38 protein-coding genes, 2 tRNA genes and 2 pseudogenes (1 of these 42 only partly in view) are annotated in these 49,454 nt (G+C 44.7%); 24 read left to right on the plus strand and 18 right to left on the minus strand.

Annotated elements, in window-relative coordinates; genetic code table 11:
• From BIT28_RS06345 to BIT28_RS06415, 15 genes are all read right to left on the minus strand, one after another.
• Nucleotides 1-460, minus strand: the 5' portion of a protein-coding gene (locus tag BIT28_RS06345) for a FliA/WhiG family RNA polymerase sigma factor (RefSeq protein WP_075762803.1). Its footprint begins 269 nt before the window's first position; only the first 460 of its 729 coding nucleotides appear in the window; the start codon lies at nucleotides 458-460; its stop codon lies off the left edge, out of view.
• Between the two features lie 7 nt (nucleotides 461-467).
• Complete coding sequence (locus BIT28_RS06350; protein ID WP_075762804.1) at nucleotides 468-950, minus strand: flagellar basal body-associated FliL family protein; 483 nt, start codon at nucleotides 948-950, stop codon at nucleotides 468-470.
• Nucleotides 951-965: 15 nt separating this feature from the next.
• Nucleotides 966-2,042, minus strand: a complete 1,077-nt coding sequence (locus BIT28_RS30175; RefSeq protein ID WP_075762805.1) for a flagellar hook-length control protein FliK — start codon at nucleotides 2,040-2,042, stop codon at nucleotides 966-968.
• Nucleotides 2,043-2,045: 3 nt separating this feature from the next.
• Nucleotides 2,046-2,348, minus strand: coding sequence for a hypothetical protein (locus tag BIT28_RS06360; RefSeq protein WP_083651749.1), 303 nt, complete (start codon nucleotides 2,346-2,348; stop codon nucleotides 2,046-2,048).
• The gene (gene fliS, locus BIT28_RS06365) at nucleotides 2,341-2,730 is read right to left on the minus strand and encodes a flagellar export chaperone FliS (protein WP_075762807.1); all 390 of its coding nucleotides are present in this window, start codon (nucleotides 2,728-2,730) and stop codon (nucleotides 2,341-2,343) included. The genes BIT28_RS06360 and fliS overlap by 8 nt, the downstream gene beginning before the upstream one ends.
• 14 nt (nucleotides 2,731-2,744) lie before the next feature.
• The gene (fliD, locus tag BIT28_RS06370; protein ID WP_075762808.1) at nucleotides 2,745-4,082 is read right to left on the minus strand and encodes a flagellar filament capping protein FliD; all 1,338 of its coding nucleotides are present in this window, start codon (nucleotides 4,080-4,082) and stop codon (nucleotides 2,745-2,747) included.
• A gap of 321 nt (nucleotides 4,083-4,403) precedes the next feature.
• A complete protein-coding gene (gene lafA / locus BIT28_RS06375) occupies nucleotides 4,404-5,273 on the minus strand; it encodes a lateral flagellin LafA (protein WP_075762809.1) in 870 nt (289 codons plus the stop codon).
• A gap of 109 nt (nucleotides 5,274-5,382) precedes the next feature.
• Entirely contained in the window at nucleotides 5,383-6,189 is an 807-nt protein-coding gene (locus tag BIT28_RS06380) for an EAL domain-containing protein (RefSeq protein WP_075762810.1), read from the minus strand.
• A complete protein-coding gene (flhA, locus tag BIT28_RS06385; protein ID WP_075762811.1) occupies nucleotides 6,182-8,275 on the minus strand; it encodes a flagellar biosynthesis protein FlhA in 2,094 nt (697 codons plus the stop codon). Before flhA ends, BIT28_RS06380 begins: the two co-directional genes overlap by 8 nt.
• A 67-nt stretch (nucleotides 8,276-8,342) precedes the next feature.
• Nucleotides 8,343-9,470, minus strand: a complete 1,128-nt coding sequence (gene flhB, locus BIT28_RS06390) for a flagellar biosynthesis protein FlhB (protein ID WP_075762812.1) — start codon at nucleotides 9,468-9,470, stop codon at nucleotides 8,343-8,345.
• On the minus strand, nucleotides 9,467-10,243 hold the full coding sequence (fliR, locus tag BIT28_RS06395; RefSeq protein ID WP_075762813.1) for a flagellar biosynthetic protein FliR: 777 nt from the start codon (nucleotides 10,241-10,243) through the stop codon (nucleotides 9,467-9,469). Before fliR ends, flhB begins: the two co-directional genes overlap by 4 nt.
• Complete coding sequence (fliQ, locus tag BIT28_RS06400) at nucleotides 10,243-10,512, minus strand: flagellar biosynthesis protein FliQ (protein ID WP_075762814.1); 270 nt, start codon at nucleotides 10,510-10,512, stop codon at nucleotides 10,243-10,245. Before fliQ ends, fliR begins: the two co-directional genes overlap by 1 nt.
• 14 nt (nucleotides 10,513-10,526) lie before the next feature.
• Nucleotides 10,527-11,279, minus strand: a complete 753-nt coding sequence (fliP, locus tag BIT28_RS06405) for a flagellar type III secretion system pore protein FliP (RefSeq protein ID WP_075762838.1) — start codon at nucleotides 11,277-11,279, stop codon at nucleotides 10,527-10,529.
• Nucleotides 11,280-11,299: 20 nt separating this feature from the next.
• Nucleotides 11,300-11,671, minus strand: coding sequence for a flagellar motor switch protein FliN (gene fliN, locus BIT28_RS06410; RefSeq protein ID WP_075762815.1), 372 nt, complete (start codon nucleotides 11,669-11,671; stop codon nucleotides 11,300-11,302).
• A gap of 5 nt (nucleotides 11,672-11,676) precedes the next feature.
• Nucleotides 11,677-12,492, minus strand: a complete 816-nt coding sequence (locus tag BIT28_RS06415) for a FliM/FliN family flagellar motor switch protein (RefSeq protein ID WP_075762816.1) — start codon at nucleotides 12,490-12,492, stop codon at nucleotides 11,677-11,679.
• A 570-nt stretch (nucleotides 12,493-13,062) separates the two neighbouring features.
• Between BIT28_RS06415 and BIT28_RS06420 the strand changes: the two genes are divergently transcribed.
• The 8 genes from BIT28_RS06420 to fliJ are packed head-to-tail and all read left to right on the plus strand — an operon-like array spanning nucleotide 13,063 to nucleotide 20,881.
• Nucleotides 13,063-13,863 (plus strand): MotY family protein, encoded by an 801-nt coding sequence (locus BIT28_RS06420; protein WP_245823660.1) that lies wholly within the window; start codon nucleotides 13,063-13,065, stop codon nucleotides 13,861-13,863.
• Nucleotides 13,863-15,200, plus strand: a complete 1,338-nt coding sequence (locus BIT28_RS06425; protein ID WP_075762817.1) for a sigma-54-dependent transcriptional regulator — start codon at nucleotides 13,863-13,865, stop codon at nucleotides 15,198-15,200. The genes BIT28_RS06420 and BIT28_RS06425 overlap by 1 nt, the downstream gene beginning before the upstream one ends.
• Before the next feature lie 13 nt (nucleotides 15,201-15,213).
• The gene (gene fliE, locus BIT28_RS06430) at nucleotides 15,214-15,582 is read left to right on the plus strand and encodes a flagellar hook-basal body complex protein FliE (protein WP_075762818.1); all 369 of its coding nucleotides are present in this window, start codon (nucleotides 15,214-15,216) and stop codon (nucleotides 15,580-15,582) included.
• Between the two features lie 3 nt (nucleotides 15,583-15,585).
• Nucleotides 15,586-17,307 carry a flagellar basal-body MS-ring/collar protein FliF gene (gene fliF, locus BIT28_RS06435; RefSeq protein WP_075762819.1) on the plus strand — a complete coding sequence of 574 codons (1,722 nt, stop codon included), beginning with the start codon at nucleotides 15,586-15,588 and terminating at the stop codon, nucleotides 17,305-17,307.
• Nucleotides 17,276-18,304 carry a flagellar motor switch protein FliG gene (locus tag BIT28_RS06440; RefSeq protein ID WP_075762820.1) on the plus strand — a complete coding sequence of 343 codons (1,029 nt, stop codon included), beginning with the start codon at nucleotides 17,276-17,278 and terminating at the stop codon, nucleotides 18,302-18,304. The genes fliF and BIT28_RS06440 overlap by 32 nt, the downstream gene beginning before the upstream one ends.
• Before the next feature lie 2 nt (nucleotides 18,305-18,306).
• Complete coding sequence (fliH, locus tag BIT28_RS06445) at nucleotides 18,307-19,077, plus strand: flagellar assembly protein FliH (RefSeq protein WP_075762821.1); 771 nt, start codon at nucleotides 18,307-18,309, stop codon at nucleotides 19,075-19,077.
• The gene (gene fliI, locus BIT28_RS06450) at nucleotides 19,070-20,419 is read left to right on the plus strand and encodes a flagellar protein export ATPase FliI (protein ID WP_075762822.1); all 1,350 of its coding nucleotides are present in this window, start codon (nucleotides 19,070-19,072) and stop codon (nucleotides 20,417-20,419) included. The genes fliH and fliI overlap by 8 nt, the downstream gene beginning before the upstream one ends.
• Before the next feature lie 18 nt (nucleotides 20,420-20,437).
• Nucleotides 20,438-20,881, plus strand: coding sequence for a flagellar export protein FliJ (gene fliJ / locus BIT28_RS06455; protein ID WP_075762823.1), 444 nt, complete (start codon nucleotides 20,438-20,440; stop codon nucleotides 20,879-20,881).
• A gap of 62 nt (nucleotides 20,882-20,943) precedes the next feature.
• On the opposite strand, the gene BIT28_RS06460 is transcribed toward fliJ, so the two are convergent.
• A complete protein-coding gene (locus BIT28_RS06460; protein ID WP_075762824.1) occupies nucleotides 20,944-22,068 on the minus strand; it encodes a M14 family metallopeptidase in 1,125 nt (374 codons plus the stop codon).
• Between the two features lie 141 nt (nucleotides 22,069-22,209).
• Here BIT28_RS06460 and BIT28_RS06465 point away from each other — a divergent pair, with 141 nt between their 5' ends.
• The 16 genes from BIT28_RS06465 to BIT28_RS06540 all read left to right on the plus strand — a co-directional run bounded on the left by BIT28_RS06465 (nucleotide 22,210) and on the right by BIT28_RS06540 (nucleotide 48,442).
• Entirely contained in the window at nucleotides 22,210-22,653 is a 444-nt protein-coding gene (locus tag BIT28_RS06465) for an NUDIX domain-containing protein (protein ID WP_075762825.1), read from the plus strand.
• 169 nt (nucleotides 22,654-22,822) lie between these two features.
• A tRNA-Ser gene (locus BIT28_RS06470) sits at nucleotides 22,823-22,913 on the plus strand.
• 41 nt (nucleotides 22,914-22,954) lie between these two features.
• Nucleotides 22,955-23,031 (plus strand) — tRNA-Asp (locus BIT28_RS06475).
• 1,198 nt (nucleotides 23,032-24,229) lie between these two features.
• Nucleotides 24,230-25,828, plus strand: a complete 1,599-nt coding sequence (locus tag BIT28_RS06480) for a DUF4145 domain-containing protein (protein WP_075762826.1) — start codon at nucleotides 24,230-24,232, stop codon at nucleotides 25,826-25,828.
• Nucleotides 25,829-26,055: 227 nt separating this feature from the next.
• Nucleotides 26,056-27,180: a CRISPR-associated ring nuclease Csm6 gene (gene csm6, locus BIT28_RS06485; RefSeq protein WP_075762827.1), complete on the plus strand. Its 1,125-nt coding sequence runs from the start codon at nucleotides 26,056-26,058 to the stop codon at nucleotides 27,178-27,180.
• Nucleotides 27,181-27,474: 294 nt separating this feature from the next.
• Complete coding sequence (locus tag BIT28_RS06490; RefSeq protein WP_075762828.1) at nucleotides 27,475-29,037, plus strand: hypothetical protein; 1,563 nt, start codon at nucleotides 27,475-27,477, stop codon at nucleotides 29,035-29,037.
• Between the two features lie 52 nt (nucleotides 29,038-29,089).
• Entirely contained in the window at nucleotides 29,090-31,261 is a 2,172-nt protein-coding gene (locus BIT28_RS06495) for an AAA family ATPase (protein WP_075762829.1), read from the plus strand.
• Between the two features lie 165 nt (nucleotides 31,262-31,426).
• Nucleotides 31,427-32,635 (plus strand): CRISPR-associated ring nuclease Csm6, encoded by a 1,209-nt coding sequence (gene csm6 / locus BIT28_RS06500; RefSeq protein WP_075762830.1) that lies wholly within the window; start codon nucleotides 31,427-31,429, stop codon nucleotides 32,633-32,635.
• Nucleotides 32,636-32,661: 26 nt separating this feature from the next.
• The gene (locus BIT28_RS06505; RefSeq protein WP_075762831.1) at nucleotides 32,662-33,366 is read left to right on the plus strand and encodes a vWA domain-containing protein; all 705 of its coding nucleotides are present in this window, start codon (nucleotides 32,662-32,664) and stop codon (nucleotides 33,364-33,366) included.
• Between the two features lie 118 nt (nucleotides 33,367-33,484).
• The gene (locus tag BIT28_RS06510; protein WP_075762832.1) at nucleotides 33,485-34,024 is read left to right on the plus strand and encodes a hypothetical protein; all 540 of its coding nucleotides are present in this window, start codon (nucleotides 33,485-33,487) and stop codon (nucleotides 34,022-34,024) included.
• The gene (locus BIT28_RS06515; RefSeq protein ID WP_083651753.1) at nucleotides 33,993-34,775 is read left to right on the plus strand and encodes a PP2C family serine/threonine-protein phosphatase; all 783 of its coding nucleotides are present in this window, start codon (nucleotides 33,993-33,995) and stop codon (nucleotides 34,773-34,775) included. Before BIT28_RS06510 ends, BIT28_RS06515 begins: the two co-directional genes overlap by 32 nt.
• Complete coding sequence (locus BIT28_RS06520; RefSeq protein WP_083651754.1) at nucleotides 34,772-36,244, plus strand: protein kinase domain-containing protein; 1,473 nt, start codon at nucleotides 34,772-34,774, stop codon at nucleotides 36,242-36,244. The genes BIT28_RS06515 and BIT28_RS06520 overlap by 4 nt, the downstream gene beginning before the upstream one ends.
• Nucleotides 36,244-39,843 carry a DEAD/DEAH box helicase gene (locus tag BIT28_RS06525; RefSeq protein ID WP_075762833.1) on the plus strand — a complete coding sequence of 1,200 codons (3,600 nt, stop codon included), beginning with the start codon at nucleotides 36,244-36,246 and terminating at the stop codon, nucleotides 39,841-39,843. Before BIT28_RS06520 ends, BIT28_RS06525 begins: the two co-directional genes overlap by 1 nt.
• Nucleotides 39,844-41,880, plus strand: a complete 2,037-nt coding sequence (locus BIT28_RS06530; RefSeq protein WP_075762834.1) for a hypothetical protein — start codon at nucleotides 39,844-39,846, stop codon at nucleotides 41,878-41,880.
• Complete coding sequence (locus BIT28_RS06535; protein WP_075762835.1) at nucleotides 41,873-44,728, plus strand: hypothetical protein; 2,856 nt, start codon at nucleotides 41,873-41,875, stop codon at nucleotides 44,726-44,728. The genes BIT28_RS06530 and BIT28_RS06535 overlap by 8 nt, the downstream gene beginning before the upstream one ends.
• A 3-nt stretch (nucleotides 44,729-44,731) precedes the next feature.
• A complete protein-coding gene (locus BIT28_RS06540; protein ID WP_075762836.1) occupies nucleotides 44,732-48,442 on the plus strand; it encodes a DUF2357 domain-containing protein in 3,711 nt (1,236 codons plus the stop codon).
• A gap of 174 nt (nucleotides 48,443-48,616) precedes the next feature.
• Here BIT28_RS06540 and BIT28_RS06545 read toward each other — a convergent pair.
• Nucleotides 48,617-48,829 (minus strand): annotated as a pseudogene (locus tag BIT28_RS06545) (transposase); the annotation flags it as partial.
• Nucleotides 48,830-48,868: 39 nt separating this feature from the next.
• Nucleotides 48,869-49,375 (minus strand): annotated as a pseudogene (locus BIT28_RS06550) (IS5 family transposase); the annotation flags it as partial.
• Nucleotides 49,376-49,454: the final 79 nt, after the last annotated feature.

The raw sequence follows: 49,454 nt of genomic DNA on the forward strand, positions 1-49,454 counted from the left end.
CACTGGCCATACTCGCGTGAAGGCGTTGCTGGTAATCGTCTTTATCCGTTCCCAGTACTTCGATGATTTCGGCCTCGGTCGGTTGGCGCTTGAGCTTTTTCATCAGATCACGTGTCACGTCGTTTAGCTCGTGGGCTTGCTGGCGAGTTTGCCGAGATCGCCAGTCTAAACGACGTAATTCATCAAGGATTGCGCCGCGGATACGGCAGACGGCGAAGGCCGGGAAATTGGGGTCTTCCACATTCTCATAGCGTCTAGCTGCTTCGAGCAGACCAAGCAGGCCGATTTGCTGCATATCTTCAATGCTGCAGTGGGTGCTGGTATGGCTTCTAAGCTGGTTTACTACCCGTTTGACCAACATAAGGTGTTTTTTGATCAGTAAATCCTCGTTAAAGGAGGATTGGGTAGGTGTTAGTTCGGGTTCGGAGCCGTATTGACCGGCTGGGTTCATATCTAGCATACCGGCCTCACTGAACCACGTACTTGGTGAGCAGTACATCGTCAATATCATTCGCGAGGTGAGTGTCGGCAAAGGCTGTGAGCAGCGTTTCTTTGATTTCTTCTTGCAAAGAATCAATGGTTGGCTGGTTTTGCAGTTGCTCGTAGGTTTTGTTGCTGAAAAGCTTGAGCAGGGAGTTTCGAACTACTGGCATGTAGTTATCAATGTTTTTGATTTGCTCTGGCTGGTGAGTTTCCAGGGCTAGCTCCAGCATGACAAAGTGCGTTTGGCGCTGTCCTTTCACGCTGAGTACGAGCTTGTCCAAAGAGTGGAATGAAGGTTGTTGTGCACGAGTGTCATCTTGAAGCGAGAAGTTGCCAACAATTTCGCTTAGGTTAAAACTATTGTGCTTTTTCAGGTACCAGACCGTGCCGGTAAATGTTCCCGCCGATACAACAATGCTGATCAGGAGCATAGTAAAAAATATAAAGGCATAATTTTGTTTAGTCATGAGTCAGGCTCCTTCCTAGGCGGTGGTAGATAACCAGTGTTCTGATGTTGTGTCTGTGGTGTAGTCGGAACTCTCGTTAGAGTGCTGCACGACTGGCTGGTAGTTGTCGTCTTCGTGGTGCTGGGAAGACGCTGCCTGTCCCTGATCTTCTGAACCGACATTCACGTCAACATGGACGAATTGTTGCTGTTGTAGCTCTGCGCGCAGACGCTCGGAAACTTGTACCAGGGCATCGCGAACAGCGGCATGGTTGGCATTGATTTGAACGCTTAGGCGGTCCCCATCAACACGCACCATCACATCAAGTTTGCCTAAGTCGGGCGGGTCTAGGCGAATGCGGGCCTCCTGTAAGTTCTGGGTTGCCTGTAAAGAGACACGATCCTGCAATACGTGGAGCATCTGCTCCCCCCATTTTCCTTGCGAGGGATCCATATGCATGTTGGCCCAGACGGCACGAACCGGTGTCGCTTGTGACTGGGAGTGCCCCTGAGAAACTGCGGGGTTTGCCGCATCACTAGACAGGGTGATAAGAGGTGAAATGTTTGCTGACTCGGCCTTTGTCCCCAGTATTTCACTCATTTTTCCGTTTAATGAAGTGGTTACAGGGAGGTCGTTAGCGAGGCGCTGAGTCCAGGCAGTATTTGCAATGGCGTCTGAGTCGGCTTGGCCGGAGGTTGTAGCCTGCTGAAGCGATTGCGAGGCGGTAGTCAGCTGACTTAGCCCAACATGAGCTGTTGTGCCAGGGATGGTTCCAACCCGCTCCAGTCCCAAGGTGTTAGTCACTGTATCTATGTTTGGGGAGAAGCCTTTCAGCGCTTGCTCCTGTTTGTATGGGTGAATGTGAGCAGCGGAGAATATAGTCATTTCAATGCCGCTAACGTGTACATCGAGTGCGATATCGTCACTGCTGCTTTTCTGTTCCGAGTGGGTAGAGAAGCCAGTAGCTTTGCTGAAGTTGCTCTCGGTTCTTTGTTCATTCTTGCTCGATGGTGACACCGATGAGGCGATCACCGTGATTTCATCACCCTTGCTGCATGATGGGGGGGTAGTCGTCGGCGCACTGCCCACAGTGGTTGAAGTCATTGATTGCATCGGTTACTCCATGTCCATAGCCAGTTGATAAGCCAAGATGCGCTCTTTCTGCTCTGGGGCAGAATCAATGTGCTGTTTTACTTTGTCTCGGGCCGTAGAAAGCGCTGAGTAGGCGAGCTGGTGGCCCTGTTTTAACTTTGCGAGTTCAGCCTCGAGAACAGAGGAGTGAGGAATGGTTCTGTACGCAAGCAAAATTGGGCGCAGCTGCAAATCCAGCTGCTTTACTGCCTGCCAGTTTTCATCCCGGGTGGCAGCTTGCAGCTGGTTTGCTAGCTGGCGCAACGTCTGAGGCGAGACCTTAGGCATGCTTACCAAACCCTTCCCAGCCTTCACGAATATTGCTCATGATGCGCTCTACATTGCTGATACGCTCGTTGTCGTTGTTGACGCTCGCCTGGTACAGCTCGATTTGTGAAAAGTCGTAAAGATCGTGCAGGTTAGCAGCAATTTCACCGCCATTGGTAAGATCTAAGGCGCTATCAAGACCCATTATGATATTCATACATCTATTGATCCCAGCCCCTTTTTCAGCCAGGCGCTTGGCATCGATGTGGCCTTTGATGCGAGTAAGCTCATCGAGCAGACCGTCAATCAGCATCAGCACCAACTGGTGAGGATTGGCAGAGGCTGCTTGGGCATCGAGGTCAACTTGTTGGTATGAGTTAAAGCCAGAATCTTGCATTAACATAGGGTACTCCTGTACTAGGCGAACAGACTGCCGGTCTGGTTCATTTGAGTCATTAGGCTGTTCATTTGGGTAAATTGCGCCAGATAACGGTCGTAAGACATCTGATACTTACGCTCGAGAGTGGCTTGTTTGTCATCGATGCGGGAAATGTTCTGCTGTAGCGCATCCTTACGGGTTTTGAACAAGCCGTTTGAGAATTTAAGGAAAGGGTCGATAGCCTGATCAAGGGAGTCGAATAAGTTGCCGTCACCATTGAACATGGCTTCTAGCGATGAGCTGCCATTAGCCTGAGCAGCTTCAAAACGTTCGGTATCGAGCTCCAGCTTGCCTTCACGGTTGATACTCAGACCGACTTCCATCAGGCTCTTGCCGTTGTATTGGGTGCGGAGCAAGTTGCTTAACTGGCTTTCGACAGAGCGTACGGTCGGATCACTAGCCAGTACGCCGCGCTGCTGATCCTCAGAGCCTGAGCCGGTAAGTCCATCAATGGTCGATACCAGGTTGTTATAAGCATCGATGAAGGCATTTAGCTGTTCTTTGGTCGCTTCCTGGTCTGCGCCTATGGTTAACCCTACCGGTTGCTCACCAGCGGCCTGGGCTTTAGTCACGGTGATATCGACACCTGTAATGACATCTGAAAAGGTGTTGGAACTGCTTGTTAGTGCCAGGCCAGAGCCCTGCGCGCCAAGCCAGATTTTCGCATCCTGGGGAGTGCTGATATCCGTGAGGTTGGTGAAAGCGTCTTCAAACCATGCTTGCCCTGTTCCGGATGCACTGACGTTGATAGTGTTGGCAACGCCCGTATCCGTACTGGACAGCATAAAGTGGGTTTCGCCATTGGCACGTACAAGGGTGGCGTTGATGCCCGGATTGGTGCTGTCATTGTTAATGGCCGCTGCGAGTTCGGTCAGAGTGGCTGTGCCGTCGCCGTCTGTATCAACGGTAGAGAGGTCGATTGACATAGCCTCACCGTTAAGAGTGAAATCGAGCGTGCCTGTTGTCGGGATTTGGGTATCGGCAGTAGTGCCTGCTGGCATACCGGTCGATACTTGGTGCGCAGTGGCAACCTGTTCGACAAAGATCTGGTAGCTTCCATTGAGTGCACTGGCATCCACATTGGCGGTAAAGTTGCCTTCCTGCGACAGGGTTGCGGTGTTTTTGATCACGCTCGCAGTTGCACTGTTCATTTTATCGATTACGGTGCGGAACTCACGCAGGGCAGTCTCGACTTTCCCCAACGCCGAAAGCTGGCTTTGGTACTTGTCGGCCTGTAATTGATAACGTTGCTGAAATGGTTGTACATCAAACGTGGCTAACTGGGTTGCCATGGTGATTGGGTCCATCATACTCATTGCAGAACTCCTTCTTAATAGTCTTCTTACTGGCAAGTTACGTGCCAGTTTGAAATGTCATGTAACTCATTAAAATATTAAGGTTTTGTTTGGTTTTTCATTAGCTTGCGGAAGAGGCTCTTCCGCCTGTTACTTCCGCTTGGCATTTCCGCTATTCCGATGGTTCAGAGCGATAGGCTATTCACGGAAGCTAGTTAAATAAGGCGACGGAATAGTGGGGAAATTAATCCTGATCGAGATAAACAGAAGGGCGGATGTATAGAAAAAGCCTCCGTGATGGAGGCTTTATGGAGTGGTTGGCTAAGCTTTGTTACAGCTTGATTAGCGAAGCAGCGACATTGCCATACCAGGTAGCTGATTGGTTTGAGACAGTACGCTAGTACCTGCCTGCATCAGCATCTGGTTCTTGGTCATGTTCGAAGATTCAACTGCAAAGTCAGTATCCATGATACGGCCTTTAGAAGCTGTAGTATTTTCAACCATGTTGCCAAGGTTAGTAATTGTATGCTCAAGGCGGTTGATGTTGGCACCTAGTGCAGAACGCGCATCACCAATTTCTTTCAGAAGACCAGCATCGCCGCTAGCACCTTTCAGTGTTGTCAGTGCAGTTTGTGCACCCGCAGCTGTGCTGATGTCACCCAGTGCGAAAGCACCTGCAGCGCCAACAGTGGTGTTGATTGCTCCCACTTCGGTCGAGACGTCAACAGCAAGCTGGTCACCTGCGTTGGTACCAATCTGGAAGTTAACCGCAGCTGCACCGAAGGCACCGGCTGCATTTAGAAGATCTTTACCACCGAAGTTGGTCGATTCAAGAATGTTGACTAGCTCTTCGTTAAGCTGCTGGAACTCTTTGTTTAGTGCCACACCGTCAGCAGGGGTTACCGAGCCGTTTGATGCCTGGGTTGCCAGGTCATTCATTCGGTATACGATGTTGGTCATTTCATCCATCGCACCTTCAGCTGTCTGCATCATTGAGATACCGTCCTGGGCGTTTCGCATCGCTGTAGACATACCACGCGTTTGAATCTCTAGACGGTTAGCTATCTGAAGACCTGCAGCATCATCGGCAGCCGAATTAACGCGGAAACCCGTACTTAGGCGTTCCATTGCTGTATTCAATAAGTTCGATGTGTTGTTCAGTGTATTTTGAGTTACTAAAGAAGCGTAATTCGTATGCATCGATAGAGCCATGATAGTTCTCCTATTTGTCCATCTTTCAGAATGTTTCCTGCTCGATGTAATAAGGCGGACGTGTTTCTGAAAACATTAATTAAAAAAGACAAAAATTTTCATTAATATTTTAAGTGTTTGAAACCAAACGGATTGTTTTGGTTTGCATGGTTCTTGGTATGTCACTTATATAACCGAAGTAGTAACTGGCACCTAATAATTTAAACTGGTTAAGATCTTTTTGAGTCGCAACTCTTCCAGCAATGAATTTTATATTGTTTTTACGAACAAAGTGAACGATAGGAATAAGACCCTCCTTCATTTCCTTTGTCTCTAATGGTTGGGAAACTTTAATTGCATCTGGAGTGCATTGTTCCAGAAAATCGAGGTACTCGGAGGGGGTATATATATCAACCCATAGGCTTGTCGCCTTGTTCCTGAGCGAGGCGATATTGCTTGATAGACTGAGTTGATCCAAGTTTCCGGTATGCAGTTGGACACACGGTGTAATGTGCGAAAGGGCATCTCTGTGGTAGTAGAAAATCTGTTGCAAGAACGCTTGCCCTAAAGGCCAGTTGAGGGTTTCTGCCTTGATAGGTACCACCAGGCTGCTGATCATATCCGGGTGAAATATCTCGAGCTGAAAACTAATATGCTTGACGGCCAAATACAGACTGTACATATCGAGGCAAAATGTCATTTGCCGTGAGAGATCAAAGCTATACACACTTTGCTCGCTGTTGCCGCCAAACCGCAGTGTCAGGTGCTGATACTTCACCTCATTGGTCTGGGCGTTTCGGATAGCCTGACATACATGACGAATATCATTGGACTGAAATGCATCAAGAATGATCGCATCGTCTTTTGTTCTTGTCAGCGAAGGAACTAGGTTCGTCACAAAGTTATACAGAGCGTCATGGGTTGTTAATCTATCCAAGGTTACCTACCACATTGATTTGCTTGTTTTCTGGCACTTCGTTGTAAGACAGCACCGCCAGCCCCTGCGCGAAGGTACGGGCATATCGTGATAATAGCGGTCGGAGTTGTGGCATCACCAGCAAGACAGGGGCCAGGCCTTGTTGCTTCAACTGCTGTTTCACAACGGGCAGGTTCTGCTGGAACTGATTGAGGATATTGGGTTCAATCGGGAAGCTATCGAGCATTACGGGTCCGCTTGCCTGAGCTTGCTGCAGCGACGTTATCAGCATTTGCTCCAGTTCGTCCGATAGGGCATAGACATTTAGCTCCTTGCGGTCGCCGTTAATCAGGTTAACCAGGGTACGGCGTAGGCTGCAACGCACATCGGCGGCAATCAGAATCGGATCTTTGGTGTTTTCGGCACTTTCAAGCATGGTGTTGGCGATGGTGCGAATATCTTTCAGTGGAACCTGATCAAGAAGCAGCTGGCGGTACACTTTTAGCTGTTGGCCGGCATGTAGCGCAGTACCCAATGCCTCGGCCAGCTTGGGAGCCTGCTGGGCAAGACGCTGGTTTAATAGTTCGACGTCATCGTGGGTGAACAGCTCCGAAAGTTGGGTTTTCATGATTTTGCTTAAGTGAGTCGCAATGACTGTCGCATCATCGACCACTTGGTACCCCATGTTCAGAGCCTTGGCTTTGTCATCGTGCTGGATCCATACTGCAGGTAACTGGTAGGCAGGATCATTGCCTAAAATGCCGTCGACCTCACCATAAGTTTCACCCACGGCAATCGCCATCAGACGCTCGGGCTCGATAAACCCTTGTTCGATGATTTCGCCATGAACAGATATTGTATACTGGTTGGGCTTTAGGCTGAGGTTGTCGCGGATGTTAACTTCTGGAAGCAGATAACCGACTTGCTCAGAAAGGTTTTTCCTCACTCCACGAATACGTTGGGACAGCGGGGCACCTTGGTCTTTGTTGACCAGGTGAACAAGCCGAAAACCGAGTGCCAGTGATAAGCTGTGTACATGGGGAATGTCATCCCAAGTTAGTTGCTGCTCACTTTCTTGCTGCATAGCTTCGCTGAGGGCATGCACTTCTTCAAGTGGGTCATCGCGGTTTGGAGCCTTCAACTGGCGCCAGCCTGCAAAGACAAGGACAGCAGCAAATGAGAAGAAAGCCAGATGCGGCATGCCCGGTACCAGACCGATGATGAGCATGACACTCGCGACTGTAAATAAAGTGGCCGGAGAGGCAAGCAGCTGGCTTTGCATGGCCTGAGCCATATCATCATCGCTGTCATTAATGCGGGTGACGATGATTGCGGCAGAGGTAGCCAACAGCAGTGAAGGGATTTGGGCAACCAGGCCATCACCAATTGTCAGCAGAGCATAGGTCTTGAAGGCTTCAGACGCCGCCAGTCCGTGTTCAAAGACACCAATGCTGATCCCGCCGATGATATTGATAAATAAGATAAGAAGGCCGGCAATGGCATCACCTCGCACAAACTTTGAGGCACCGTCCATCGAGCCATAGAAATCGGCTTCATTGGCAACCTCCCGGCGGCGAAGCTTAGCTTTATCCTGGTCAATCAGCCCGGCATTAAGGTCGGCATCGATTGCCATTTGCTTGCCTGGCAGGGCATCGAGGGTAAAGCGGGCGGCCACTTCAGAAATTCGTTCCCCACCTTTGGTGATCACGACAAAGTTGATGATCATTAGGATCACGAAAATGACCATACCCACGACATAGTTGCCGCCAATCACAACTTCCCCGAAGGACTGGATGACTTTACCTGCTGCATCTCCCCCGTTATGCCCTTCTAAAAGTACGACACGGGTCGAGGCGACATTCAATGTCAGGCGCATTAATGTTGCGACCAGCAAAATAGTCGGGAAGACAGAGAAATCCAGCGGTCTTTTGGCCGTGGTACTGACGAGCAAAACCAGCACAGCGAGTACAATATTAAACGTAAACAGCGCATCAAGCAGGATCGGTGGCAGGGGCAAAATGACCATTGCCAGGATCATTAACAGGACAATGGGGATGCCGACAAATCCTTTAGTGGAGTGTTTGAGGTTATTTAGCCAATTAAGCATGCGTTGTCCTTCTTGCTGCTATAAATGCCTTTGCATAGTGCAAATGTCTTGTTGTTCATTATTTCAATCAATGTTGTAAGTGTTTTGGTATTGCAAACGAGGGCAGGGGGGGCGGTTGCTCTCCCTGGCCTTTACGAAAAGATTTCAGTTGGAGAACATAAGTGAGAACGTGTGCGACCGCGGTATATAGCTGGCTGGGTACGGCCTGCTCTAGTTGCGTTGTGTGATATATGGCGCGGGTGAGCGGTGGTGAACTCAGAATCTCCACCTGGCTTTCACGAGCAATTCGCTGGATATGCTGTGCGGTTTCATCTATGCCTTTCGCTACCACAAACGGGGCATCTGACAGCGACGGATCATATTTGATCGCTACCGCGTAATGAGTCGGATTGACAATCACAACATCCGCCTGAGGCACGGTTTTTTCGATCTTACGGCGTGCAAATTGCTGTTGGATCTGGCGAATTCGTTGTTTAACTTCAGGACGACCTTCGTTGTTCTTGTACTCTTCTTTGAGCTCTTGCTTGCTCATCTTGAGCTGCCTAAGGTGCTCCCATCGCTGATAGGGAATATCTACCAGTCCGAATAGCAACAGCGCGATCCCCATTAACAGCACTCCCTCAAACAATATCCGCATGATCATCACCACGCCTTGTTTCAGCGGCAGGCTTTGCATACCAAGAAGTTGTGCGAGGTTGTTATCAAGGTAGTAATAAAGCAATGAGAGAATAACTACGACTTTGAGCGATGATTTTACCAGCTCGACTAATGAGCGAGTGGAGATGATGCGCTTCATCCCAGAGATTGGGCTAATTTTGGAGAGCTTCGGCATGACGCTGGCGGGGTGGAATATCCACCCACCCAGTACTAGGCTGCTGCCAATGGTAGCAACCAAGATCACCAAAAACAGGGGCAACAGGAGCTCAATGATGATGGCAAGGCTATTTCCAAGGTGTTCGATAGCTTGCCAGGGGTTGGCTAGATCGGCCCGGGTGATGCTCATATTAAAAGTGAACACACCTGTGATGCTTTGCCAGATGCTGTCAAGCTGGGTATAGAAAAATAGCGCTACAATCAGAAAAATAACGGCAGTGGTAAAATCCTTGGCACGGGGGATCTGTCCTTCCTGACGGGCTTTTTTAACTTTCTGGGGGGACGCTTTTTCTGTTTTATCCTGTGCTGAGTTGTCGCTCATAGCCCCCCCATAGAATAATGTCGCAGTTGCTCCAAGGTGGTGTGGACCAGTTCGGTATAGCGCCCCGGAACACCACTCACCGAGAGTAGTACGCTGAATAATCCCAGCAGCATGGTCATCGGGAAGCCTAGCGCATAGACATTTAGGCTGGGAGCTGCACGGTTCATTACACCAAAGCTGATGTTGGCCAGTAACATTGAGACAATAGCCGGAAGTGCCAGTGCCAGGGCTGAAGCAAACATCCAGCCAAACATGTTCACCACAAGCTGCAGCGATGGAACGGATAATCCGGAACCCACAGGCCAGACAGAAAAACTTTGCACCAAAATATCAATGACCAGAAGATGACCTTCGAGCGCCAGAAACAACAGGGTGGAGAAAACTAAAAACATTCGGCCCAGAATAGCCACTGACATTCCATTGACCGGGTCGTTCATCACCGCCATCCCCAGCCCCATTTGCAACGAGACGATTTGCCCGAGCATGGTAAGCACTGAAAATAGCAAATGAATGATGAGGCCGAAGAAAATTCCCCATATTGCTTGTTCTAAAGCCAGGAATAAAGCCGTGAAAGATAACAAATCGACCGCTGGCATAACTGGCATTAATGGAGCGGTGATCACTACCAGAGAGAGTACCAGCAGTGCACGAACCCATACCGGGATGAGGGCATCGCCGAAAAATGGCATAGCCAGCATTGCAGCCCCCATACGAAAGAAGGGCCACCAAAGTTGACCGAGCCAAGTAGAGATTTCGGCAAAGGTGACATTCATTAACCGATCATCCCCGGTATGTTGTGAAACAAGTAATCAAACAGTTCCATTATTTTTCTTAGCATCCAGTGACCCGCAAAGATAACCATCAGGAAAGTGACCAGTAAGCGGGGCAGAAAGCTCAGGGTTTGTTCATTGATCTGGGTGGCAGCCTGAAATACAGCAATAATCAGACCGACTAACAGGCCGGGGATCACCAGCACGATTACGATGCTGATGATAGTCCAGATGGCGTTGGAGAAGAGGGTAACGGCAAGTTCAGGTGTCATAATGATGCTCCCTGCTACCCAAAACTGGCGGACAGGGTACCGACCGTCATAGCCCAGCCATCAACAAGCACGAAGACCACCAACTTGAACGGCAGCGAAATGATCAGTGGTGACAGCATCATCATCCCCATTGCCATCAATACACTGGCTACGACCAAATCAATGATTAGAAACGGGATAAATAGCATAAAGCCGATCTGAAAGGCTGTCTTAAGCTCGCTGATCACAAAGGCAGGCAGCACTATCGCGAAGGAAATATCTTCGGCTTTCAGATCCAGCGGCTCGTTGGCGATCCGCAACATTTGTTCGAGCGAGTTTTGCTGGGTTTGACTTAACATGAACTCACGCACTGGTTTTTCTGCCACAGAGAAAGCCTGCATCAGGGTGATTTCACCGTTGTCATAGGGCATGAATGCATTGTCATAGACGTCGCTCCAGACTGGGCGCATGATCAGAATCGTTAGTGAAAGGGCAATTCCGACCATCACTCGGTTAGGGGGGCTTTGCTGTAGCCCCAGCGCTTGGCGAAGTATTGCCAATACAATGATGATTCGGGTAAAGCTGGTGGCCATTAACAGGAAGGCTGGAAGAAAGCTCAGAGCGGTCATCAGCAGCAGGATCTGCAGCTTAACACTGTATTCCTGTTCGCTTTGCCCGTCTGTAACAGTCAGGAATGATAAGCCGCCATTGTCGGCGGCATAGGTTGGAAAGCTAGCCAGTGCGGCTAGCACTCCGACCCCCAAGATGACACGCCAAGCCAACGTCATGAACCGTGGAAATACCATGTCTAGCTGCCTACCGAATTTAGCGGGGAGTCGACAATATCGATCAGGCGCAGACCATACTTTTCGTTTACTACCACTACTTCGGCATGGCCCATCAGTGAACCGTTTACTTTGACGTCCAGCGGTTCGCCGTTTAATTTATCTAACTCGATAACACAACCCTCACCAGCCTTCATTAGCTCGCCAAGCGAGATCTCTGTGCTCGATACCTCCAACGTCACAGTGACAGGAATTTTCTTGAAAAAGCTTAGGTCACGTACAGGGATATCAGGAGTAAAGGGAATATCTGACTTTGGCTCGAGTTGCTCGAGGTGCAAATCATCAAAGTTCAGATCATCGGTATCGAAAGTACTCTGGTCAGTTATATCGCTCATCAGTGTTAATCCTTAAGGTCTTTCAGTATCAGGACGAGTTGGTTGTTTTGCTCAGCCACTCGTCCATTGAATAAGTGTTCTTGCCCAATGCTGACAGGTACATTGGATAGTAAATCGATGTTGATGATGTCATTTGGCTGTAGGTTCAATACCTGATCAAGTGGCATTTTCTTACGGCACAGTACGGCGTTCATTTTTACGGGGGTTCTGCTCAATGCATCAGCAAACTTGGCTTGAATGGGCTCTTGGGAATCAACAACCAGCTCATCAATCAGAGTCTGAATCAAGATTGCATCCAGTTCGATAAGGAGCTCACCGCTCGTATTGCCATGTTTGATGATAAAAGTGGCTTGTAATCCTATTTCATCGCTGAAAGAGGCTTCAGTACTTTGCCACATGTTTTCAGGAGCGATATAGCTGGCAACGAGCTGTCCCATGCGCTGCTGAAGCCGACTGTCACTACTGGTTACGGTACAAGCCGCATCGACTTGCCGGTGTATAGCAGCGGCGTAAAAGTGATCAGAGAGGTTAAGCAGGATATTCTGAGCTATTGAGGCTCGAAGTAACCCTTGATGCTGGTGGCTGAATGTTGATGCCATATGTGCATGAGGTTGATTATTGCACTTATGTAGCTCAATACCTTTATATTCAAGAGAAATATCAACACTTGATATCCATCTTTGTAACTTCAGACATAAAGATGAAGAAGCCTGATCTAGAATCGTGTTTAACTCATCTCGAATTGAATGTATAGGTTTGCCTAAGAGCTCAACATTCAATGTAGGGCATTTTTTATGACTTTCCATTTCAGTTAACTTCATTTTGTATATTCACATGCCGATATGAAACCACTTTATAACCTAAGCTTTGCTTGTTGATATAAATATAAGTTGTAAGCTTGAGGATGTAGTCTACCCTGATATTTTTATGAGTTTTAATCTAATTAATGCAAATGTGTGATATTAGTCCACATGTTGTTTTTTAATTACAATATATGGTTTTCATATATATAAATAAGTGTAACTTTTAATGGCGCAACGGAAGTTGCTTATTGTTCGCAATATATGAAATCGATTTACTCTGTTGTTTTTATTCATTTTTTTGATTCTCCCTAGTTTTGAATTGTGTTCATTTAAAGGCGTCAAGTAAATGTCAGGGAAGTGTCAAATATATATCGATTCTCTGTTTTGCTTTATTTTAGAAGTTTTTATTAGGTGGTTTTATCACCGTAATGAAAGCTAAGTAACCATTATATAATAATTCCCTAAAAGAATATGAAGATAGTGAGCAAAGAGAGGGTGCTCATGCGTATTATGACTTGTAATAAAAGTGTAATATTGCTTTTTACCTTTAATGTTGGCTTGGTAAATGCGCAAAATATATCCGTTCCGATGGATTTGGTTAAATGGGAATATAAAGGCGACCATTTTCAGTGTTTATTAAATAAAAATGTAAATAAATTTGGGCAGGTTACTTTTAGAGCTGAACCTAATAATAAACTGGTATTACAAGTGCGAAGTTACCAGTTGCCCAAACACTATAAAACAGCCCGTTTGTATAAGCTCGATTCACCTTGGGAACAACCGGAGCAGGCTGTGACCGTTGGTGGTGAAGGGGCATGGTTGTCCGCGCATGAATTTGTGTTTAACGACTCGATTGATGAGTTATTACAAGCTATTTCACGAGGGGCGTGGATGAAGTTATCTGTTTCATCGCCTACTCAGCAGGATGCATTTACTGTCCAGTTACCTAGTGTTCGTATCACGGAGCCGCTTAATGCCTTCAATCGGTGCCGTTCTGCGTTGCCAGCGATGTCTTACGAGCAAGCGAGAGACTTGGTTCTGGCTTTTGACCTGGGGCAACGGGTCGCGACGTCAGATCAAAGAGCCTCTCTTAAGCAATTGGCTGAATATATTAAGTTAGACCAAGGCGTTCAAAAAGTGTTGATTGATGGGCATACCGATAACGTCGGGTCATCGCTGGCTAATCTCCAGATCTCTAGGGTAAGGGCTGATGATGTTGCCAGTTTTCTTGAAGAAGCTGGAGTGAGAGCCTCGATAATTCAGGTTCGCTCCCACGGTTCTCGCTACCCTGTTGCAAGCAATGCGTCAGAAAAAGGTAAGGCGAAGAACCGTCGGGTTACCATCAGGGTGATCCGTGGCGGGTCAATAACGAACAGTAAGGTTCAGTAATGTTCCATAAATATATTCAACTTATCGAACCAGATTTGAACATTGCCAGAAAGGTTACAGCGGTATTAGAGCAGGCGGGCTATCAAGTCAGCCATGCTACGTCTGGGCGTTCAGGTTTACATGATCAAAGAGCTGCAATTACCTTGGTGAGCTCGACATTGCCTGATATCAGCTTGACAGAATGGATCAAGAGCAATCAGCAGTTAAGCGGAAACAAAGGGCGTGTAGCGATTGCGATTGTTGAGCAAGATGAAGGTTTGCTCGCAGCCGATGCAATGAAAGCGGGAGCGACAGATTATTTGTTACGCCCCTTTGAAGCTGATCAATTGTTGAGTTTACTCCATCGCGTTGATGCACTTGAACAACCGATGGCAAATATTGTTGCAGAGTCGTGGCGCAGCAAGCAGATCCTGCAGTTGGCACATCGTGCTGCCTGTACTAATGCCAGTGTCCTGATTACCGGTGAGTCAGGTACGGGGAAGGAAGTGCTCGCACGCTATGTCCACCAGCAGTCCCATCGAAGTGAGCAGCCGTTTATTGCCGTAAACTGTGCCGCAATCCCGGAGTCTATGCTTGAAGCCGTTCTTTTTGGTCATATGAAAGGGGCATTTACCGGGGCAACGCAAACACAGACAGGAAAGTTTGAAGAAGCCAACGGCGGTACGATCTTACTGGACGAGATCGCCGAAATGTCGCCGTCATTGCAAGCAAAGCTGTTGCGTGTGTTACAGGAGCGCGAAGTCGAGAAAATAGGCAGCCATAAAGCCATTCCGCTAGATATTCGTGTGGTAGCGGCGACCAATAAAGACTTGCGAGTGGCAGTTCAGGAGGGGACGTTTCGCGAAGATCTTTATTATCGTCTGGATGTATTGCCATTGCATTGGCCGCCGTTGCGTGAACGTGTTGAAGATATTCTGCCTTTGAGTCAGTTCTTCATTAATAAGTACCAGGAAATGAGTACCTGTCAGTTATCTGCAGATGCCAAGGCTGCATTATCTCAGTACCACTGGCCTGGCAACATTCGTGAGCTTGAGAATGTTATACAGCGCGCACTGGTTATGCGTCATGGTGATTTTATTACCGCACAAGATCTGATGTTACCCATCGATTCGTCAAAAGTGCAGACAATGGCGAAGCCTGTTGTCGATAACGGCCATATCGAAGCAAAGAAAATGGCTGAATTTCAATACATTCTTGACGTCTTAAAGCAGTTTGGTGGCAACCGAACCCGGACTGCTAAGGCCTTGGGAGTAACGACTCGCGGTTTACGTTATAAGTTGGCAGCTATGCGTGAGCAGGGCATTGATTTACAGGCAGAGCTGGGATCCGCCGCTTAAAAGGAGAAACAATATGGCAAATAATTCAATGACTCAATTGGTTTCCTCTGAACAGCTAATGCTGGAAAAAATGCAGAATATGCAACATCGGATACAAGCCGATTTTGTGGTGTCAGAGAACCCGATTGACCAGCAGGTTGGGGCTTCCCAGCTCAATCCTCCTTTGTCCTTCGCGGGTGCGATGCACAAGGTACTGAATGTGGTAAATAGCCATCAATCAGAAGCCAGTGCCAAAATGACAGCGGTGGAAACTGGAAAAAGCGACGATTTAGTCGGTGCCATGATTGCTAGCCAGAAGGCCAGTTTGTCGTTTTCTGCGCTGATGCAGGTGAGAAACAAAGTGGTCATGTCGTTTGAAGATATTATGAAGATGCCGGTGTAAATTATGTCTGAAATTATCTCTCAACCAATATCGGCGGGTACCGGCGACAACACTATGGACTCGTTGACTGAGCGAGCCAGGCATTTTTGGTATAGCAGCCAGCGTAACCTTGTGCTCTCAGCGGTGCTGGCGGCGATTGTTGCGGCCATCATTGTCGTGGCGTTATGGAGCTCGACCCAAAATTACCGCCCGCTTTATAGCCAGCAAGAACGTTTCGATACTGGTGAAATTATCTCTGTTCTGGAAACCGAGGGGATCCCTTACCGCCTGCAAGAGGAAAACGGTCAGGTGTTGGTCGGCGAAGGCGAGGTAGCACGCATTCGGATGCTGTTGGCGGCCAAAGGGGTAAAAGCCAAACTGCCTACTGGGCTGGACTCCCTGAAAGATGACTCCTCGCTGGGTACGAGCCAGTTCATGGAGACAGCGCGTTATCGCCATGGTCTGGAAGGCGAGTTGGTACGTACTATTATCGCCCTTAATGCAGTCACTAATGCCCGGGTGCACTTGGCAATCCCTCGCCAGACGTTGTTTGTTCGTCAAAATAGCGAAGCGCCGTCAGCTTCGGTGATGGTAGAGCTGAAACCGGGTGAAGATCTAAAAACAGAACAAGTTGAAGCCATTATTAACCTGGTCACCGGCAGTGTAACAGCGATGAAGCCTGAGAATGTGTCGGTGGTTGATCAGTATGGACGTTTGTTAAGTGCTGAGATTGGTGCTTCTGAAGTTGGCAAGGTGAATGCCAAGTATCTTGATTACCAGAAAAATTTTGAAAAGCAGGTGATTCAGCGTGCCGCGGATATGCTTACCCCTATTGTCGGGCCAAGTAATTTCCGGGTTCAGGTCGCAGCAGATCTTGATTTCAGTCGTACCAAGGAGACACAGGAAATTATTGACTCGACGCCGGTAGTCAGAAGCGAGCACAGTATTCAAAACAACTCCATTGATAAGATTGCTCTGGGAGTACCAGGATCGCTGAGTAACAAACCACCTGTGGTAGAAGAGCCCGAAACACAAGACAGCAAAAATACTACAGAGCGTTCAGAAATTAACCGTCAGTATGCCCTAGGAACGAGCGTTCGCCAGACTCAATATCAGCAGGGACAGCTGAGGAAGCTGACCGTCTCAGTATTGTTGAACTCAGCTGCAGCGCCCAATGGCGGTGTCTGGACTGATGCAGAGAAGCAGCAAATTACAACCATGGTATCAGATGCTGTCGGTATTTCCGCTGCTCGAGGTGACAATCTGAGCTTGATGAGTTTTAACTTTACGCCAGTCGAGATTGAAACCCCACCAGCGATCCCTTGGTGGCAAGATCCTACTATTCAGCAGCCGATCCGTTATGTGATTGGAGGTATTCTCGGGCTGTCGATGATCTTTTTTGTATTGCGTCCGCTAATCAATCACCTGATGGGGATCGACCGGAGAAAAGAAGAGCTGGAGTTTGCGCCGCCAGAAGAAGATGAAGACTACGACAGTAACCTTCAGACCCGTGCCGAGCGTGAGCATGAGAAAGTACTCGACAGACGGCTTGCTGATAAAGGCATCGATGTCAATAGCTCGGCATTGGATACGAACCACGAACTCTTACCGCCTCCGGGATCACCATTGGAAATTCAGCTCAAGCATTTGCAGCTGATTGCCAATGAAGAGCCAGAACGGGTAGCAGAAGTACTGAAACAATGGGTGAATGTGAATGAACAGCACGTACACAACGAAAATGTCTGAATCAGCCAAGCTTAATACTGTCGAGAAAACGGCGCTGGTGCTGTTGGGAATGGGGGAAGAAGCCGCTTCTCAGGTGTTGCAGCATTTTAGCCGTGACGAAGTACAGCGCGTTACTCATTCCATGGCAAAACTGAGCGGCATCAAGAGTGATAATGCGAAAGAGATTATTCAGCACTTCTTTGATGATTTTAGGGAACACAGTGGTATCCGCGGGGCATCCAAGGAATACTTGTCGAATACTCTGCGCAAAGCCTTGGGGAATGATTTGGCCAAAGGGCTATTAAATAACATTTATGGTGATGAGCTAAGGAATAATATGCAACGTTTGCAGTGGGTGGATGCAGAGGTGCTGGCAAAGTATATCAGCCAGGAACACCCCCAGATGCAGGCTATATTTTTAGCGTATTTACCAGCTGAAAGCTCCTCGGATGTTTTAGCAAAAATGCCGCCGGACTATCATGATGAGCTGATTTATCGTATTGCTCGTTTGCAGGAGATTGACCATGAAGTCGCTAAAGATCTCAATGAGCTCATCGAACGTTGTATCGACCACATTTCGATGACCCAAAGTGCACCGATTTCAGGTGCTAAGCAGGCGGCCGATATTATCAACCGCTTTGAAGGGAATCGCGGCCAGTTGATGGAGTTACTGAAGCTGCATGATGAAAGTGTAGTGAAAGAAATTGAAGAAAATATGTTTGACTTCATGGTACTTGGTCGCCAGCACGAAGCTACCATGGTTCGACTTGTGCAGGAAGTCCCGATTAGCATGTGGGCTTTGGCTTTAAAAGGATCAGAGATCAGTTTGCAGCAAGCAATAAAGCGCTCGATGCCGCAGCGTATGGTGAAAACTTTAGAAGATGAGATGGCAGTACGGGGCGCAGTCGCGATCAGCCAGGTCGAAAAGACGCGTCAGGATATCATGCAGGTTGTCCGCGAGCTTTCCGACAATGGCGATATTGAGTTGTTGCTATATCAGGAACCTACTGTGGAGTAGTCATGAAAACAACGAAAGTCATACGGCTTCAGCCTGGCCAGTACCGTCCACATCGTTTTCCGCCCGTTGCTGAACCTGTGAAAGAGACTTCACTGACCACACTTGATGAAGGTGAGAGTTGGCAAGATAACCAATTTGAATTGCAGCAGCGGTTGGAAGAAGGTTTTCAACAAGGATTGCAGCAAGGTCATGATGAGGGGCTGCGCCAAGGTTTGGAGCAGGGAAAACAGCAAGGCTTGTTAGACGGGCAAAAAGAGGGCTTTCAGCAAGGTTATAAAAATGGCGAGCAAGCTGGCAAAGATATCTTTAACGCTGCTGTCCGTCCGGTTAATGCTCTGTTTGACAAAATCGCTGCATGGCAAGCCGAAAAAGAGCGTGAGCAGCGGCAGTTTATTTGCGAGCTGGTGCAGAAGGTTGCCCAGCAAGTGATCCGTGCCGAGCTGACCTTGATGCCCCAGCAAATCTTGGCGTTGGTGGATGAAACTCTCGAGGCTCTGCCCGGTAAGACAGAGAAAGTAGTGGTACACCTCAATCCTCAGGATTTAGAGAGAATCACTAATATTAATGCAGAGCTGCCAGCTGCGTGGAAGCTGGTTGCCAACAAGGATCTGCCTGTCGGCGGCTGTCAGTTAGTAACTGATCATGCCGAGGCAGACGCTAGCTGTGACGCTAGGTTGGAAGCCTGTATGGAAAACGTACGCGAGCACTTATTGGATGGCGATAATAACGTTGAAACGTCAGCTCCCCATGCGCAGGAGATGATAGGTGAGTAGTGGCTTATTGGCAGATCGACTCAATGATGCGTTGGCTTCGCTGGAGTCTATTCCTGTTGCCCGGGTTACTGGTCGGCTGGTGAAAGTTAACGGTTTGATGTTACAGGCGGTAGGCTGCCGGTTTAAGCTCGAACAACGTTGCCTGGTCGAAGCTGACGATGGTGAAATGATTGAGGCTCAGGTAGTAGGCTTTGATCATAGCATCACGTATTTGATGCCAATCCGGCAGCTTGGCGGCTTGTTTGCGGGGGCCAAAGTGATCCCGCTTGATGGTGACAGTACGGTTCACATCGGCGAACATTGGCTGGGAAGAGTGCTCAATGGGTTGGGGGATCCGCTGGATGACGGTATCCCTCTGAAAGGGGGAGAGCGCGTTTCTCTCGAACCTTGCCCGATTAATCCACTGAAGCGACGTCCGGTTGATACCCCGTTAGATGTGGGAATTCGCGCCATTAATGGCTTGATAACACTGGGTAAAGGCCAGCGTATCGGTCTGATGGCGGGTAGCGGGGTCGGAAAAAGTGTGCTGATGGGTATGATCACCAAAAACACCACGGCAGATGTGATAGTGGTGGGTTTGATTGGTGAGCGAGGCCGTGAAGTACGTGAATTCATTGAACATAATCTCGGCGAGGAAGGGCTCAAGCGCGCCATCATTATTGCAGCGCCAGCTGATGAGTCGCCATTGATGCGTTTGCGTGCGACCAAGCTTTGCCACCGGGTCGCAGAGTATTTTCGCGATCAGGGTAAAGACGTTTTATTGCTGATGGATTCACTGACCCGCTATGCCATGGCGCAACGTGAAATTGCTTTATCGTTAGGTGAACCGCCGGCCTCGCGTGGTTATCCGCCATCGGTCTTTAGCTTGCTGCCTCAATTATTGGAGCGTGCTGGTAACGGTGAGCACCCTGAGGGGAGCTTGACCGCAATTTATACTGTGCTGGCAGAAGGAGATGATCAGCAAGATCCTGTGGTTGATTCTGCTCGAGCTATCCTTGATGGCCATGTGGTGTTATCCCGAACACTTGCAGAGCAAGGGCATTATCCGGCGATTGATATCAATGCGTCGATCAGCCGGTGTATGAGTAATTGTACCGAGCAAGCACATGTCACCGTGGCGAACCAATTCCGGCAACTTAACGCTAATTATCTTCAAGTAAAAGAATTGCTGCCGTTAGGGGGATATCAGCCAGGACAAGATCCAGACCTTGATCAAGCCGTGATGCAGCAACCGCAATTGAAAGCATTTTTGATGCAAGCGGTAGATGAAGTGACTGATTACCCAAGCAGCCTGACTCATCTGGCTCAGTTGTTTAGTCAGCAAGCTGGGGCTGTTCAATAAGGCTGCTAGGAGGATCTGGTGAAAAATAAAGTGCGGGCTGTTAGTAAGCTGCAGCAAATCGCCGAGCAAAACCGTGACCGCCAGAGCAAGGTTTTTGAACAACAGCAGCAGCAAGCAAGCTATTTTGAGCAACAGTTGAATGCCCTTGGTGCGTTGAAAGCAGCTTGTCAGACGTTAGGTGCTAATGGCTCTGCACACATGAGTAGTACAGTTTTGCAGAATACTGCCAGTGTACAGCTGATGCTCAGCAGGATGCTCCATCACCATCAGCATGAAAAAGCGGTGATGGATGCAGAATGCCTACGGGCAAAGTCTCAGCTTGAAGCTTGTCATGCCAAGGTGAAGGGGCTGGAAACGGTATTGGAACGCTGGAAAGCCAAGCAGCATTATGAGCAGGCGAAAAAAGAGCAAAAACAGATTGAAGATCTAATTAATGCTCGTCGTAAAAGGAAGCGACTTTAGTACAGGCTGGCCAGCGAAGGCCAGTCTGTTTGTTATTAGGAGCTTCTTGTTATTTGTGAAGCCTAAATATCATCTGCAACAGCCAGTACTGCCGCCAATACATCCTGCCCGAATGCAACGCTGCGCTCTGGGGACCAGCCGTAGAAGCTGTCTGGATGAAGGATATGATCCTTAAACGGCATCTCAACGGTGTAAGACAGGCACTTGAACTGTTCGGCCACCCAGCAAGAACCGATAGTCAGGTTGGCTTGGCCTGGTTCGTCTTTGTCATACCCATGTTCGTCCTGAAATTCAGGTGTAATGGTCAGCAGGGCCTGCTTGAATTTACTCTCCAGGCTTTCTAGCCGGTCGTCATAGGACGGGATCCCTTCACTGCCTGCAACGAAGTTGTACGGAATGGCCTCGTCACCGTGAATATCCAGGAACATATCAACCCCGGTTTTCAGCATTTGCTCGCGCACCAGATACACTTCCGGGCTCTTTTCCATTGATGGCGTTTGCCATTCGCGATTCAGGTTAACGCCGACGGCATTGGTACGTAAGTGACCGCGAATACTGCCGTCCGGGTTCATATTCGGAATGATATGAAAGACCGCTTTATCGAGCAGGGCGCGACCGACGGTGTCGGTTTCATCCAGCAGGCGCTGCAATAAGCCTTCGATAAACCATTCTGCCATGGTTTCGCCTGGGTGCTGGCGGGCGATAATCCAGATATTTTTCTTCTCATCCGACGGCTCGCCGACTGTCAGCAAGCTCATGTCGTTGCCGTCAAGGGTCGAGCCAAGGGTTGTCAGCTGGCAGTTAAAGTGAGTTTGTGCCTGGTGCAGCAGATCCTGGTGACGGTCATAGCTGTAAGGGGCAAAATAGGCAAAATACATCGAGCCGTATTCCGGGAGCACTTTAAAGCTCAGGGTATCACCGTCAAACTCGGCAGGAATGCGGAACCACTCCTCGCGATCATAGGATGCGACGACATCGTAGTCTTGCCAGCCTTCCGGATAGGCGGATTTTGCTAGATTCAGCAGTTTGATGTGGTGTGCAGTCTGCGCTTCAGTTTCCAGGCGGAAATGAAACCATTGGTAAAACTCAGATTGGTTGTCATTCGGGATGGTTAGCTGGATATCTTCAGGGGTGTCGGCTTTGACAACATGGATGTTGCCACTTTCAAAGTTGCTGAATATTTTCATCGTTGTAGTTATCTATTTTTGAGAGAAGGTTCGAGATTAGCATAACTATAGTCTTTAGGTGTGATGAAGAGGGGATGACTCTGTTACAGATTGTTTAAACCCGCTACTATTGGCCGATCAGCAAACAGAAGAGGAAATAACGTGGCATTTCACTACTTGGCGCGAGGTCTTATTATCTCAGGTGAGCATGTACTGCTGGTCAGGGCAATTGGCGATACCATGACGTTCTTGCCCGGTGGCCATATTGAATTCGCAGAACCGGCCAAGACAGCATTGAAGCGTGAGCTAATGGAAGAGGCATCGATTGATGGTCGGATTGGTGAGTTTGTCGGTGCGGCAGAAAATGAGTGGGAAGAACACGGCGTGCTCAATGCCGAAATTAACTTAATCTTCCGTGTTGAGTCAGACTTGTCCTCGAAGTTTCCCGTTGTTTCTAACGAGGCTCATCTTGAATTTTTGTGGGTGCATAAGCAAAAACTAGACGCATATAATCTTTATCCAGAGGCATTGCGTCAGTTGATCGCCGGTGAGTGTCATAACAAAACAGCTTTTTGGGGTTCCGGAGTACAGGTTAAGTGCCGCTAGATAATATGAGTTGCGCTAGATGTGTGCGAAAATTAGCCGTGACAGACATGTTTTGTCCTGAGCTGAGATAAATAAGAAATAAATCATCAAAAATGGTTACCTGTTGAGCAGTTAACTATGTTGATGCTTTACAATCGCCAAAGGGCTGCGTATTATTCACCGCACTTACGGAGAGATGGCTGAGTGGTTGAAAGCACCGGTCTTGAAAACCGGCATACGTTTGTAGCGTATCTAGGGTTCAAATCCCTATCTCTCCGCCACATTCTAGAAATTGGGCACAAGCCGGGTTTCATACAGAATTGGAGCGGTAGTTCAGTTGGTTAGAATACCGGCCTGTCACGCCGGGGGTCGCGGGTTCGAGTCCCGTCCGCTCCGCCAACACAACGAAGCCTCAGCAGAAATGCTGGGGCTTTTTTGTATCTGGAGCTTGACGAAAGTAACCACTTACAGACTTCATGATTAAATCTCTTTTTCTATTAGTACTAAAAATCCGCTGTGACCAAAATGTGACCATCTGGTGACTGCGATTGGTTTTATCNACACAACGAAGCCTCAGCAGAAATGCTGGGGCTTTTTTGTATCTGGAGCTTGACGAAAGTAACCACTTACAGACTTCATGATTAAATCTCTTTTTCTATTAGTACTAAAAATCCGCTGTGACCAAAATGTGACCATCTGGTGACTGCGATTGGTTTTATCTGGTTAACTGATAATGCCTCTAATCAACTAGATAACGATTCTAAATGGTTATCTAAATCAGGGCGGCAGTAACGGTTAAAGTCGAAAATATAAGATGGGTGGTTGAAGATACTCGTTATGGTCATCAATTTGAATTAGTTGCCATCTCTTCGTGGCACTCTGACCAATTGAAGGCATTTCAAGAAAAAAACAGGTTAATAATATCTTGTTGTCTGAACCATGATGAAACACCACCCCAAGCAGTGGGCTGGGTAACGGGTGACGATACTGGCCCTTTAGTACTGACTCCGATGGACTTTTATGTTGAGGAGCGCTTGACTTCACTCCTGTAAACTTGGCCGTTGATAAAACATCTGAATGAATACGGTACAGAGATAGAAAAATTGCCGACAGCTATCATGCACACCTTGAAGAATATCCCCCTCAGTTGAGGTGCTGAAAAATCACAGTGCTCGTCTGGTTGAACTTATCTCTGATGAAGATATTAATTGTCTAGGTAATGAGCAAAAAAATATCAGGCAAAGAGAAGCCTTGAAGATTTCATACTGGCGAATTTTTTTAGACCAGCTTGCCATGTGTCCATTCTGTCAATAAAAAGTCCAATTTTATCACCGTGATCAATAAACGTTCAAAGCGGTATGTGAGAACAATGACTGCAAACTTGAATGGTAAATTATCTATACAGGTCAGGGGCGGTTCTTTGAAATGTATCCGGCAAAGACCCTTGAATATAGCTTCAAAAAACTGGGACGATGATATGGACGGATAGATCTATAATCTGAAACTGTTATGTAACGGTTAATTCTCAAGCTTGTAATTGCTAAGTTGAAGCCTCTCTTGGTTATTCTGATGCTATATCAATCAAGGAGGAAAAAAGATGAATGCAATAGCCCATACTATCGTTGCTACAGAGTACACCTTTGACCGAAATACTAATTACGGTTTTATTGAAACATACTTTCCTGAGCTATTTCAGGTTTGCGAGCAAGCTGACTATTACTATACGAAGGATCACTCCTGCTGTCTGGTTAAAGTTCGCTTGTTTTTAGAGCTGTGGTGCCATGAGGTAGGAGAGATAATCAAACTACGACCTCCTGTTCGTGGTGAATTGATTAACAAGATAAAACAAATTGAAACGTCAGGTAAAGTACCCCCGTATGTAATCGATATGCTGGATAAGCTACGTGCAGAATCCAACAAGGGGGTACATATTCAGCGCCATTTTGATGGCCAGTTTCGTGCCGATATCCTTATCTCAAAATACAAGTTGAAACGGATGATGGAGGATGTTTTTGAATTGACGAAATATTTGGTGTTGAATTTGGCGGGAGTCAATGAACAACCACTTGAGACTTGGACTGAACCAGAGGTTTCTAAACAAGCTGAACTTGTGCACCAAGCACTGCAAGGTAATGCAGACGCAAGTATCGCGATGGCTATGCATTTTTCTGGTTTATTAAAGACGTTAGATCAGCAAACCAAGGCCAGCAAACCGCACTACTTTCAATATCAACGTGATCTTGAATATTGGCTGGATAAAGCAGAGCGACAGGGCAGTAATGACTGCTGGCTTTTATACGCGACATCATGTGTTAACAAACATCTGGTTAACCGTAGATCAGAGGACGCTGATGATTATTTTAAAAAGGCGATAGAGACGGACGAGTCAGGGGATGCTGAGTGGGAATTTTATCAGTATTTATGTCGAATTGGTCAACATAATCGAGGTGAGGCATATCTCAATTCAGCGGGTGAAAAAGGTCATCCAGAGGCACTATATTTCTTGCAGGCTCAGCATTATAAACAGGATGAGCCTGCTTACAGGAAATGGCTGAAACGTAGCTTAGAAGTTGCAGATAAGAAAGCACTTGTCGCAGATACCTTTAATAAGTTAGAGCAGTGGGAAGAGGATAAAGCTAATGAACTTAACTTTAAAAAGCTACGTACTGCCTTGATTAAAGCAGAAGCGTATCAGGCTCCTGGCGTAAAATTCATACGTGGTTATTGTGAATATTACGGATTATTAAGCTGTGAGCATAACCAAGACAGTGGTCTTCGTAAGATGCTAGAAGGGAGTTCTCTGCTACCTGACTATCTTTGGTATGAAAAGCGGCTGCATGATGCACTGAAGCAGGACAAAAGCGATGACCAGAAAGTACTTGAACTTTACCCGGCAGCGCTGCAACAAACAGAGGATGTTATTGAAAAAGCACAAATGAAATTTGATGCAGCCATGATAATCATTGAATTACTCCAAAATGCCAACAAAGTGAAAACACCCCAGAATCTAAAAGTACTCATTCGTGAGTCTGTCAAGGAAGGTTGTGAGCAAGCGAAGCAGTTTCTAGTCTCTCCAATCGGTAAGGCACTGATGCGCGACAGTAGCTTCGTTTGTCAGAAGGTGAAACGCAAAGCTGTTGATCGCACCAAGCAGAAAAAAGCACGCAAGCAAGCCAAGAGTGCAAGAAGAAAATGAAGTCGTGTTGTCTTGAGTAAAGTCACTCTGAAAACGCCTGTTATTCTGATTTAGGATGACGGGCGTATAGTGGAAGTATCACAATTTTGTCTTTGTACGGTTTGTTCGAGTAATGAACGTTTAAAATTCCTGATCAATCATAATGTGATGGTCATGCTTGTCTATCAATAAGTTACTGTCATAATGATACGCCTTGTTAAGGCATTTGGGATGGCAGTTGTGACATTATGAAAAATATTCTTCTCTCTACAACGGGCGCGAGTCCACAGGTGCTGACTGAGACCTTATATGCTATTCATGCCAGTGGTAAGCCCTTTCCTGATGAAATCTATGTCATCACCACCCGCAGTACAAGGCAGATGTTAATGAATGGACTGTTTCGCGATGGTCACTTGAATGCATTGAAAGAAGAATATCAGCTCCCCGATTTCAAGTTCACGGAAGATCATATCTGGTTGATCGAAGATGATAACGGCCAACCGATAGATGATGCGAAATCAATTATTGACCAAACGTATATGGCAGATTTTATCACCCGCAAAGTTTACCTGCTTACTCAGCAAGACGATGTTGCCATTCACGCGTCCTTGGCTGGCGGGCGAAAAACCATGGCGTTCTATTTTGGTTATGCCATGTCTTTGCTGGGTAGAGAGCAAGACACCCTAAGTCACGTATTCGTTAATGACGATTTTGAGTTCGTTAGGGACTTTTGGTACCCTACGCGCCAGCCCAAATGGATAGCAGGAAAGCACGGTCAGGGTGAGGTAGATACCAGTCAGGCGGTGGTCACTTTAGCTGAAATTCCTTTTGTGCGAATGCGTCAGTCAGTTAATCCACAATTGATTGAATCTATGGGTAATATGTCGTTTAGCCAAACTGTTGCAACACTCAATGCAACTCACCGAGATGACCTCTTTATTTCCATTCATAAAAAATCAAAAACACTCACACTTCTCGGCATTGATATTTCCCTAACCGCTAAAGAGTTAGCTTTTTACATATGGCTTTTGCTGATGGGAAAACAAGGATTAGTCGTCGATCGTGATTTTGAAGAAAAGAGAGAGTACGCAATAGGTTTTTTAAGTACTTACAGTGATATTGCGAATGATGTGAGAGTGTATCGTACCTTTGGTATTGAACCTGAAGATTTGAAAGAAAACACGCTTGATTCGCTCAAGGGGATGGATCGAACCTTTGTCCAACAACTGCGCTCATCGATTAATAACAAGCTTAAGAAAATTTTACCGCCTGATGCATTAAGTAAGATTGAGATACAGTCAATGGCTTTAGGATGTAGTCAAAAATATACAGTTAGTGTCCACCAACACCAGATTGAGTTCAAGGTTATTTGATTTGACTCCGACAACATAAAGAACCTTTTTCATTGGTGGAAACGACACGATACTCGGAGCAATTCTGGATAAGTTAAATTAAGGAGCAGAGCTTGATGTTTTTTAATCGGCCTCGGATTTAGACAACAACCCAGCCATGAGATGGAAAGCTTGTTATTAATAAAAGTGGTGATAAATGGTCTTACGATGGGGTATCGCTTGGTAATTAATATCAAAGTAATGAGTAAGCGGCTAGTTTAAAATTATATTATCCAAGCGAAACAGAGTAACAACGAATAAATAAAAGAGGGCAAGATGAGTAAACAAACCGATAAAAATGAGATTTCTAAATTAATAATAGAACAATCGGCTGATAATGATGGCATGCTGTTGGCTAGCCAGTTACAACTTACCCCTCAGACAGCGCAAAACACCCGCAATACCCTAGCGAGCTTTATTCGTTCATATAAAAATAAACCTAGTGAACAGCCAGCGGTTGTCTGGTTAGATAACGAATTTGCCCTGTATCCACAACTATGGCTCGATGAGACAGAGCGAAAAAAAGCGGCCAATACCATTACCGATACAGTAGAGAGCTATTATCACCACCGTACTGATCTCGATAAACATTTTGATAAAGGGTTAAGTCAAGCCAGCTGGTTAGATGAAAAACTGCGACAAGGTGTTATCGCCTCGGGGCATAATAATTTTACTGAGTACGCAGGCAATATCGATGTAGCGTTAGACAGAGCCAACCAAAACAACATCAATGTGCTGTACCGTAATGATGGTCAGATCAACCAGCAATATAATCTTGATGGTTTTATCGCCGAACATCACCACGCAAACAGTTTTAACCTAGAGGCGGCCGCACAGGGAAGTGAATATCATGCTGAAGTATTAGAGCCAGGGCCGGGTGAAACCTATGGTAAAAGCTCCGTCGATATCGTGATTAAAGATGGTGATGGCAAGATAGTAAGGCGTTATCAGGCCAAGTATGGCAAAGATGCTGAGTCCACTGAACAACTGTTAAAAAAAGGTGATTATCGCGGTCAGCGAAAGTTAGTGCCAAAAGGGCAAGCTGAGCAGATAGAAAACAGCACCGATACTATCGAAGTTGGTGGCATTGAGTCTAAGCCATTGACGAAAGAACAAGCCAAAGAGATGCAGCGTAAGGCGCAACTTGAATACGAAGCTAAGCAATATGATTGGTCACAACTTAATGGTAAAGCGTTATCAAAAAATATCGCTAAACAGGCTGCAGCCGGTGCCTTGTTATCGGTGGGCTTTCAGGGGGGACGTATTTTAGGGCGCCGAATCTGGAATGGCTTAACTGGCAAAAAAAATCCCGATGTTGAGCAGGACCTACAAGAGTTTATTCACTCTTCTATTCGGTCTGCAGGTCAGACGGGCATCGCCGTGGCGGCAACGGGCGGCATTACGGTGGCAATAAAAAGCGGCTGGTTTGGTAAGGCGTTGAAAAATACCCCTGTGGGTCATATTGCCAATTTTGCCACCTTGGGGATCGAAAATAGCAAAATTTTATATAAGTTTTCAAAAGGTGAGTTGACCGGAAAAGAGGCAGTGGACCAAGCTGGCTGTGCCAGTGTCAGTATGATTGGTGCGATAGCCGCCGGCGGAAAATTAGCCAGTGCGGGGGCTGGGCTGGGCAGCGTATTTGGCCCGGTGGGAACTGCGTTAGGCGGCGTAGCTGGCGGCTTGCTTGGTAGCATGGCAGGTAGTGCGGTGGGGGAGGGTATCTACCAGGCAGGAAAAGCGATAGTTAGCTCGGTGGCTAGAGGGATTTCTTCGGTGAGTTCGAGTATCGGAAGTTCCGTATCTTCGGCTTGCAGTTTTGTTGGTTCACTGTTTAGTTAAGTGGAAAGTAACATAGATTTCATATTGTAAATTAAGTAGATAAGGCTTTTCTATGTCAAGTAATCCAATCGTTAAACCCATGATTCACGCCATTCAATCAGGGGTGCCTGGGATTCAACTACACAGCCGTGAGTATCAACGTGGCGATAAATTAATTCAACACGTAGCGGATGCGTTGGCTATGTCCCAAATTAAAGAGTGGAATCTCAGTGATGGCTGGGTGGATTTTAAGAATAAACGCAGTGTCGAAGAGTACGATATCAATCCGCCATCATTATACGCTTGCTTAAAAGAGCTGGACGATCTGAATCTAGATAATGTACTGATTGTGATAAAAAATGCTCAGAAAGGATTAGAAGAAAGCCCAGCAACAGTAGCTCGATTACAGCAATTGCTATTGCGTATTCAGCGTCATCACCGTGGAGTTTGTGCCGTGATGCTGTGTAACGAAACGGCTTTTCAATATGCCGAGTTGCAAGGGTTGTGTCATCAGCATCAACTAAAGCCTTTATTTAAGTCACAGGTAAAGCAATTAGTTGAGCGATTTATTAAGCAGAATGGTATTACCGTTACTACCGAGGTTAAAAACCAGTTTGTCTCTTTATGCGTTGGGTTAGATCTTGAGGTTATCGAGCAGTTACTTAGCTCGGCAAAGGCACAATATCAGCAGCAGTTCGATGTAAGGACATTGCAGTTGGTTAAACAGGTAAAAGAGCAGATTATCACCAACAGTGGTTTACTTGAGGTGATCAGTATGCCGAAACAGGACTCCGTGAAATTAGCTGGGTTAGATAATCTCACGTTATGGTTAGATAAAAAGCGTCGCGTTATCGAAAGCAGCGATAGCCAGAAAAAATATGGTTTGCCTGCACCAAAGGGCGTGTTACTAGCAGGGATACCTGGCTGTGGTAAATCTCTCTCAGCAAAGTTGGTTGCCGAGAAGTTACAGTATCCGTTGTTTCGACTCGATATCGGTCGATTGATGGGCAAATACATCGGTGAAAGTGAAAAAAATATGCGAGAGGCGTTAAAACTGGCCGAGCAAGCCAGCCCTTGCGTGTTGTGGATCGATGAGATTGAGAAAGCTTTTTCGGGTATTGGTGGCAGCGGCGGTAACGGAGAAGTAACCACACGATTACTCGGTTTATTATTAACATGGATGCAAGAGAAATCCAGTACCACCTTTGTGATCGCAACAGCGAATAATATTAAAACCCTGCCCTCGGAGCTGTTGCGTAAGGGACGGTTTGACGACATTTTTTATGTCGATTTCCCTAATTGTTATGAGCGTGAGCAGATCTTGTCGGTGCATCTACAGAGTAAGCCTACAAGTCATATTGACCTTAAGTCGATTGCTAAACAAACCGAGTTGTTCAGTGGTTCCGACCTTGAAATGCTGGTCAATACAGCACTAGAGAGTGCTTTTTTGGATAAGTGTTTGTTATCTAATAAGAAATTGTTAGATACTATCAAAGAAGTGATCCCTCTAGGCAAGCAGAACAAGCAACAGTTGGATGAGTTAAAGACCTTTTTTCTTGAAAATAATTTCAAGCCTGCATCCTATTCAGAGACACAATATCAAAAGTTGGCCGACCAATATCAAAGCGCTGACCCTATGATCAGAAAGCAGGTTGCATCAAACCGCTTTACCTCGGTACAAGTGCTGTCGAAATTGGCTGACGATAATGATCTTTTGGTGAGAGAGTCGGCATTAAACAATCGCCATTGTCCTATTGAATTATTAACAGCAAAGATAGCGAATTATAAAGCAAACATGGGGTTTGATTTTACCCAATCTGGCGTCTGGTCGAACAGTAATCAAAATAAGATGACGACCACTCGGAGAGAATTTGAGGCGGCACTGCATAATCCAAGTTTGAAGATTGAGCAGATAGAGCCACTATATCGAGCGGGCAATATCAACAAGGTAGATCTATTAGCACTGGTTAAAGAGCGCGGTTATCAGTCGGAGTTAAAATCCTTGTGCCAAAGGGAGAGAATCTCTTTGCCAAAGACAGTAGCTAGTGGCACGGTTCGAAAAATCTCTTGTCACCAAGGGCAACAGTTAAAAGAGGGAGATACTATTTTTGAATATGACAATACCGAGGGTAACAATGAAATGCTTGTGTGTAACCAGCCGGGCGTAATAGAAGAGTTATCGATAAAAGTTGGTCAACATTTATGCTCAGGTGACACCATTATGAATCTGATTGCTATTAAATAGCTCTTTTCCTTTAATAAACAAAGAGAGTGGTGAGCTTCACAAGCTTGTTTTCAGTATAATGGTCGAAATATCAGATATGATTCTTTGTAGTTGCCACACAAACAGTATCGTTATTGTTACAACAATCGGTCATATAAGTATTCAAATAGTAATGTAAGGTTGTTAATGAAAGAAATATTAATCTCAGTCATGGGGACTAGCCCTCAAGTATTAACAGAAACGTTATATGCCCTGTTTACTCAAGGTAAGACGTTTCCTGAAGAGATCTATGTAATCACCTCAGAGAATGCCAAGCAAAAGTTAGTGAAGCATCTTATTGACGATCAGCAACTCAATAAATTATTTGCCGAGTACAATATGCCTTATATCGAGTTTGATCAGCGCCATATCTTATTGATGGAAGATGATTCTGGTGAACCCATATTTAATGGAAAACGAGAGGAAGACCAAAATTATATTGCCGATTCGATCATGAAGATTATTGCTCGCTTTACCCAACAGCAGGATACCCGTATCCATGCATCGATTGCGGGCGGGCGCAAATCGATGTCTTTCTATATGGGTAATGCGATGTCACTATTGGGGCGTGAGCAAGATATGTTAAGCCACGTTTTTATTAGCGAAGAGTTTGAGTTTTGTGACCAGTTCTTTTATCCGACCAAACAGGATAACTACATCGAAGTTAAAAAGGATAATCATACCTTAAATTTAAACACTCGTGATGCTGAAGTGACTTTAGCAGAGATCCCTTTTGTGCGTATGCGTCATTTAATTGATGGAAACCTATTAAAAGATATTGACAAAACATCTTTCAGTAAAACGGTGGCGAGCATTAACGCGTTGCACCAAAAAGGGATTACATTGATCATGAACGATAAAGCAAAAACACTTTCGGTGAATGGCATCGATATTAAGCTAACACCGAAAGAATATAGTTATTATTTGTGGTTAAGTATTCAACCAAACCGCCATTTATTGGCCGATAGGTCATTTTTCGATGATAAGGAATGTGCAAAAGAATTTATAGAGCATTATCGAAACCTCACAAATGATCAAAGGTTGCTTAAAACTTTTGGGTTAGATATTGAAGCGATTGATGATGACTTTGAATGGAATGAATCGCTGTTATCGAAAATTGAGGGCATCCCTAGACAAATAGTACAAGAAGCGCGTAGCACCATCAATCGTAAGATAAAAGCGGTCCTACCCATCGAAGCTTTTCACAAAATTGGTATCCAGAGCGAAAAATCTGATGGTTATGCGACTTATTGGTTGGATAGTGACTTTACGATAGAGGTTGTACCTATAAAGCAACAGCAAGTGGATATCGAATACGCTCAAATCAAGCGATTAGATAAATTATTAGCACGTTAAATAATTAAATATAACTGGAGATAATTATGGCTGGATTTAATCCTGCAGATTTTACTGTAGCAAAAGCAAAACCGTTACCTGTTGTCTTGCTGCTTGATGTAAGTACGAGTATGCGCGGTACTCCGATCACTGAGTTGAATAACGCAGTAGAAAAAATGATCGCAGAGTTTGCTGATAATCAAACAAACGAAATTGAGATTTTACTATCGGTGATTACTTTTGGTGCTGAAGTGAAGCTGCACCTGCCATACACGGTGTCAAACCAAGTGGAGTGGTCTTCACTAGAAGTAAGCGGTATGACTCCAATGGGTACGGCATTTGCGATGACGAAAGCGATGATTGAAGACAAAAATGTCACCCCATCTCGTGCTTATCGTCCAACACTGGTCTTAGTTTCTGATGGTGCGCCAACGGATGATTGGCAAGAACATTTAGCAAGTTTAGTTTATGAGGGGCGCTCACAAAAATGTGATCGATTGGCAATGGCGATTGGTACAGGAGCAGATAACCAGGTGCTAAACAAATTTATAGAAGGTACCGAACATACGGTGTTCCAAGCAGAAGACGCTTCAAAGATCAAAGATTTCTTCCAGTTTGTAACGATGTCTGTCACCTCTCGTACCGTGTCACAGAATCCAAATGTGGTACAACCTGATAGCTCAATCGAACAGAGCATTGAGCGTAGCGTCACCACCTTTGATGATACAGAGGAAGAGGACAGCATTTTTTAATCGGTATCAGCTATACCCTGTCAACTACACCAGTAATATTTGAATATGATTATTGGTGTGGTCGGCACAATGTGACCGTCAATTGATAGGTAGAAACTCTATAAGCCAGGTAGAAACAATGATTAATATCGTGATAGACCGTTCGGGGAGTATGGCAGAAAATGGCAAACCAATGCTAATACTCAATTTGGTGCGTTTTGTTCGCCAGTATTTCTCTTCGAATGAAGCTCAATTTTATGTGCTGCAAAATCAACTTAGCCAAGTGTATGTTGATCCTGAGTTGGATATTGAGCTCCCAGAGATTATAGGCTCGACCGATATGGATAGCTGTATCGCATTTTTAATTGAACGAAAAACAGAGCCTACTATTTTGTTATCCGATGGTTTTTTTGAGTTGACTGAGTCACAGAAACGAGTTTTTAAACAACAACAGAACGTGGTTGTTGTTGCTGTCGGTGCTGATGCTGATCTTACGGGGTTGGATTACCTTGGGTTACCGGTTTATCCAGCACAAGATATTGGTGTAGCCATTAAGCATGCTAGAAATATTTTGAATGCACTGCGAATACCACCGCCTTTGCAGCGCAGTGATGTGCAATTTAGTAAATCAGTTTTGAGTGTTGTCCATGAGCAAGATGAAGACGATGACTGGGGTTGATCAGTCGCATGGTAAAGAGATGGGCAGAGCTGGCCAGACTGTTTTTAAACAATTTGGTTATAGCGAGATTGGACCTTTACATAAAAAACGTCAGCTGCCCAATCAGGATGCTTTTTGTCACCATGCGTATCCGTGGGGAGAGTTAATAGCTTTGTCCGATGGTTTGGGAAGTCACGGTTTGTCGCAGCTTGGCTCTCAGGCGGCTTGTGATGCGGCACACAGATTATTAGAGCAGTGGCATCAGTTACCCGAGTTATCAGTTACCGAGCGATTGACGCTGTTTCATCAAAATTGGCTACAGAATTTGGCCGAGCAGGATATAACTCAGTGTGGTTGTACTATTTTGATGGTGTTGCGCTTAGAGAACACTCTCTTTTGGGCGCAACTTGGTGATGGTTTAAGTGTTTTGTATCGAAGCGATGTCGATCAACCTGAGTGTTTAACAGCAAACAGCGAGCTGTTCTCTAATCAAACCGATGCTCTCAAGGCTAGTTTTAGCCCTACACAGTGGCAAACGGGCAGTTTTGACGTAGATGTGTGTCGTGGCTTTTTTTTGTGCAGTGATGGTATTGCTGATGATCTGGAGCAGGAGCAGCAGACAGCCTTTTTTAAGCAGTTGTATACCCAGTATCGACCTTTAACGGAGCAGCAAATAATCGCTGATATGGAGCAATGGCTGCAACACTGGCCTGTGCCGGGACACAGTGATGACAAAACGTTGGTGGCGATGATTGTTAAGGAGACACCGTGAATAAGAATAAACAAGATTTGGATCAGTTTGGACTACCTAAACCTAAACCTGGGCTGCAGGATGAATGGAGTCAGCAGCACAAACTGACAAAAGTGCTGGGCCGTGGTGGTCAAGGCGTCGTATTTCGCACCACAGATCCCGATCTAGTAGTGAAGTGTATCTTAAAAGACAATCAAGTGGTCACCAACACAGCAGAAAAAGAGGCGTATAAAAAAAAGCTGTCGAAGTTATCGTTATATCCGATTAATCCTGAGTTTAATATTGCCAAGCCTTTGTTCATGTTAAAGGATCAGGCTGGTTACGTGATGCAGATGATGCAAGATATGCATCCTGTACAAGCAATTTTAGATTATAAAATACCTAAAGAGACACAAGGTAAGATCCCAGGTTGGCTGAATAGCGAATTACCTATCGAGATCAGCTACCCTCTTGCGCATTACGCAAAAACAGGGGGGGCAAAGCAGCGTTTAGCGATATTAATGCAGACTGCAACCGAGTTATCGAAACTGCACAGTGTGGGTTTGCTTTATGGGGATATCTCACCCGAAAATGTGTTTTGCTCGGTGGATCGTCAGTTTAACCATGTTTGGTTTATTGATGCTGATAATATCCGCTTTGATAACCCAAAACGTGGCTCAATTGTTTATACCCCAGGTTATGGTGCACCTGAGGTGGTAACAAAACAAGATGGTTGTCGACCACAAAGCGATTGTTACTCCTTTGCTACATTGGCGTTTAAGATGCTGACGATGGTGGCTCCCTTTGATGGTGAAGCACTCAATGAAGAGGGAGGATGGGATGAAGGTGAGAGCACGGCTGAGGATAAAGCTCAACAGGGTTTACTGCCCTTTATTGATGATCTAATTGATGACTCAAATCGAGCGAAGAGCGGTCTGCCGAGAGAGTTAGTCTTAACACCTGAGCTAAAAATCTTATTTGCCAAAACATTTACCGAGGGACGTGTCAACGCATGGCAGCGCCCGACGATTCACCATTGGCCGGAGGCATTGGCGGCGGCACATGACACGATGATTGCCTGTCCAGGCTGCAATATGAGTTATTACCCTGCCGATCATCAAGAATGCCCTTATTGCGAACAGTCTGTACCTGGCTATTTCCAGCTGAGCAGCTATCAATGGCAACCTAATAATCCGTTACAAAAAAGCAACTGGCAGAGTGTCCATGTCGCTAAAGATGCGCCGATCATCGTACCTGAGCGAGTATTGCAAGAGTTTACGGCAGATAGTCACGACCAAGCGGTGTTGGAGTTGTATCAATTAGAGGGAGACTGGTTTATTCGTCATCTTAGTGACCAGCATACTATCTCGATCACTGATTCACAGGGCGTGTTTAAGCCATTAGTTGGTCAGTGGCATGTAGAGTTAGAAGTGTTAAAACAGCAGGGGATTTTACTATATGTGCAGAGTGAGTTACCGCGAGTGATTGAGCTGAAATGGCAGGGTAAGTAATGGATTTGAAAAAACTGAATATCGAGTTTAATCATCGTGTCTGGGTTAAGCCTCTATCTAAAGCTCTGCCCGTTGAGGTAGGAGATATCGGTCGTTTGACGATCAGTTCACGTACGCAGCGTTTACAGTTGGTTATCAAGGGGCAATTGGCATCGATTGAATGTCGCCACCTGGGAATTGAAAAAGATATTGTACTGCAGTTATCTCGACGTAACAGTAACTTAGTACAGGTGGTGGGCGAAAGTACCTCAAAAGAAGGGGAGCAAGGCATAGAGCTTGGCATCTCATTTTTTAACGGTGAAGTGATTGAGTTTGGTGAGCTGGATATCTCCTTAGATGGGGTGATTTTGGGGCAAGCGACTAAGTTAGATTTTGGAGATAACTTTTCCGATGTACATCAATCTTTATTGAGCGGCTGCCAGTTGCTGCAAGATGATCTCGACCCTGAGTATTTTTATCTGCCTGCAATATTGGGTAGTGCTGCACTCGATGAACTTAATCGAGTGCATGAGTTATTAAAAATTGAAAAACAAAATCAGCCAAATGATATTAAGGAGTCTATTACCAATGATGAACTGCTTGATAGCCAACAGAGCCTTGTTCATAACATGGTGTTGCTTGGTTCAGGGTTTCAGTTAGCGATTACCGAACAAAAAAATATCGATTTTAATTTTTTAGCAGCAAAAAAGTTGGTACAACGTGTTAATCCGGCCCCGGGTTTTGCCGTGAGGTTGATCAGGGCTAAGCTGAAATTTACCGATATGGATAATGTGGTGCGCCTACAAACATTGGCAAGCCAGCAAATGAAGGAGCTGGCTGAAAAAGAGCAAGGCTACCTGAACGTTTGGGATAAATATGGCGATCTGGAAGGCGAGACACTGCTCAGGAAGGCGCGTGATGTAGCTGTGATTGAGTGTACGCCAGATAACAGTATTTTCGATCCAAAGGAAAAGGGCTTGGAGGTTTCGGTCGGTAGAGATTTAAGGAAGTTGCTGAAAGCGGGGGATTGTTTGGAGTTGGTCAATCCCGAAAACCTCCCAAATTATTTAGCTGGCCCAGAATTATCTTGGAGTGATTACAGTACCGAAAAACTGGTTGAGTACCAAAAAAAGAAAGGTATTAGCCCGGTGTTAAACCCATGGGGGGCGGTCGCTAAGCCTAGTGATGATGGTAATGACGTTGATGATCAAAATGAAGGTCAAGAAAAGAAAAAAAGCATTAATAATAAAGAGTGCATGGCATTCGATCCAATTAAGATTTTAAAAGTTAATGCAGATACATTGGTTATTGATATTCAAGACCTTCCAGATAGAGCCTATAGTTTGGTGTATTCGATGCTGGGGGATCAGATACAAATTGAGCGTCGAATGTCAGCGCGAGTCAATATTCAAAATGGTACCAGTGCAATGCCCAATTTAGGGGTGTTGATTGAAGAAGACGGAACACTATTACCACGAAATAAAAAGCCCCAAATTAAAGCACTAACTTCATTTGTGAAGGAGAAGATCTTCCCTAAACATCCGCCTACGATGATGCAGGAGAAAGCGATTTCGGTCGCGTTAAATACGCCGGATATTGCCATTATTCAAGGACCACCTGGAACAGGTAAAACCACGGTGATTACTGCGATCATTGAGCGGCTAAATCAAGAATCTGCAAAAGACAAGCAGGTAACGGGCAGTATTTTGGTCAGTGGTTATCAGCATGATGCTGTTGAAAACCTAATGTCACGGTTAAGCATCAACAACCTCCCTGCCATTAAGTTTGGTAAGCGTTCGGGGCAAACAGAGGCGTCGACGGCAACCGCAGTGAAGATCGATCATTGGCGTGAACAAACAGCACAGCGTTCATTAGATAAGAACCCTGATCTAAAGTTGAGCCAAAGTTATTTAACTCTTGAAAGGGACTACCGACGTTACCTAAAAACCCCCAGTGATGGGTTAGCGTTACAGATGATCAAGGTGGTAAAGGAATTTATTAGTGGTAAAACGGATGTGCCGTTTTTATCTCAGATTGATGCTCTTCATGAAGAGTTGACCCAGCAAAGTTCTAACAGTGTGGAGATGTTGCCTTATGTTCGTGCTCTTCGTGTCACTGAAGTGGGATTCAAAGATGATGGCTCCGCTCGTGCTGCAATGTTAAAGACTAAGTTGCAGCCGTTTTTTGAGGCTGGCGATAAAGAGCAGCGAGAGATCCTCGAACTGTTGACTCTAGCATCTATCTGGAAAGCATCTGATCCACTTAGTTTTTTAGCTGAGTTAAAGGAGATGAAACTGGATTTGCTAACTCGCTATGCGCCAATAGTGCAGTTAAAAACGCCAAAAGTGAGAAAGGATGTTACTCGGTGCATGAAGCGGTGTTTGGAGTGGATTCCACTCAATGACAATCGCATTACTGAACAGAATCAGGTGATTTCAGAATACCTTGCTCATTTAGAGGGTAGTTCAAAAGAGGTGCACGATACAATAGCTGAATATAACGTGGTCTATGGAGCGACGACGCAGCAGGCAGAAGGAATAGCGATCCGTCAGGCGAAAGTGGAGGGAAAGGGCTTAATGAGATACGACACCATCATCGTTGATGAAGCTGCTCGAACCAGTCCTCGCGATCTGATGATTCCAATGGTGCAGGCTGAAAATCGCATTATCTTAGTTGGAGATCACCGCCAGTTGCCGCATATGGTGGATGAAACCGTGATCAAGAAAATGAAAGAGATGGAGATTGTGCAAGAGGGTGATCAGTCCATCGAGGAAGATCACCTTAAACACAGTATGTTCCAGTATCTGTTTTCTCGTCTGCAACAATTGGAAAAACAAGATGGCATAAAACGAACCATCACTTTAGATGCTCAGTTTCGTAGCCATCCATTATTAGGCCAGTTTGCCAGTGAGCAGTTTTATCAGCCTTATGGTGAAGCTTACCAGTCTCCACTGCCTGCAAAGCTTTTTGACCAGCAGCTGCAAGGGATAGAGAGCAAAGCTGCACTGTGGCTGGATGTTCCCTATTCTGAGCAGACAAAAGAGCGGCGTAATCAGGCTAAGAGCCGTTATCGTGTACTGGAAGCAGAAAAAATTGCCGAACAAGTTAAAATATGGATCGACTCGGAGCAGGGTAAAGATCTTTCGTTTGGTGTGATAAGTTTCTACAAAGCGCAAGTGCAAGAGGTATTTAAGGCATTAGCTAAGTATGGAATTACTGAACAAATTGAAACTGAAAATAGTAAAGATTGGGTGATTAGCCAAGATTACGCGATGTTGTATGATCAGCAGGGGAAACCGCTAGAGGAGCGATTGCGCATTGGCACTGTCGACTCATTTCAAGGTATGGAGTTTGATGTGGTGTTGCTGTCGATGGTTCGTACTCAGTCAGCAAGAGAGGTAATGCTTAAACAGGTTGAAAGCCCTAAAGATCAACAAAATGTATTTGGTCATTTAATGTCGAAAAACCGCTTATGTGTGTCGATGACCCGTCAGAAAAAAGCGTTAGTGGTGGTGGGGGATGCGGCATTGGTTCAAACGGCGTTGGCGAAACAAGCGATCCCCGAGCTACAGGCATACCATCAATTGTGTTGTTCTGATGAACTAGGGGGCCTGTTATAAATGACTATTGTGAATGTAATTAGTAATGTACCAAATGTAGAACGGTATCAGCCGGATGCTTGTATTGATATTTTGTGGCCCTGTGAGTGTTATACCGTTACGTTACTTGCCAATACCAATTGTGAGTTGAACTTTTTAGAATCAACAGTATTGCAGTTGTGTGCATTGGAGTTGAAAGATAAAACTCAGATAAAAGATTTACTTGGCCTAGAAAATGAGTTGGTAGACTTCGTTTGCGATAAGCTCGAGCAGATGTGCTTAATCGATGAACGGATGGCTATTTCTGTTGAAGGAACAACGCTGCTGCAAAAAGTAAAAAAACAAGCGGTTGCTCCCGTTACCGTTAATATTTATAGGAATAAAATCACTAGACAGTTTTTACCAATGATTATTCAGCCGGTAACGGCACAGCAGTGTAGTAGCGACAACAGTGAAAAGTTAACTTTCTCTATTGGTAATACAGGCCAGCAGAAAAAGATCACCGCTTATCATTTAAGCTCTGATAATCGCAGTGTTGCAACAGGAGAGCAGTTAACCGAGCGTACTGTACTAAATATTATTGAACGATTTAAGCGTTTAAATCGGAAAAACTCATTGCTTTCAAATATTCGTTCACATCGTTACCCGAGCCAGAGTCAGCAGATTAAGATCACAACAGAGGGGGAAGAGGTATTTATACATTGTCTTGCCTTCATTCCAAAAGGTGATGATGAGCCGATGGTTTGTGATGGCTTCTTTTCTAGCTATGATGTGGATCTGACTAAGGCATTTAAACGTGAATATGACCTTATTAAGATTTTGAAAAAAAGTAAAAAGAAATTTGCTGATATAAAATCGAAGGAGTTAGCGAAAAAAAGAAAGCAAAAAATCACCTTACAAGAGCACTATCAAATGATTTCTGAAGAGGTAGTAAACGATTCATTTAATCGTGCCAAATTGGAAGATAAAAAGACTCAGTATATCAATAGTGTGTATTCGTTGATTGAAACAAAATTTGCGACGTTGGCCTTACAGCATCGAGGGACTGAGTGGAAGGAGTACTTTACAAGGAGTATTCATCAAAATGGACGAGTGATAACTGAATTTGCACAACAACTTGGCTTTACGTTATATAAAACGCGTAATCATAATGAGGTGAGTCATGACAAGCTTGTGAATCCATTATTTTTGGTGAAATTCGGTAGTATTAAACATCTAAACGCGGCTCAACCAGAGATGAAACCTGCTCTGGCTATGCTGTTGTTATCAGCAACACTGAATGACCAACACCCATTTAAAGTACTTGCTGAAAATCACCCTGATCTATTACTGAGGTTGGGGAAATTACACCATTATCGTAATTCTCTATCTCATGGTGATTTAACGATATTGGAGCAGATATCTAAGCATGAACTATCAAAAATTCATCAGTTATACATTTCGCTTGTGGATGGTGAAGATATAGAGGCTCTTGTTGAACATACAACGCAACCTAAGTGGCTCCAAGATGATACCCGTTTTAGACATCGGGAGCAGTTGGTGGCGTTATTTGGTCATTATTTTATTGATCACGTTGATAGTGATGTTTTGAAACAGATGGAGCAGGCTTTGAGCACAGCAAATTGCGAGGATGGTCGGATACGTGTGAATGCACTTGCTGGTGCTTTGCAGCAGAGTTTGTTTATCGCCAATACAGCGCTGATTAATGATGACAATAAGCCTAAACTAGTTAATAACTATTTACAGATAGTACAAAAATGCTGGGGCGATGCACTACCAGAAAACCTGCTAAAGACCGCTGAGAATAATATTAAACGTGCAGTTAATGGAATCGATAGTACGTTAGGAGCCAACTTGATTGTTTATTTAGCGCACGAGTCGGAGCACAATAATAACGAGCTGAAGAGACTAGATAGTCAATTAGTTAACAAAATAGCAAAACTAATCAGTATTAGGGGCCATGGTGGTGCAGTTCTTGGGCAGCAAGTCGAACTTGATAATCTCGAACAAACAACTTTTAAATTTATCCATTTTCTAATAGAGAGTTACTGTGAGTAAAAATACGGAAAACACCCTCGATCTCAAGCAGATTAACAAACAACAACAACAGCTTAAAACCCAAATGGAACAGCTGAATAAGCAACAGTTAAAACAGGACGATGAGGCTTTTGAGCTAAAACAAAAAGCTGAACAGTTAGTGCGTGATCAAAAAGAGCTTGAACAATCTAAGCAACTGTTAAAAAAAGAAAAACAGTGGATGCAAGAACAGCAAGAGAAGCTCGACAAAGATTATTTAGTCATCCAAAATCGGCAGAATAAAAAAGAAGAGCAGCTAATTTCACAACAGAAGAAATTAGAAGTACGTGCGCTTGAAATCGAAAATGGTTTACCTGAGCTAGCAAAGCAGCATGTGGCTGAACAGGTCGTACTGATCGAGAAACGAAAAGAGGCATTGAAAGCTGAACATAATCAGTTGCTGGTGCAACAAGAAGCCTTTGCCAACAAGCAAAATGATTTAGCTGCGTGGGAAGAACAACTTACGCAATTAAAACAGCAGGCAGACAGTGACTTTGCGGCACAGCGTTCAGAATTAAACCAAGAACTGGCGACATTACGAGCAGAACAATTAGCTAGATTGAACCTAAAAATGGATCAAGAGGAACAACAGGCACGCAAAAAAATCGAACAATCCTTGCTGCAACAAAAGGTCGATTTAGCACAAAATCAAGACGAACTGAAACAAGCTCAAGGGAAACTTGCAGCAGAAAAATTAGAATTGCAAAAGGTGGAAGCTAGCTTAAAACAGCAACAAAATGATCTGGAAAGAACAGTTTCTCAGCGGATGGTTGAGGAACGTAATCTCCTCGAAGGTAAAATTGATAATCTTGAAAAGCAAAATGAACTATTGCTGGCGCAAGTAAAACAAGCTGATTTCTCTGTTAAGTTGTATGAATCGTTACAGCGTGAACTAGGTGAGCAGTCTCCCGAAGAAGTGATACGATTACTGACGGCTCGTACTGAAGAAATTAATCGTCTGCAAGAAGAGTTATTCAGCCGCCCAAGCGAAGAGATTCAGAGCTATTACGATGAAGCTAAAAAACAGGTCGAAGAATTAAAACTTCGTAATGAACAGCTCAATAACAAACTTGCTACTTTGCAAGATGAAGCCGATGGCGTTGATCAGATTGAGTATGAACTCAACCGTGAAAAACGCAGCCATGAGAGCCTACAGATCCGTTATGATGCAATCGGTGCGGACAATAATCAATTACGTGAAGAATTGAAACGTTTAAATCCAGCCTATGAAGAGCAGCAAACCCGTGATCAGCGTATTGCTGGTGTTAAGCGTGAAGTGATCCCTTTTGTTAATCATAAGCCATTGCTACGTAAGCAATCAGACGTGATTAATGAGTTAAGTTGGCTACAACAGATTCAAAAAGATACTGCAAATTATGGTTTGTATTTTAGTGAGCGTATTTTATTTGCTTTCCATACAGCATTAAAAACAGCTGAATGGTCACCATTAGCGGTATTAGCTGGGGTTAGTGGAACAGGTAAATCTCAGTTGCCAAAATTATACTCACATTTTGGTGGGATAAACTTTTTGAATGTACCAGTACAGCCAAATTGGGACTCGCAAGAGTCAATGTTAGGGTATTTCAATTCAATTGATAACTGTTTTGAAGCACAGCCGATGTTGAACTTTTTAGCACAAAGTTGTGAGCCTTTAGTTTGTAATGACGATGAGCGTTATCATGGCTTAAATGATACAGTCAGCATGGTATTACTCGATGAGATGAATCTTGCTCATGTTGAACTCTATTTTGCAGATTTCCTCAGTAAACTAGAGGATCGTCGAGGTAGCTCTAAGAATAAGCTACCTTCAATTTCGATTAAATTAGGAGCCAACATTGCACCTTATGAAATCCCATTAGGCCGAAATGTCTTATTTGCGGGAACAATGAATCAAGATGAAACGACTAAATCTCTATCTGATAAAGTAATTGACCGTGGTACTTCAATCTTTTTCCCTAGACCAACTAAGTTGCACGAACGCAAAAAGCTAAATGTGCTGAGTAAACCGGCGGAACTACTGAAAATGAAAAGCTGGTCAAACTGGATTAAGCTTGAGAGTAATCTTGCCAATACTTCCTATTATAAGCAGATCATTGAAGCTATAAATAATCACTTAGGCTTTGTCGGTAAAGCATTAGGGCATCGGGTTTGGCAGTCCATTGAATATTACATGGTTAATCACCCTCTCGTGTGTGGATTAGACAGCGAACAATATCCTGATGAGTATAAAGAAGCACTAGATTTGGCCTTTGAAGATCAAATCGTTCAGAAGGTGATGCCTAAACTGCGTGGTATCGAAACGCGTGGTTATGGCAAAACTGAGTGTTTGGACAAAATTCGTGCTTTACTTGATGAAAAGAAAATCAATCTATTAACAGATTTTGATCACGCATGTCGTGTTGGCCATGGTCAGTTTATGTGGGCGAGTGCCGAATATCTTAATGACGAGAACACTAACAAGCGATATCAAGAGTTAGTTGAGTTAGCAATGAAGCAATCAAGTAAAATCGATAACCCTGAGAATAAAACAGTTTCAGACAATGACACTCAAACAGCAAATCAGTCAAAAAGCTTCTCCGTAAAAAATACGTTAAATAGTATGTTTAATCATGCAATGAAAAAAACTGAATCTACTGACGATGTTTCTGATGATAATCAGGCTATGCCTCTGACAGTAAAAGAGTTTAAGTGTTTGTCTCAATATGTATATGAAAATAAATTGGAAATGAACAATCTTTCGATAAGTGAAGTCCGAACAGCTTTGGAGTACTTGAAGTGTGACGTAAAAAAAACAAAGCAAGTATTTGATTACTTGAAGCTGCAAGGATAATTTATGACTGAAGAGAGCAAACTGGCCGAATTTGGCCAGTTGTATTCGCAATACCAACGGGATAATCGAGCAAAGCTTTTGCTCGATTTACAACACTACTTCATATCGCCATTGCAATTTGATCCGGTGACCATGCAGGCCCTGGAGGTGTCGTTATCACAAGTGTGTCACTCTGCTATTGCTTTAGGAGAGAGCAAGCAAAGGCAAGATCGATTGACTCGCCTTCTTGATCATTGCTTACAAGCGATCAAACGGATTTTAGTTCAGCCTCGTACCACCATCATCCGTGAGCATGAGATGGTGCCCGTGTATAAAGCGCAACGGATCGATAACCGGTCTATTGAGTGGCTAAGCCGCCAGCCAGGACGTAATGTTCGCGAAAAGTTGGCTGCCCAACCTCATGTATTGGCCCAAGCACGAAAAGAAAGTTACGACACCTCAGAAAACCGCTTGCTAAAAGCGATGTTGATCCAACTAGAAGACCTCTTGTTTTCAAAGCAACCACTTGGTTTGAATGATGAACAAGATCAGGTTATTGATTTGATCCAACAAAGCTTGCAGGCGCCTTTGTTTAAAGCGATTAAGCCGTGGCAACATATGCCGCCAAATAATGTGCTGATGCAGGATAAACAATATCGAAAGATTTGGGATAGTTGGCAGGCAATACAGCAACTCGATCTACAATTGCAAGCACAACAACAAGGGGGAGACTCGCTGTTGTACTTTATTTTTAAAGAGATTGTGACTCAACTGTTAGCTAATCCGCAATGTCATCTTATTGAACAATCGTGGCAGTGCGATTTTCAGCATCTTTCATTGAAGGTTGTTGTTGCAGATAGAGATAGTCAGCCTTATCAAGTTGAAGGTATCGTGCGAAATGAACGTGCAGTAGTTAAACCTTTCAAATTACGATTGTTGCCGGAACAGAACATTGAATTAGAATTGACTAATAAGGTTTACAGTGTTGATTTTCACAAAGAAGAATCGCTGATCATCAGTCAATTAAACGGTCGCCTTAGTAACAGTATTGCAGCCGATCTAATGATGACTGAGCTTTTTGTGCAGAAGTTATTAATCGATGCTTTTGATTACCAACGGAGTTATCTGGGAAAAGTGAGGCCGGATAAGCCGTTAGTGGCGGAGCTAATTTCGATTGAGTTAGGGCATAGTAAACCTCTGTTGATGCTAGATCAAAAAAATCCACGTCGGCTCAATAGCTATCTTATGAGTGATCAACAGGGATTAGATTGTCGCTATAGCCGAGCTTTTGATATTGATCATACGGCAGCCAGTGGGGTGTGTTTAAATCAAGAGAAAAGCGATCACGTTAGTACCAATCTGGTGGAGATCCTGGCTAAAATAATAAAACCATCGCAAGCAATGCACTACTTGGTAAGTGACCACCATAGTGATTTTGCAACCATAAATTTGCGTCGTGATTTTAATCGTTATTTTACGAATGCGTCACCTTTACCAAAAAGTATTGCGGCGGTGTATGACCTGTTAGGTAATAACAAAATTGCATTAAAAGCGAATGATCTGTTTTTGGTTATCGATAATAGTGCTGATGCGCTTTATGTTTCCCCAGTTATGTTTAAAAAACAGCACGATAACAAGAATAAAGCAGTGCAGGTTTATTTTGAGCGTCATCCAACAGTAAAGATACAGGGTAAAACCGAAACGCAGCTACTTTTACAAGCATTACAACAGTCATATCCACATTATCCAAATAGTGTACTCACTAAATTCATTGAGTTGTTTAGTTACCAAGATCTATCTCAGGCTAAGTTTAGTTTTACTCTCAAAGAAAATAACGAATTTTATACTGTTGAATATCCCGCTATTAAATCGTCATTAGAAACAATAGTGACATCATTTCAGCCTTCGGAGTTATCTGTCTTACTCAAGGATATCAACCCTAATCGTTTGTTTTATGTGCCGTTAAGTCGTATGATTATCTGCCCTAAAACAGGGGTGCAGAGCTATCAATGGTGCGAGAAAGTAAACTTGGTTCGAGGTTCGCAAACGTTACTGCAGAAAAAACAAAGTGAACCGAATGGTTTGTTTTGGAAAGATCACCTACCTCAACTCAGCACTCGTTTGCTCAAAAACGGCCAAGAAATACCATTCTTTTTTGTTGGTGATAATGTCAGTATTAAACCAGTGCGTGATAAGGCTGTAGCAATTCCAATCTCCGAAGGTTTTGAATTACCGGGAGGCGAAGATAAAATCAAGTTTAAGGTAACACAAGGAAAAGGTACGCTTAAAACTGTCTTCCCACTCACCTTATCATTAAAAAATAGATTGAAACAGCCACTCACCTGTCACTTAGAGTTGAGTTATTGTTATGGCGATGAGCAGCCCTATCAATTACGCTTTAAACCCATTGCCGATCATGCACCTTTTAGTTCTATAAAGGCTGAGTGGGGTAAGCCCGAAAGAAATGAAGTAAATGTAGACTCTTACTTCCCGGAATTTCCGCAAAGTCAAACTATTGCACAGTTGCGAAAAGTACCGAAGAAGGGCAGTACAACAGAAACTATCGATATTATTGATTGGATGGTGCGCAATCTTGATGAGGTGTTGGATTATGAAGCTTTTTACACTACAGGAAGCAGCGGAAAGCGAATAACTATTGATAGTAGTACTATTGATTGGATCCCAAACAGAGATTTCGGTTTTGAGCGTAGCCATTTGGATAATGGCAGTATTTTTATCCATAAAGATGAGTTGTATGATGATTTTTCACAAGGTGAACAGATATCGGGTAACTTGGTGTTCAACGAAAAGAAGAATGGATACTCATTAAAAGAGATTACCCCTGCTGGCCAGTTACCGAAGCCGGACTTAAATAAACTACGAAGTCGCCTCCGTTTTCCGTTAATGTGCTTTAATGACTATGCGAGAGACTATCGAGATTCTGAATTGTCTCGCGAGCATATTGATAAAATTGATCAAGCACTCCAAGCGGTAAAGTACTTGGTTCAGAGTGATAAAATACCAAGTTGGCTTTATGAAGAACTCTCAATAATAGCTGCGTATTTTCATAAAAATCTACCTAACTACTTTGTCGATAAACTCTTAACCGATATTGATGATAAAAAGCGATTTAGAGAACAGAAATTACTGTTCAGTTACGTTTTGGGAGATGTGTCTCTGCAATGGCAACAGCAGTTATTAGATAAGATTTTGCAGCCAGTGGATGACACAGGTGTCACGAGGGCCGTATCTTTGGAAGTTCTGTCTGTAGCAGTTTGGCGACATCCTGATGTAATTCATAAATTGAGCTTAACACAGGTCACTAAACTAATTGAACGTTTAACCGGCCATTTAGAGCATGAAGTGAAGCATCTCACACTAAAAGACAAGCCTTATAAGTGGGTATCGCTTTTACGTCGCTTGGAACTAATGCTGGCTATTATACGTTGTCGAGGTAGTCATGCTCTGCAAATAAAAGATGCTGTTGGGCTGTATTCGCCTTTATCAGAATTGATGCGGAATAGTTGGTTGAGTATCAACGATAATTTGGGTGTTCAATTACATCAACAGATGCAGCAATCGGATAGTAAAGTCAACTCACGAGTAAAACTGGCGGTGGATAAACCACCGGGTTATGAAAATACCCCTGATATATTATATGCTTTAAAGCTATACCTTACTGGTGAGGATGGAGCTAATCAAATTAGCATCACCGAATTAGTTGATAGCGATTAATTTATGTTTATTACGGCTTTCTGATGAAAGCCGCTTCTATATTTAATAATGATCCTGTAAATAATTATGTGTAACTGCCACTGGTTACAAGTATTCAGTTAATACATAATCATTAAGCGGTTCAGGGCTTGTCGCCTGTTTCTAATTGGTATCGTCCACTTATTGGAGGCATGTGCGAACCTTGACCACAATACAGTCGAGATAAACGATGGGATAAAGCTCATCGAGAGGGTGAGATTGTCACTCGATAACTTGATCTAGGACAGAGTCGGTCACCTTAGAAATGAGTGTTGGCGATGTGTCAGCATCGTACATTTCTTTAAATGTGGCTACAATTTCTCGCGTGGACATCCCTTTCTTTGGCATACAAGCGGCTTTGTTGATCAAATCCTAAAACAGGCAGATCAAGCCACGTTAAATAGCTAATTATTTGATTCGCTGAGTTTCAGGCATACCTAGCCCTGTTAATTTGTTCAACGCACGGACGGCTGCAAGTGCTTCACCGACCTGAGCGTTGTAATCGCGCAAGCTTAAAGCAGAACCAAGTAGTCGCTTGTATCTCGACATGGCCGTTTCGGATATCGATCTATCGTGATAACCACTGGTCTTTTTCCAGTGTTCGTTATTACCATGGATGCGCTGGTTTGCTACTGAACAGTTTCTCGGATGACCGTGCTCCCAATAGGCTGCACCGGCTCGGGGAGGAATAAGTGGTTGTGCCTTTTTTCGTTTGATTGCTTGGTAGCACAGCCTGGTGTCATAAGCTCCGTCGCCTGATATCGATTTAATTTTTCGGTATGTCTGATTTAACAATGTGGGCATCACTTCACCATCAGTTATGGTAGACAAAGAAAGCTCAGCGCAGACAATTTGATGAGTATCAGCATCAACAGCTAGGTGGAGTTTACGCCAGACACGACGTCGTTCCTTGGTAAGCGGGTGTTCCCACCCACCTAGCTATTGAACGGGCGTATTGCTATAAGGCAAGAGATCACTGACATCACTCCCTTCT

Origin of the sequence: Photobacterium proteolyticum (assembly GCF_001939735.1) — a bacterium.
GTDB lineage: Bacteria > Pseudomonadota > Gammaproteobacteria > Enterobacterales > Vibrionaceae > Photobacterium > Photobacterium proteolyticum.

Excerpts from the sequence above, each read along its gene's own strand:
- BIT28_RS06540 (WP_075762836.1), top strand. The coding sequence starts at position 44,732 with ATGACTGAAGAGAGCAAACTGGCCGAATTTGGCCAGTTGTATTCGCAA.
- csm6 (WP_075762827.1), top strand. The coding sequence starts at position 26,056 with ATGAAAAATATTCTTCTCTCTACAACGGGCGCGAGTCCACAGGTGCTG.
- BIT28_RS06515 (WP_083651753.1), top strand. The coding sequence starts at position 33,993 with ATGAGCAAGATGAAGACGATGACTGGGGTTGATCAGTCGCATGGTAAA.
- fliP (WP_075762838.1), bottom strand. The coding sequence starts at position 11,279 with ATGACGTTGGCTTGGCGTGTCATCTTGGGGGTCGGAGTGCTAGCCGCA.
- BIT28_RS06440 (WP_075762820.1), top strand. The coding sequence starts at position 17,276 with ATGAACAGCACGTACACAACGAAAATGTCTGAATCAGCCAAGCTTAAT.
- BIT28_RS06350 (WP_075762804.1), bottom strand. The coding sequence starts at position 950 with ATGACTAAACAAAATTATGCCTTTATATTTTTTACTATGCTCCTGATC.
- fliE (WP_075762818.1), top strand. The coding sequence starts at position 15,214 with ATGGCAAATAATTCAATGACTCAATTGGTTTCCTCTGAACAGCTAATG.
- fliF (WP_075762819.1), top strand. The coding sequence starts at position 15,586 with ATGTCTGAAATTATCTCTCAACCAATATCGGCGGGTACCGGCGACAAC.
- BIT28_RS06510 (WP_075762832.1), top strand. The coding sequence starts at position 33,485 with ATGATTAATATCGTGATAGACCGTTCGGGGAGTATGGCAGAAAATGGC.
- BIT28_RS06460 (WP_075762824.1), bottom strand. The coding sequence starts at position 22,068 with ATGAAAATATTCAGCAACTTTGAAAGTGGCAACATCCATGTTGTCAAA.
- BIT28_RS06360 (WP_083651749.1), bottom strand. The coding sequence starts at position 2,348 with ATGCCTAAGGTCTCGCCTCAGACGTTGCGCCAGCTAGCAAACCAGCTG.
- BIT28_RS06490 (WP_075762828.1), top strand. The coding sequence starts at position 27,475 with ATGAGTAAACAAACCGATAAAAATGAGATTTCTAAATTAATAATAGAA.
- BIT28_RS30175 (WP_075762805.1), bottom strand. The coding sequence starts at position 2,042 with ATGCAATCAATGACTTCAACCACTGTGGGCAGTGCGCCGACGACTACC.
- flhA (WP_075762811.1), bottom strand. The coding sequence starts at position 8,275 with ATGCTTAATTGGCTAAATAACCTCAAACACTCCACTAAAGGATTTGTC.
- BIT28_RS06425 (WP_075762817.1), top strand. The coding sequence starts at position 13,863 with ATGTTCCATAAATATATTCAACTTATCGAACCAGATTTGAACATTGCC.
- fliN (WP_075762815.1), bottom strand. The coding sequence starts at position 11,671 with ATGAGCGATATAACTGACCAGAGTACTTTCGATACCGATGATCTGAAC.
- lafA (WP_075762809.1), bottom strand. The coding sequence starts at position 5,273 with ATGGCTCTATCGATGCATACGAATTACGCTTCTTTAGTAACTCAAAAT.
- BIT28_RS06495 (WP_075762829.1), top strand. The coding sequence starts at position 29,090 with ATGTCAAGTAATCCAATCGTTAAACCCATGATTCACGCCATTCAATCA.
- BIT28_RS06525 (WP_075762833.1), top strand. The coding sequence starts at position 36,244 with ATGGATTTGAAAAAACTGAATATCGAGTTTAATCATCGTGTCTGGGTT.
- fliH (WP_075762821.1), top strand. The coding sequence starts at position 18,307 with ATGAAAACAACGAAAGTCATACGGCTTCAGCCTGGCCAGTACCGTCCA.
- fliD (WP_075762808.1), bottom strand. The coding sequence starts at position 4,082 with ATGAGTATGATGGACCCAATCACCATGGCAACCCAGTTAGCCACGTTT.
- csm6 (WP_075762830.1), top strand. The coding sequence starts at position 31,427 with ATGAAAGAAATATTAATCTCAGTCATGGGGACTAGCCCTCAAGTATTA.
- BIT28_RS06505 (WP_075762831.1), top strand. The coding sequence starts at position 32,662 with ATGGCTGGATTTAATCCTGCAGATTTTACTGTAGCAAAAGCAAAACCG.
- fliR (WP_075762813.1), bottom strand. The coding sequence starts at position 10,243 with ATGAATGTCACCTTTGCCGAAATCTCTACTTGGCTCGGTCAACTTTGG.
- flhB (WP_075762812.1), bottom strand. The coding sequence starts at position 9,470 with ATGAGCGACAACTCAGCACAGGATAAAACAGAAAAAGCGTCCCCCCAG.
- fliS (WP_075762807.1), bottom strand. The coding sequence starts at position 2,730 with ATGTTAATGCAAGATTCTGGCTTTAACTCATACCAACAAGTTGACCTC.
- BIT28_RS06420 (WP_245823660.1), top strand. The coding sequence starts at position 13,063 with ATGGATTTGGTTAAATGGGAATATAAAGGCGACCATTTTCAGTGTTTA.
- BIT28_RS06530 (WP_075762834.1), top strand. The coding sequence starts at position 39,844 with ATGACTATTGTGAATGTAATTAGTAATGTACCAAATGTAGAACGGTAT.
- BIT28_RS06415 (WP_075762816.1), bottom strand. The coding sequence starts at position 12,492 with ATGAAGTTAACTGAAATGGAAAGTCATAAAAAATGCCCTACATTGAAT.
- fliQ (WP_075762814.1), bottom strand. The coding sequence starts at position 10,512 with ATGACACCTGAACTTGCCGTTACCCTCTTCTCCAACGCCATCTGGACT.
- BIT28_RS06480 (WP_075762826.1), top strand. The coding sequence starts at position 24,230 with ATGAATGCAATAGCCCATACTATCGTTGCTACAGAGTACACCTTTGAC.